Source organism: Virgibacillus senegalensis (assembly GCF_000821245.2).
In the GTDB taxonomy this organism is placed as follows: Bacteria; Bacillota; Bacilli; order Bacillales; family Amphibacillaceae; genus Sediminibacillus; species Sediminibacillus senegalensis.
The window spans coordinates 1,270,572-1,328,088 of sequence record NZ_LN611424.1; the positions used below are offsets into that span (position 1 = coordinate 1,270,572).

At 42.8% G+C, this 57,517-nt stretch carries 54 protein-coding genes, 4 pseudogenes and 2 riboswitches (1 of these 60 running past the window's edge); of the genes and pseudogenes, 30 read left to right on the top strand and 28 right to left on the bottom strand.

Going from position 1 to position 57,517, the window contains the following annotated elements; all coding sequences use genetic code 11:
* The 3 genes and pseudogenes from BN1067_RS10340 to BN1067_RS10350 form a co-directional block, all read right to left on the bottom strand.
* Positions 1-296 (bottom strand): annotated as a pseudogene (locus BN1067_RS10340) (transposase); the annotation flags it as partial.
* A gap of 303 nt (positions 297-599) precedes the next feature.
* Entirely contained in the window at positions 600-1,427 is an 828-nt protein-coding gene (locus BN1067_RS10345) for an MBL fold metallo-hydrolase (RefSeq protein WP_053218782.1), read from the bottom strand.
* 186 nt (positions 1,428-1,613) lie between these two features.
* Entirely contained in the window at positions 1,614-2,600 is a 987-nt protein-coding gene (locus BN1067_RS10350; RefSeq protein WP_053218783.1) for an NAD(P)/FAD-dependent oxidoreductase, read from the bottom strand.
* Between the two features lie 337 nt (positions 2,601-2,937).
* On the opposite strand from BN1067_RS10350, the gene BN1067_RS10355 reads away from it, so the two are divergent.
* The 3 genes from BN1067_RS10355 to BN1067_RS10365 all read left to right on the top strand — a co-directional run bounded on the left by BN1067_RS10355 (position 2,938) and on the right by BN1067_RS10365 (position 5,476).
* The gene (locus tag BN1067_RS10355) at positions 2,938-4,158 is read left to right on the top strand and encodes an NAD(P)/FAD-dependent oxidoreductase (RefSeq protein ID WP_053218837.1); all 1,221 of its coding nucleotides are present in this window, start codon (positions 2,938-2,940) and stop codon (positions 4,156-4,158) included.
* A gap of 235 nt (positions 4,159-4,393) precedes the next feature.
* Positions 4,394-4,705, top strand: a complete 312-nt coding sequence (locus BN1067_RS10360; RefSeq protein WP_053218784.1) for a YuiB family protein — start codon at positions 4,394-4,396, stop codon at positions 4,703-4,705.
* Between the two features lie 75 nt (positions 4,706-4,780).
* Positions 4,781-5,476, top strand: coding sequence for a 3D domain-containing protein (locus BN1067_RS10365; RefSeq protein WP_053218785.1), 696 nt, complete (start codon positions 4,781-4,783; stop codon positions 5,474-5,476).
* Positions 5,477-5,619: 143 nt separating this feature from the next.
* Here the strand turns inward: BN1067_RS10365 and BN1067_RS10370 are convergent, their stop codons facing one another.
* From BN1067_RS10370 to deoD, 3 genes are all read right to left on the bottom strand, one after another.
* Positions 5,620-6,093, bottom strand: a complete 474-nt coding sequence (locus tag BN1067_RS10370; protein WP_053218786.1) for a divergent PAP2 family protein — start codon at positions 6,091-6,093, stop codon at positions 5,620-5,622.
* 414 nt (positions 6,094-6,507) lie between these two features.
* Positions 6,508-7,110 carry a biotin transporter BioY gene (locus BN1067_RS10375; RefSeq protein WP_053218787.1) on the bottom strand — a complete coding sequence of 201 codons (603 nt, stop codon included), beginning with the start codon at positions 7,108-7,110 and terminating at the stop codon, positions 6,508-6,510.
* Between the two features lie 123 nt (positions 7,111-7,233).
* Positions 7,234-7,941, bottom strand: a complete 708-nt coding sequence (gene deoD / locus BN1067_RS10380; protein ID WP_053218788.1) for a purine-nucleoside phosphorylase — start codon at positions 7,939-7,941, stop codon at positions 7,234-7,236.
* A gap of 241 nt (positions 7,942-8,182) precedes the next feature.
* On the opposite strand from deoD, the gene BN1067_RS10385 reads away from it, so the two are divergent.
* From BN1067_RS10385 to BN1067_RS10395, 3 genes are all read left to right on the top strand, one after another.
* Entirely contained in the window at positions 8,183-8,446 is a 264-nt protein-coding gene (locus tag BN1067_RS10385) for a phosphocarrier protein HPr (RefSeq protein ID WP_053218838.1), read from the top strand.
* Between the two features lie 81 nt (positions 8,447-8,527).
* Complete coding sequence (locus BN1067_RS10390; RefSeq protein WP_053218789.1) at positions 8,528-9,016, top strand: cation:proton antiporter regulatory subunit; 489 nt, start codon at positions 8,528-8,530, stop codon at positions 9,014-9,016.
* A 27-nt stretch (positions 9,017-9,043) separates the two neighbouring features.
* The gene (locus tag BN1067_RS10395; RefSeq protein ID WP_267893610.1) at positions 9,044-10,201 is read left to right on the top strand and encodes a cation:proton antiporter; all 1,158 of its coding nucleotides are present in this window, start codon (positions 9,044-9,046) and stop codon (positions 10,199-10,201) included.
* Between the two features lie 43 nt (positions 10,202-10,244).
* Here BN1067_RS10395 and BN1067_RS10400 read toward each other — a convergent pair whose 3' ends face one another.
* The gene (locus BN1067_RS10400; protein ID WP_053218790.1) at positions 10,245-10,625 is read right to left on the bottom strand and encodes a kinase-associated lipoprotein B; all 381 of its coding nucleotides are present in this window, start codon (positions 10,623-10,625) and stop codon (positions 10,245-10,247) included.
* Between the two features lie 498 nt (positions 10,626-11,123).
* Between BN1067_RS10400 and BN1067_RS10410 the strand changes: the two genes are divergently transcribed.
* The gene (locus BN1067_RS10410; protein WP_324777882.1) at positions 11,124-11,714 is read left to right on the top strand and encodes a superoxide dismutase family protein; all 591 of its coding nucleotides are present in this window, start codon (positions 11,124-11,126) and stop codon (positions 11,712-11,714) included.
* A gap of 90 nt (positions 11,715-11,804) precedes the next feature.
* Here the strand turns inward: BN1067_RS10410 and BN1067_RS10415 are convergent, their stop codons facing one another.
* Positions 11,805-12,977: a MalY/PatB family protein gene (locus BN1067_RS10415; RefSeq protein WP_053218791.1), complete on the bottom strand. Its 1,173-nt coding sequence runs from the start codon at positions 12,975-12,977 to the stop codon at positions 11,805-11,807.
* A gap of 81 nt (positions 12,978-13,058) precedes the next feature.
* Entirely contained in the window at positions 13,059-13,901 is an 843-nt protein-coding gene (locus BN1067_RS10420; RefSeq protein ID WP_053218792.1) for an alpha/beta fold hydrolase, read from the bottom strand.
* A gap of 336 nt (positions 13,902-14,237) precedes the next feature.
* Here BN1067_RS10420 and yugI point away from each other — a divergent pair, with 336 nt between their 5' ends.
* The gene (gene yugI, locus BN1067_RS10425) at positions 14,238-14,627 is read left to right on the top strand and encodes a S1 domain-containing post-transcriptional regulator GSP13 (protein WP_053218793.1); all 390 of its coding nucleotides are present in this window, start codon (positions 14,238-14,240) and stop codon (positions 14,625-14,627) included.
* Positions 14,628-14,795: 168 nt separating this feature from the next.
* Here the strand turns inward: yugI and BN1067_RS10430 are convergent, their stop codons facing one another.
* The 3 genes from BN1067_RS10430 to BN1067_RS10440 all read right to left on the bottom strand — a co-directional run bounded on the left by BN1067_RS10430 (position 14,796) and on the right by BN1067_RS10440 (position 16,470).
* A complete protein-coding gene (locus BN1067_RS10430) occupies positions 14,796-15,368 on the bottom strand; it encodes a hypothetical protein (protein WP_053218794.1) in 573 nt (190 codons plus the stop codon).
* A gap of 167 nt (positions 15,369-15,535) precedes the next feature.
* Positions 15,536-15,820 carry a hypothetical protein gene (locus tag BN1067_RS10435; RefSeq protein ID WP_053218795.1) on the bottom strand — a complete coding sequence of 95 codons (285 nt, stop codon included), beginning with the start codon at positions 15,818-15,820 and terminating at the stop codon, positions 15,536-15,538.
* Positions 15,821-16,230: 410 nt separating this feature from the next.
* Positions 16,231-16,470: a DUF378 domain-containing protein gene (locus tag BN1067_RS10440; protein ID WP_053218796.1), complete on the bottom strand. Its 240-nt coding sequence runs from the start codon at positions 16,468-16,470 to the stop codon at positions 16,231-16,233.
* A 255-nt stretch (positions 16,471-16,725) separates the two neighbouring features.
* Here BN1067_RS10440 and BN1067_RS10445 point away from each other — a divergent pair, with 255 nt between their 5' ends.
* Together BN1067_RS10445 and BN1067_RS10450 are read left to right on the top strand one after the other, a co-directional pair.
* The gene (locus tag BN1067_RS10445) at positions 16,726-18,078 is read left to right on the top strand and encodes a glucose-6-phosphate isomerase (protein ID WP_053218797.1); all 1,353 of its coding nucleotides are present in this window, start codon (positions 16,726-16,728) and stop codon (positions 18,076-18,078) included.
* A 240-nt stretch (positions 18,079-18,318) separates the two neighbouring features.
* A complete protein-coding gene (locus BN1067_RS10450; RefSeq protein ID WP_053218841.1) occupies positions 18,319-18,726 on the top strand; it encodes a YugN-like family protein in 408 nt (135 codons plus the stop codon).
* Here BN1067_RS10450 and BN1067_RS10455 read toward each other — a convergent pair.
* Both BN1067_RS10455 and BN1067_RS10460 read right to left on the bottom strand, forming a co-directional pair.
* On the bottom strand, positions 18,709-19,707 hold the full coding sequence (locus tag BN1067_RS10455) for a potassium channel family protein (protein WP_053218798.1): 999 nt from the start codon (positions 19,705-19,707) through the stop codon (positions 18,709-18,711). The two genes, BN1067_RS10450 and BN1067_RS10455, sit on opposite strands and share 18 nt — an antisense overlap.
* 315 nt (positions 19,708-20,022) lie before the next feature.
* On the bottom strand, positions 20,023-20,580 hold the full coding sequence (locus BN1067_RS10460) for a thioredoxin family protein (protein WP_053218799.1): 558 nt from the start codon (positions 20,578-20,580) through the stop codon (positions 20,023-20,025).
* A gap of 101 nt (positions 20,581-20,681) precedes the next feature.
* Between BN1067_RS10460 and BN1067_RS10465 the strand changes: the two genes are divergently transcribed.
* Complete coding sequence (locus tag BN1067_RS10465) at positions 20,682-21,740, top strand: M20/M25/M40 family metallo-hydrolase (RefSeq protein ID WP_053218800.1); 1,059 nt, start codon at positions 20,682-20,684, stop codon at positions 21,738-21,740.
* A 64-nt stretch (positions 21,741-21,804) separates the two neighbouring features.
* A riboswitch (FMN riboswitch) is annotated at positions 21,805-21,948 on the top strand.
* Between the two features lie 171 nt (positions 21,949-22,119).
* Entirely contained in the window at positions 22,120-22,707 is a 588-nt protein-coding gene (locus BN1067_RS10470; protein WP_267893607.1) for an ECF transporter S component, read from the top strand.
* 83 nt (positions 22,708-22,790) lie between these two features.
* Here BN1067_RS10470 and BN1067_RS10475 read toward each other — a convergent pair whose 3' ends face one another.
* From BN1067_RS10475 to BN1067_RS10485, 3 genes are all read right to left on the bottom strand, one after another.
* Entirely contained in the window at positions 22,791-23,171 is a 381-nt protein-coding gene (locus BN1067_RS10475) for a TraR/DksA C4-type zinc finger protein (RefSeq protein ID WP_053218802.1), read from the bottom strand.
* A gap of 17 nt (positions 23,172-23,188) precedes the next feature.
* Positions 23,189-23,581 carry a hotdog fold thioesterase gene (locus tag BN1067_RS10480; protein ID WP_053218803.1) on the bottom strand — a complete coding sequence of 131 codons (393 nt, stop codon included), beginning with the start codon at positions 23,579-23,581 and terminating at the stop codon, positions 23,189-23,191.
* 149 nt (positions 23,582-23,730) lie between these two features.
* Positions 23,731-24,678 carry a 1,4-dihydroxy-2-naphthoate polyprenyltransferase gene (locus BN1067_RS10485; RefSeq protein ID WP_053218804.1) on the bottom strand — a complete coding sequence of 316 codons (948 nt, stop codon included), beginning with the start codon at positions 24,676-24,678 and terminating at the stop codon, positions 23,731-23,733.
* 349 nt (positions 24,679-25,027) lie between these two features.
* Here BN1067_RS10485 and BN1067_RS10490 point away from each other — a divergent pair, with 349 nt between their 5' ends.
* The 7 genes from BN1067_RS10490 (at position 25,028) to BN1067_RS10520 (ending at position 33,976) form a co-directional block, all read left to right on the top strand.
* Positions 25,028-26,419 carry an isochorismate synthase gene (locus tag BN1067_RS10490; protein WP_053218805.1) on the top strand — a complete coding sequence of 464 codons (1,392 nt, stop codon included), beginning with the start codon at positions 25,028-25,030 and terminating at the stop codon, positions 26,417-26,419.
* Positions 26,416-28,161, top strand: coding sequence for a 2-succinyl-5-enolpyruvyl-6-hydroxy-3-cyclohexene-1-carboxylic-acid synthase (menD, locus tag BN1067_RS10495; protein ID WP_053218806.1), 1,746 nt, complete (start codon positions 26,416-26,418; stop codon positions 28,159-28,161). Before BN1067_RS10490 ends, menD begins: the two co-directional genes overlap by 4 nt.
* A 5-nt stretch (positions 28,162-28,166) precedes the next feature.
* Positions 28,167-28,979 carry a 2-succinyl-6-hydroxy-2,4-cyclohexadiene-1-carboxylate synthase gene (gene menH, locus BN1067_RS10500; RefSeq protein ID WP_053218807.1) on the top strand — a complete coding sequence of 271 codons (813 nt, stop codon included), beginning with the start codon at positions 28,167-28,169 and terminating at the stop codon, positions 28,977-28,979.
* 107 nt (positions 28,980-29,086) lie between these two features.
* A complete protein-coding gene (gene menB, locus BN1067_RS10505) occupies positions 29,087-29,905 on the top strand; it encodes a 1,4-dihydroxy-2-naphthoyl-CoA synthase (protein WP_053218808.1) in 819 nt (272 codons plus the stop codon).
* Between the two features lie 160 nt (positions 29,906-30,065).
* Positions 30,066-31,409 carry a hydroxysqualene dehydroxylase gene (locus BN1067_RS10510; RefSeq protein WP_053218809.1) on the top strand — a complete coding sequence of 448 codons (1,344 nt, stop codon included), beginning with the start codon at positions 30,066-30,068 and terminating at the stop codon, positions 31,407-31,409.
* A 242-nt stretch (positions 31,410-31,651) separates the two neighbouring features.
* Positions 31,652-32,302, top strand: coding sequence for an SDR family oxidoreductase (locus BN1067_RS10515; RefSeq protein WP_053218810.1), 651 nt, complete (start codon positions 31,652-31,654; stop codon positions 32,300-32,302).
* Positions 32,303-32,539: 237 nt separating this feature from the next.
* Positions 32,540-33,976: a glycoside hydrolase family 1 protein gene (locus BN1067_RS10520; protein WP_053218811.1), complete on the top strand. Its 1,437-nt coding sequence runs from the start codon at positions 32,540-32,542 to the stop codon at positions 33,974-33,976.
* Positions 33,977-34,134: 158 nt separating this feature from the next.
* Here the strand turns inward: BN1067_RS10520 and BN1067_RS10525 are convergent.
* Together BN1067_RS10525 and BN1067_RS10530 are read right to left on the bottom strand one after the other, a co-directional pair.
* Positions 34,135-35,109, bottom strand: a pseudogene (locus BN1067_RS10525) (DUF4317 family protein); the annotation flags it as partial.
* Positions 35,110-35,335: 226 nt separating this feature from the next.
* Positions 35,336-36,499, bottom strand: coding sequence for a DUF4317 domain-containing protein (locus BN1067_RS10530; RefSeq protein ID WP_053218812.1), 1,164 nt, complete (start codon positions 36,497-36,499; stop codon positions 35,336-35,338).
* Between the two features lie 283 nt (positions 36,500-36,782).
* Here BN1067_RS10530 and BN1067_RS10535 point away from each other — a divergent pair, with 283 nt between their 5' ends.
* Positions 36,783-38,270: an o-succinylbenzoate--CoA ligase gene (locus tag BN1067_RS10535; protein WP_053218813.1), complete on the top strand. Its 1,488-nt coding sequence runs from the start codon at positions 36,783-36,785 to the stop codon at positions 38,268-38,270.
* 511 nt (positions 38,271-38,781) lie between these two features.
* Here the strand turns inward: BN1067_RS10535 and BN1067_RS10540 are convergent.
* Complete coding sequence (locus BN1067_RS10540) at positions 38,782-40,038, bottom strand: DNA polymerase IV (protein ID WP_053218814.1); 1,257 nt, start codon at positions 40,036-40,038, stop codon at positions 38,782-38,784.
* A 271-nt stretch (positions 40,039-40,309) separates the two neighbouring features.
* Between BN1067_RS10540 and BN1067_RS10545 the strand changes: the two are divergent.
* From BN1067_RS10545 to BN1067_RS10555, 3 genes and pseudogenes are all read left to right on the top strand, one after another.
* A pseudogene (locus tag BN1067_RS10545) lies at positions 40,310-41,122 on the top strand (potassium transporter TrkG); the annotation flags it as partial.
* A 341-nt stretch (positions 41,123-41,463) separates the two neighbouring features.
* Complete coding sequence (locus BN1067_RS10550) at positions 41,464-42,828, top strand: TrkH family potassium uptake protein (protein ID WP_053218816.1); 1,365 nt, start codon at positions 41,464-41,466, stop codon at positions 42,826-42,828.
* Between the two features lie 393 nt (positions 42,829-43,221).
* On the top strand, positions 43,222-44,067 hold the full coding sequence (locus BN1067_RS10555) for an ABC transporter ATP-binding protein (protein WP_053218817.1): 846 nt from the start codon (positions 43,222-43,224) through the stop codon (positions 44,065-44,067).
* A gap of 48 nt (positions 44,068-44,115) precedes the next feature.
* Here the strand turns inward: BN1067_RS10555 and BN1067_RS10560 are convergent, their stop codons facing one another.
* Positions 44,116-44,343 (bottom strand): DUF6154 family protein, encoded by a 228-nt coding sequence (locus BN1067_RS10560; RefSeq protein ID WP_053218818.1) that lies wholly within the window; start codon positions 44,341-44,343, stop codon positions 44,116-44,118.
* A 110-nt stretch (positions 44,344-44,453) separates the two neighbouring features.
* Here BN1067_RS10560 and BN1067_RS10565 point away from each other — a divergent pair, with 110 nt between their 5' ends.
* The gene (locus tag BN1067_RS10565) at positions 44,454-44,765 is read left to right on the top strand and encodes a hypothetical protein (protein WP_053218819.1); all 312 of its coding nucleotides are present in this window, start codon (positions 44,454-44,456) and stop codon (positions 44,763-44,765) included.
* Between the two features lie 200 nt (positions 44,766-44,965).
* Here BN1067_RS10565 and BN1067_RS10570 read toward each other — a convergent pair whose 3' ends face one another.
* Positions 44,966-45,754 carry a DUF6612 family protein gene (locus tag BN1067_RS10570; protein WP_053218820.1) on the bottom strand — a complete coding sequence of 263 codons (789 nt, stop codon included), beginning with the start codon at positions 45,752-45,754 and terminating at the stop codon, positions 44,966-44,968.
* 184 nt (positions 45,755-45,938) lie between these two features.
* On the opposite strand from BN1067_RS10570, the gene BN1067_RS10575 reads away from it, so the two are divergent.
* Positions 45,939-46,496, top strand: a complete 558-nt coding sequence (locus BN1067_RS10575; protein WP_053218821.1) for a hypothetical protein — start codon at positions 45,939-45,941, stop codon at positions 46,494-46,496.
* 32 nt (positions 46,497-46,528) lie between these two features.
* The gene (gene ytkD / locus BN1067_RS10580; protein WP_053218822.1) at positions 46,529-47,005 is read left to right on the top strand and encodes an RNA deprotection pyrophosphohydrolase; all 477 of its coding nucleotides are present in this window, start codon (positions 46,529-46,531) and stop codon (positions 47,003-47,005) included.
* A gap of 154 nt (positions 47,006-47,159) precedes the next feature.
* On the opposite strand, the gene BN1067_RS10585 is transcribed toward ytkD, so the two are convergent.
* From BN1067_RS10585 to pckA, 6 genes and pseudogenes are all read right to left on the bottom strand, one after another.
* Entirely contained in the window at positions 47,160-47,960 is an 801-nt protein-coding gene (locus tag BN1067_RS10585; protein WP_053218842.1) for an ABC transporter permease, read from the bottom strand.
* Positions 47,953-48,390 (bottom strand): annotated as a pseudogene (locus BN1067_RS10590) (ATP-binding cassette domain-containing protein); the annotation flags it as partial. The pseudogene BN1067_RS10590 and the gene BN1067_RS10585, both read right to left, overlap by 8 nt.
* Before the next feature lie 110 nt (positions 48,391-48,500).
* A complete protein-coding gene (locus BN1067_RS10595) occupies positions 48,501-49,301 on the bottom strand; it encodes an ABC transporter permease (protein ID WP_053218842.1) in 801 nt (266 codons plus the stop codon).
* A complete protein-coding gene (locus tag BN1067_RS10600; RefSeq protein ID WP_053218823.1) occupies positions 49,294-50,073 on the bottom strand; it encodes an ABC transporter ATP-binding protein in 780 nt (259 codons plus the stop codon). The genes BN1067_RS10595 and BN1067_RS10600 overlap by 8 nt, the downstream gene beginning before the upstream one ends.
* A 12-nt stretch (positions 50,074-50,085) precedes the next feature.
* Positions 50,086-51,078 (bottom strand): ABC transporter substrate-binding protein, encoded by a 993-nt coding sequence (locus BN1067_RS10605; protein ID WP_053218824.1) that lies wholly within the window; start codon positions 51,076-51,078, stop codon positions 50,086-50,088.
* A gap of 258 nt (positions 51,079-51,336) precedes the next feature.
* Positions 51,337-52,971 carry a phosphoenolpyruvate carboxykinase (ATP) gene (gene pckA / locus BN1067_RS10610; protein WP_110943426.1) on the bottom strand — a complete coding sequence of 545 codons (1,635 nt, stop codon included), beginning with the start codon at positions 52,969-52,971 and terminating at the stop codon, positions 51,337-51,339.
* A 124-nt stretch (positions 52,972-53,095) separates the two neighbouring features.
* Between pckA and BN1067_RS10615 the strand changes: the two genes are divergently transcribed.
* The 4 genes from BN1067_RS10615 to asnB form a co-directional block, all read left to right on the top strand.
* Positions 53,096-53,482 (top strand): thiol-disulfide oxidoreductase DCC family protein, encoded by a 387-nt coding sequence (locus BN1067_RS10615; RefSeq protein WP_053218826.1) that lies wholly within the window; start codon positions 53,096-53,098, stop codon positions 53,480-53,482.
* Between the two features lie 82 nt (positions 53,483-53,564).
* Positions 53,565-53,670, top strand: a riboswitch (SAM riboswitch).
* Between the two features lie 211 nt (positions 53,671-53,881).
* Positions 53,882-55,081, top strand: a complete 1,200-nt coding sequence (gene metK / locus BN1067_RS10620) for a methionine adenosyltransferase (protein WP_053218827.1) — start codon at positions 53,882-53,884, stop codon at positions 55,079-55,081.
* Positions 55,082-55,406: 325 nt separating this feature from the next.
* Positions 55,407-55,673, top strand: a complete 267-nt coding sequence (locus BN1067_RS10625) for a hypothetical protein (protein ID WP_053218828.1) — start codon at positions 55,407-55,409, stop codon at positions 55,671-55,673.
* A 175-nt stretch (positions 55,674-55,848) separates the two neighbouring features.
* Positions 55,849-57,517: the 5' portion of an asparagine synthase (glutamine-hydrolyzing) gene (gene asnB, locus BN1067_RS10630; protein WP_053218829.1), read on the top strand. 236 nt of this gene lie beyond the right edge of the window; 1,669 of the gene's 1,905 nt are visible here — the first part of the coding sequence; it begins with the start codon at positions 55,849-55,851; its stop codon lies beyond the right edge, outside the window.

The following is a 57,517-nucleotide window of genomic DNA, read 5'->3' on the forward strand; positions in this document are numbered from 1 at the left end:
GAACGGCTACGCAATACTTCTTGAGGGGATGTTTGATTGTATCGAGCCTTTGTGTGTGTCGCATCAAGGATGAGAGACTTCGATTGGATCACGCCTTTCTCAAGCGCGAACTCTACGGTTTTTCCAATCAGGAAATCTAAAAGGTTTGGGTCTTTCAGACGTTTACGACGGAAGTAAGCTAATAAGCTGGGATCAATGTCGTCATCTTCTGGTGCCATTGCAAGGAAATACTTGAAGGACATGTCGACCTGAGCTCGTTCCACGAGATCCCCATCAGACATATAGATGGTTTTCAGTGTACAAGAAAAAAGAGTGACTTTCTTTTAGAATTCAAAGAAAGTCACTTCTTTTTCGTTTACCCTCTGTTGATTCCACGATGAGCGTTCGGTGGTGACGCCTGCGGGAACAGCGCGAGCCGAAGATCCACTTGGTTAAGTGATCTTCTTGACCAAGTTAGCTGAGGCCGTGCCCGCGGCAAGCATCCACCGATAAGCGATTCGTGAGAATCAACAACAAACTTTAAAATCTCTTCTGGATTAGAAAGGACTTTTTCAGTGGCCACCGCAAAGTCGAGGGTTTTGTTTCTCGTTTGGGTCATATTAAAGATAACGCCCGTGTTCCGGAAGGGCAATCGTATCAAAATTGTCGACAAGCTTTTGCAGCTCCTGGGCGAGGAAATCTCCTGACATTGGAATCCCGTGACCGGTGGCTGCCAGTATTGGTCCCAGTTCATTAAGCTTGATGACAGATTCTTTGGCAGCTTTCCAGTCCGTTGTTAAATATTTTGGCGGTCCGCTGATTTCTTGCTTCTGGGTCATCACATTGTATAACGACTCTTGTTTTACCGTGACAAAGGCATCACCGGCAATCAAAGTACGATCTTCTTCACGAAACAGGGAAACGTGTCCTTTCGTATGTCCTGGGGTATGAACCCATTCCCATCCTGGCATGCCAGGAACCGTATGATCGTCAGGAAGCGGCTTGACATACTCTGAAATGTTAATGCCATGGTTCGGGAACATTGGTGACATTTTGGCCACCAATCCACCGTCTACGGAGGAATCGGGTTCTGGATACGATTCCTTGCCGGTTAAGTACGGAAGCTCATCAAGGTGGGCATACACAGGAACCGGCCATTTCTCCAGCAGTTCGACAATTGCTCCGACATGATCAAAATGGCCATGTGTAAGGATAATGGATTCCGGTTTCGCATCTTTGCCATAGCGGTTTTCTGCTGCTTCGATAATTTTGTCCGCAGAACGCGGCATACCGGCATCGATAACTGTCCAAGGGTCTCCTGGACGACCGAAGAAGTACATATTAACGACTTGGATCGGAAAACAATACAGGTCGATCAAAACGTCTTCCCCTATTCCGCTGGCAACCGAAGTAGCCGGAATTAGTCTATTTTCAAATTCATTTTCCATGTTCAGTCACCTCCATATGCTCTTTCCATTCGTATTATCCCCGCTAACAGCAATCCTATCAGCTGCCAGTGGAAGAATTACGTATAATGATGTATACCTATGGAAGTATCTCTCTAAACAAAAATATGACCATAAAAAAATTGCAGAAAAACGTTAAGCTTCTCTGCAAGTCAAAAACTGCTGTTATTAAAACATGCTGGTGGAATGTTTTGGTTGTACACGTGCATTCGGATCAATATAATTTTTCGCGTTATTGATGGCAGTCGGACCTTCACCAAATCCAGAAGCGATCAAATTGACCTTTCCTGGATATGTACAAATGTCTCCGGCTGCATAGATACCCGGGATGTTTGTTTCCATTTTCGAATTAACGACAATGCTGTTTTTCTCGATTTCCAAGTCCCACTTTTTAATCGGTCCCAGGGAGGATATGAAGCCGTAGTTGACGAGAACGGAATCTACATCAATGATTTCTTCTCTGTCTCCTTTTACTTCCTTCAGCCTTACCTGTTCAATTTTGTCTTCGCCGATCATTTCTTCCGGAACAAATGGTGTCATAATATTCACACTGGAATTCATCAGCTTTTCTACACTATGCTCATGGGCCCGGAAATTTTCCCGACGATGGACCAAGGTGACTTCCTTGGCAATCGGTTCCAGCATCAATGCCCAGTCAACAGCAGAATCACCACCGCCGCACAATAAGACGCGTTCCCCCGCATACTTTTTCATGTCCTCTACGTAGTAATTAAGATTTATCCCTTCGAACGCTTCGATGCCTTCAATTGTCAAACGACGTGGTTGGAACGCACCGTTACCGGCTGTTATGATGATTGTCTTCGTATAATGTACCTCATTTGTATTGGTGGTCATTTTGAATGAGCCATCTTCCAGCCTCTCAATTGCCTCGACAGATTGACCAAGTACGATGGCAGGATCGAACATGTCAGCCTGTTCTTTCAATTTGTCGACCAGGTCCTGGGCACGAACCTTAGGAAATCCGGCAACATCGTATATATATTTTTCCGGATATAGGGCGGACAGTTGTCCGCCAATATGCGGTAAACTTTCTAATATTTTCACACTTGCCTGGCGCATGCCGCCATAAAAGGCAGTGAACAATCCGACTGGCCCGGCGCCGATGATTGTCACATCATATACCTCATTGGACATGATTGATTCCTCCTATCACCTTGAATACACAACCACTATTCTAACATAAAATGAAGTTTGGCTCGTAATGAATGGTACTTTCTTCATAATTTCAATTTTCCAAAAAAGAAAATTAGGCTTGAAAATTGTCAAAAAAAGGGCTAAGATTATCATTGTGCAAAATATATTACGATATTGTGACAAATTACATACAACCCCGGCCGTCCGGGATTGCGGAGCTTACGTCCTTTTTTCCGTTTGTTTTTTATGGAGTAGTACGTGAAAAACATCACGTAATAATTATCGTAAACTTTCGGAAAATAAAAGTAAGGAAAATAAGTAAATGGAAGTGATTAAAATGAATAAGCCAAACATCGTCATTCTCGGAGCCGGTTACGGCGGTATTATGACTACAGTGAAATTGCAGAAAAAACTAGGTGTCAATGATGCACGTATCACTCTGGTCAATAAGCATGATTATCATTATCAAACAACATGGCTGCACGAAAACGCTGCCGGCACGCTTCACCAGGACCGTACTCGTTTGCCAATCAAGGATGTCGTCGATTTCAGTAAAATCAATTTTGTCCAAGATACGGTAGTTAGTATCAAACCGGATGAAAAACAAGTCATCTTAGAAAATGGTCAGTTGGAGTACGATTATTTGGTAGTAGCGCTTGGGTTCGAGGCAGCAACGTTCGGAATCCCCGGCCTGTTGGAAAATGCTTTCACGATCAATAACATTAATTCAGCCCGTCTGATCAGGGAGCATATTGAATACAATTTCGCTAAATATAACAATGAAGCGGAGAAAAAGCAGGAGCGTTTGAACATTGTTGTCGGAGGAGGCGGCTTTACAGGAATTGAATTTGTCGGCGAGCTTGCCAACCGTATTCCGGAACTTTGCAAAGAATACGATATCGACCGCAGCCAAGTTCGGATTATCAACGTAGAGGCTGCACCAACCGTACTTCCTGGCTTTGATCCTGCTTTGGTCGAATATGCCATGAACTCTTTGGAAGCAAGAGGCGTTGAATTCAAAGTTGGTGCAATGCTGAAAGAATGTACCCCAAATAGTATCATTATCGAAAAGGATGAAAAAAGAGAAGAAATTCCGACCAATACAACCGTTTGGGCTGCTGGTGTGAGAGCGAACTCCCTTGTCGAAGAATCTGGTTTAGAAGTAAACCGGGGCAAAGTGGAGGTTCAGCCAGACTTGCGTGCACCATCACATCCTGATGTATTTGTGGTAGGCGACTGTGCATTGATCATGAATGAAGATACCGGGCGTCCTTACCCGCCAACTGCCCAAATCGCCATCCAAGAAGCTGAGGTTGCTGCTCATAACCTGGCAATCCTTGCCGGCGGAGGTACTCAGCTTGAGTCCTTCTCGTATAATGACCGTGGAACGGTTGCTTCTCTTGGTCACGACGATGCCATCGGAGTAGTATTCGGTGATAAAAAGTTATTCGGCTGGTCGGCTTCAGTCATGAAAAAAGTCATTGATAACCGTTATTTGTTGAAACTCGGAGGCATTGGCCTGCTATTGAAAAAAGGAAAATTCAACATTTTTGGTTAATATCATTTCTCAAAAGCAAAGGCGGCACGGCTGCCTTTGCTTTTTTTGTGGTGGAAGTAAGTAATATGGGAATGCTTGCCACTTCCAAATCATTAAGAAGAAAGCTTTCTCAAACGCTTCCTTCTGAAGCGGTTTTGATTCAAGTCGAGGAGGCGGTTGCGCAATTGTGTCTTTCACTATAAAATTAGTTTTGGATTCATTAACGAGCGGGTGTCCGCATAAGGGGGGAAAGCGGATGATACAGCTAGTCGTATCTATTCTATTGTTTTTTGTATTATTTTTCGGGATTGCGTTTATTTTAAATATGCTTCTCCGCCAATCGTGGCTGATGGCATTTATATATCCAATCATTGTTTTGTTGATTGTAGATGACATTCCCTTTAAACAGTACTTTACAAATACCGGTAGTGCATTCCAAGCGTTGGGAGAGAGGCTAGTCGGACTAACAATTGTTGATATTGTCATTTTGACCAGCGGGTTTATCGGTACGATTGTGTCCGGTATTGTGATCAAAATGCTCCGCAAAAACGGCTACCAAATGTTCTGATTTGCGGATGATCTGCGTTAAATGGTATAATTTTTCTCTTTTATGGAAAGGATGACATCCAGAGAGGTGTTATCCATGAGAAAATTAAAATTTTTAAGAAGAAGCATGATGATTCTTTTGTTTCTGGGAGCTTTTTATGCGACGTTTGGGGCACTGACCAATGTATCGGCAATGGATTTAAAAAATGGTATCATTGAAAAAGTAAACGGAGCCCCTGCAGAAGCAAAGGCATATGGCTTCCAGTCTGAAAAAGAAATCAGTTTGTCTAAGAAATCATTAAACCATCAAAACGCAGAAATGACCTATATCTCCAGTCAGCAAGTAACGGGACCGGAAACCTTAGAGGAAGCCATTGATTTTGAGCAATATCCCAGTGCGACTGTAATGGCCACTGGTTATACTGCGGGTGTGGAGTCCACTGGTAAATCTCCTGAACATCCCCAGTATGGCATTACCTATTCCGGAGTCAAGGTAACGAGAGATTTATATTCCACGATTGCAGCTGATTTGACTGTTTACCCGATTGGAACCATTCTATGGATTCCGGGCTATGGATACGGGGTGGTAGCGGACAAAGGTGCTGCCATTCAGGGAAACAAAATTGATTTGTATTATCCGACCGTCGAAGACGTCTTTACCAAGTGGGGCAAAAAAGAAGTGGATGTCTTCGTTGTGGAAAAAGGCGATGGGACCTTGACGGAAAAAGAATTGAAGGAACTGAATGAAACAGAAGCATTACAAGTATTTCGCGAGCAAATCAAGAAAAGCTAAAAAAAGCTGCTCCAGCCAGTTGCGGAGTTATCACTGACAAATTAGTGATGCCGTGACCGGCGGAGCAGCTTTTTTATAAGTAAAGATAGTAGTTGGTAAATGTAGAATACAACAAGAAACCGGAATTATGAATCTTTTTAAGCCTAGATGAATTGGTATAACACTAACGCGATGATGATCCCGCATAAAGCACCGAAAAACACTTCAATCGGCTGATGTCCAAGCAGCTCTTTCAATTCTTCCCGTTTTTGGTATTCTCCTTTTTTTCCCCAACCTTTTGCTTCTTCCACGAACGAACTAAAGTCTTTTACAAGGGTATTCAGCAAAATGGCCTGTTCACCTGTTTGTCTTCGCACACCAGAAGCGTCAAACATGATGATAATACTGAACACACAGGCTACAGCAAAGATTCCGGAATCAAACCCTTCCTGAAGTCCAATCCCGGTTGAAACGGCTGCCACCGCAGCGGAGTGACTACTTGGCATCCCGCCCGTACTAAAGGCCAAGCCAGGTTTGAACTCCCTTTCCGCTATCATCTGAATCGGAACTTTTACCGCTTGGGCGATTACAATGCCTGCCAAAGCAGCCAATAAGGGAAAATTAATAAATAAATCCATACAACCTATACATCCTTTCCTGGCCAATATCTTGTCTTATAGTATTTCCCAAATATCCCGTCAAAATAACGTTTGTTTTGTTAGGGATATAAGTTAAAATTGGGTGTCCTCGAATGTAAATTTGATTATATCATACCTATAAGGGAAACCGCAGTAGTGGAATTGCCTCCTTTAGCACAGGTGGCCGAGGGGAAAGAAAAAATCGAGAATAAGTAGAAGTCCACATTGTTCAGGATTCAGGAGAGTAGTGAATTCCTGATGCGCGTTAATACAATAACATTAAACGGCAGTTCAGTTAGAGTGGAAAAACAACCGGAATTCCCTTCGGAAGGAAGCCCGGTTGTAAATAGCTTTGCTTAATTTCCTGTTTTTTGTTCAGTCGTATAGCCTGCCGACGTTCGGAATTCCTAAACGTTACCTGGGACTCGTTGAAAATGCAGTGGAACGATGCTGTATGCTTTTGGTTATTTTCAATATCAACAAAGCAGCAATGATTGTCAGGCCTATATCTTTGACGAGAAAAGGAGCCATGCCCAGCCATGCTGCCTGATAAGAGATATGCAGGCCTAGCCATGTATTCATAGCAATGTACATATAACTGACTCCGATCAAATAATTAGCTGCTACCCCTGCAAACGAAGCTATGGTTAATGTAAGTACGTTCGGCCGTTTTAACTTCTCGGCAATCCATCCGGTGAAAAAAGCAACGGCTAAAAAAGAGAGCAGAAAGCCGCCGGTGTAATCGAACAAAATGAACGGACCAGATTTCATGTTAGCAAATACCGGAACACCGGCAAATCCGATCATGAGGTATGTAAGCATGGTAAATACACCTAATCTTCTACCAAGAAGCAGTCCGGCGAGGATGGCGAAAAAGGTTTGTAAGGACAGAGGGACGGACACTCCACCAATTGGAATAGCCAAAAAAGGGAACCATACTGCTATATTGGCACCGATTGCCATCAATCCAACAAAAACGGCACCCATGGATAAATCTGCTGCAGTAAATTTTTTCATTTCTTACGCCTCCTTTTAATTAAAGAATAGAGAGGTCTGGACTTATTGTCAATCTGAAAATTATAAAGGTTAACATAAAGGTGAAAGAAAGGCCGGCACCTGATAGAAGCCGGCAAAATTATATTATTTGATTGCTGTTTCTAAAGCAACCTCGATCATCTCATTGAATGTGGTCTGTCTCTCTTCCGCGCTAGTCTCTTCACCAGTAAGGATGTGATCGGAAACCGTCAATACAGATAGGGCTTGTCGACCGTATTTGGCGGCAAGGGTGTACAGGGCTGTTGTTTCCATTTCCACGCCCAATACTTTATATTCAGCTAACTGCTTAAACAGCTCCAATCCATTGTCCCGATAAAAGCTATCGCTAGTAAAGACGCTGCCGACTCGAAGATGAAGCCCTTTTTCGCTTCCAGTTTCGTAAGCATTTTTTAACAATTCAAAGTCTGCAGCGGGTGCGAAATCAATACCGCCGAACACCATCCTGTTTATTTGAGAGTCGGTCGCAGAAGTAGAAGCAAGGATGACATCGCGAACCTTGACATCCTCCTGGATAGCACCACATGTACCGACGCGGATCAGTTTTTTGACATCGTAGCTTTGGATCAGTTCATTGACATAAATCGAGATAGAAGGGACACCCATACCTGTTCCTTGTACAGACAATTTCTCTCCTTTATAAGTACCGGTAAATCCGTACATCCCTCTGACTTCGTTATAGCAATGGACATCTTCCAAAAAGTTTTCTGCGATATATTTAGCACGCAAAGGATCTCCCGGAAGTAAAATTTTATCCGCAATTTCGCCTGGTTTGGCTCCAATATGTACGCTCATGGCAATACCTCCTGTTTAGTAACTCATACAAATTTAAAGTATCATAATCAAAAATTAAACACAAATAACGGTTTGCCGGTTATAGGAGTTTTCCTGTCGAAGAAAACAGGAGGTTTTTGTTTCTAAATCGAATCTTTTCGTATATAATAAATTGGAGTTCAACTTTTCACATATGGGTTTAGACCAGATAACTTATGGAAAAGTGATATATATAATGGGAAGATTGAAAGGATGGATAATCATGCAAGAAAGAAAATTCACTATTACAGACGACACAGGAGTTCATGCACGGCCAGCTACACTTCTTGTGAATAAAGCAGGTCAGTATGAGTCAGAAATCGAAATGCATTACAATGGCAAAACCGTGAACCTGAAATCCATTATGGGCGTTATGTCCCTTGGTGTACCAAAAGGTGCCGAAATTACAGTAACAGCTGACGGAAGCGACGAAGAACAGGCGCTTGATGGTGTTGCTGAAGTAATCACAGAACATCTTGGTGAATAATATAGGTACAAGAAAAGCTAGAGAATTTCTCTAGCTTTTTTTTACAGACAAATATGTAAAGATGCAAGTGAGGTGTACGGAATGAATGTATCGGTTTCACAGCTGCCGGGAATCGGACAAAAAATAACATTGAAGACAGGCGACGACAGTATGCTTGTTGTAGTTGTCCATCATACAGGAAAACGGGAGCTGTACTTTTTTAATGATGCGGACAGCGATGAGGCTGATTTTGCGATGGATCTTACACCTGATGAGACAAGAGAGCTTGGGGCTCAATTGTTAGGTGCAACCTACCAGCCTGTCGATGCAGATAAACTGAAGATATTTCAAAATCAAATAGTCATCGACTATGTCAAGCTGAAGGACAACTCTCCATTAGCACACCAAACGATTGAAGAATCAGGGGTGAGAAACAGGACGGGGGCAACCATCATTGGCATTGTCCAAGGGGGAGAGACCATTGCCATCCCAGAGACAACAACCAAGCTGGAACCGGGAAACCTGCTGATGTGTGTGGGGAAAAAAGATCAAATCGCGGCTTTGACCGCCTTGTGTAAAGGGGAGGGATGATCGTCCTTGCATATTGATTTACCAGTTTTGTTAGGTGCCGGTCTCATTCTCCTCAGTGTCTTTTATCTGGGGTTTTTAAGCTTGAAAATCAAATTCCCCAGTGTCATTCTTTACATTTTATTCGGCATCGTGCTGGCCGACTATTTAGCAGAGAATGAAATCCTTCATATTGCAAGCGAAGTAGGAATTGTGCTGCTGTTTTTCTTATTGGGAATGGAATTCAGTGTTTCCAGGCTTGGCGGGATTGCCAAACGGGCCTGGCCATCAGGGCTTTTGGATGTCGTGTTAAGTTTAGGTATTTCGATGATGATTGCGGTGGGTTTTGGTATGGATTTATTTTCTGCCTTTATTGTCGGAGGAGTCGCCTACGCTACCAGTTCTTCCATCACGGCTAAACTATTGGATGATCATAGCCGGATGGCCAATACGGAAACGGAGTTCATTTTGGCAATCCTTATTTTTGAAGACGTCGTAGCGCCAATTGTGGTAGCAATTTTGATAGGTTTAGGAAGCGGTGCCAGTTTTGCTGTCAGTGATTTAATGACTTTAATGGCGAAAATCGCCGGAATGGCCTTTCTGGCTATTTTACTTGGGAAGATTGTTTTCAAGAAGTTTGATTATTTATGGGAAAAGATCGAAGACGAGGATTTTAAAATGGCGTTGTTAGTCGGAATTGCGCTGGCTTTTGGCGGTTTGGCATTGTTGCTTGGATTGTCAGAAGTATTGGGGGCGTTTTTAGCCGGAATGATGCTTGCTGAGATAAGGAACCTACATCGGGTAGAGCAAACGGTTGTTCCAATTAGAGATCTTATGCTCCCTACCTTTTTTATTTATTTTGGTACCACGATCGAGTTGGGTAACGGTATTCCAATGCCCTTTTTGCTGATGATTCTGCTCGTCTGGTCTATCGTTTCCAAGGTATTGGTCGGTGTTGTCGGCGGAAGGTGGTACGGATTATCCAAAAAGGTGTCACTGCGCGCGGGATTGTCCCTTTGTGCACGAGGGGAATTTTCCGTGGTAATTGCCGCGACTGCTGTTGGCACGGTAAAGGTGATGGCTGGTATGTATATTGTTGCCGCTGCTTTCATAGGAATGGTTTTATTCGAGCAGGCTCCAAAGTTAGCCAACAAAGTTTACGGTAAAACGAAACCGAAGAAGAAGAACCTCAAGGTACCTGGTACTTAAAAAGAAAGCTGTCTCCGGATAGAGACAGACTTTACACTGCTGCTTAGAAATAGGATTGCTCCAGTTCTTGCAAACTTTTCAATGCTTGTTGGTTAAAAGCTGTATCCTGTTGTCGAAGTTTATTTTTCAATTGATCAAGTGATTCCTTCAAGGATGATTCATAGTCAGGAATCGAATTTTCGGTATAAGGATGTACCGCCGGCTTTGAAACATTCATCTTTTCCTGCCAGCTCAGAGCTTTTCGTTGATGGAAAAACACATCCTCTGTTTTTCCGTAATTGTGCAAGTCTCCTTGTAACGGATGTTTTACTACTGCCAGCACTTTTATCAAGTAATTAGCCCCACGATCTTCGATAACCTCTCCTATATATGTTCCGGATTTATAATGGGCTTTCACGATCTCGCCTATTGAAGCATTTTCCATTCATGCCACTTCCCTCCTATAGGTTAATTCCATTTTGCCAGATGAGGGAAAGATGTACAAGAACGAAACCACTTTGCTATAATGAATATAGAAAGGCGTGGTTCACAATGATGGAATTTTTATATTTTCCTGAAGATAAGTCGGAATATATACCTGCTCTGATATCCTTGGTGATATTCTCTATCGGTGCCGTTATAACCATGTATCTTATATACAAACATTCTAAAAAAGAAGAGAAGCGAACGGCTGAGAAATATTCGATGGATACGTCTTCGTCCGTTCCAAATAAAAAGAACCATTCAAGGCATTAAACCGGTCCCCCGTAATTTTGTTGCGGGGTTTTTCATTTGTCATAAAGCATTATTTTCGCGCCGACTGCCCCCTTATGAAATGCAGCGGATAAGAAGGAGAGAAAAGCCGCTGTGTAAAAAAGGATAATTCAGGTGTTTACCGGCAATACTACTCCCATGTGACGTCTTTTTGATGGGAGATGATTTCTTGGCAAAGCTGTTGAAACAAACGGCTCTTTTTGTACCATTGTTACTGCTGATGGGCTGCCAGGAGGATATTCGATCACCATTGAAGGTTGATATGTTGAACAGCGATGGTGATTCACTGGGAACAGCAGAACTTTCAGAACAAGCAGACGGCGTACAAGTGAAACTGTCACTAGAAGGGTTGGAGCCTGGGTATCATGGTATTCACGTACATGAGTTTCCCAAATGTGATGGGCCAGACTTTACCTCCGCAGGCAGCCACTTAAATCCAGAAGGAAAGGATCACGGGTTGATGCATCCGGAAGGGGCTCATCTGGGAGATCTTCCGAATGTGGAAGTGGCTGAGGATGGAGTAGCAGAGGCAGAACTAACATTAAGCGGAGCCACTTTGACTGACGGGAAAAACTCCCTGTTAAAGGAGGACGGCACTTCTTTGGTGCTTCATGAAAGTCAAGATGATGGTGTCAGTCAGCCAGCTGGCGAATCTGGCGCAAGAATAGCCTGTGGTAAAATACAAATAGAACAACAGTCTGAAGCAGGCCAGTCACCGACAGATCCAACGGAAGATAACCAGGAGAAAGAACAAGAATAGGCTGTCGTCTAGAGCTGCTCGTATTCCTCGGAAGCAGTGGCGACAGCCTTATTTATGCTTGATTTGTTCAAATTCAAATGTAGTGCCAGGTTAATTTTTTCGTACATCTAAAGCTGTTAGAATGCGGTTCAGACCCTCTTCTACGGTTACGCGTGGACAGGCGATGTTGATGCGCATAAATCCTTCTCCTTCTTTTCCGAAAGAGGAGCCATCATTCAATCCTACTTTTGCTTCTTCCTGCATGAACGTTTTCAGTTCATCTTGCGACATATTTAATGACCGGCAGTCAAGCCAGATTAAATAAGTACCTTCAGCGGGGATGACTGTTATCTCATCCCGGTCCTGGAAAGCTTTTTCGACAAGCTTTCTGTTTCCGTCCAATAAATGAAGCAGCTGTTCAAGCCATTCCTCCCCTTCATTATAGGCCGCTTCCAATGCGGTAATCCCCATTGTATTAATCATCTTTATCCCTTGCATATGGAAAAACTCGTCGATTTTTTTCCGTTTTTGATTATCCGGAGTGATCAGATAGGATACCTGAAGTCCTGCCAAGTTGAATGATTTGGTAGGTGACATGCAAGTGATTGTAATCTGGTTTATTTCATCCGATAGAGAAGCGATAGGTATGTGGCGATGATTAGGATAAACCAGGTCTGCGTGAATTTCATCGGAAAAAATCAAGACATCATGCTTTAAGCAAAGTTCCCCGATTTTTCGCAGTTCCTCTTCGGTCCATACTCTGCCGACCGGGTTGTGCGGATTGCATAGAATAAATGCTTTGACACCTTGTTTCAAAGCTGATTCGAATGCTGCAAAATCGATTTCATATCGATTATCCTGTAGTTTTAATGGGCTTTTAACCAGCTCTCTATCATGCAGTTGAACAAGATCATAAAATGGCGGATAAACGGGCGTTTGAATCATGATTTTGTCATTTTTTTCTGTCAGCACCTGTACAGCCATATGCAAGCTGGTGATCACTCCCGGGCTATATAGAAGCCAGGATGGCTTTATATCCCACCCATGCCGTTTTTTCAGCCAGCCGGTGACCGATTGGCTAATTGCTTTATCTGTGACGGTATATCCGAAAATGCCATGTTCCGCTCTGTCTACCAATGCTTTTTTGATTGCTTCCGGTACAGCGATATCCATGTCGGCAACCCACATCGGAAGTACTTCTTCAGATCCGTAAATAGATTTTAATAAATCCCACTTAACCGACCTGGTGCCGGTACGCTCTGGTACTTGATCAAAATTGACCATGCCATTGTCCTCCTTTTGTTACTTCCACAATACTCCTTCTCATTATATAAACAGGAAAAATAGATTGAAAACAATTTGAATTCATCCCTGCCATTTAGCCGCCTTTGTCAGGATGTAATCACAGATAAGTTGGGGAGCTTCTTCCGGCAGAAAGTGACCTGCACTGCTAATGGTGCACAGTTCGGCATTAGGCAAATCACGAAGCAGGCGATAGCTGTTGGAAACGGGTAAAATCAAATCCTGTTTTCCCCAAATGATCAGGCATGGCTGCTTAATAGTCTGTAAGCGGGCAGATGGTAAATCACCTTCCCTGTCCCGAATCAATTTGGTGAGACAGCAGTAGATCGCTTCATCCAAAAAAGGCTTGGTATATACAGCGATCATTCTTTTCGTAATCAGCTGTTCATCATGTATGCATTTTTTAAGAAAGCCCTCGACGCCAATTCTGTGCAATGCTGCTTTTAATAGTTTCGGTGAGGCGGGCAATGCGCTGAAGGCATCAAGCATCCGTGATGCCTTTTTCAAATAACAGGAAGGAGCCATCAAAATCAAGTTTTCAATCCTTTCGGAATATGTAAGTGCACAGCGAAGTGCAATCTGGCCGCCCATTGAGTGAGCAACCACCCAGATTTTTTTAATATGCAAAGTGTCCAGTATATGAATAATCAAGTCAGCCATGTTCTGATAAGAATAAGTAAAAGCAGGCGCTTTCCCACTATTTCCAAATGGAGGGAAATCGATTGTAAGGATATGAAAATACGGACGGAGCATGGCAATCATCTTTCGAAAGCAAAACTGACTTGATAAGAAGCCGTGCAGAAAAACCAGACAGGGACTATCTGGTTTTTCTGTTGATCGGTGCAAGCGGTAATAGATGTTCACATTCTGGTACGAAATGATTTTTTTCTGCTCGGCTGTTTCCATTTTTATCCCCTCTAGTTAGTAATAGGATGGGGATATTATTCCACAAGTCAGCTGATTTATTTGGGGCAGGTAAGTCTTATAGGCAAAAAAAAAGACAAAGCTACGTTGCTTTGTCTTCAACAGGGGGAATACGAGAAAGTCTTACAGTTATAGATATAACCATAATCAATCCCTTTTAAACATAAAAATCAAAAAAAGTTTTTTAAAATAGGATTTTTTTCGATCAATGGTCTGAAAAAGGCATCGAATATGCTATTTTTTGCGGTAATGTACATTATGTGCTAGAATTATATATTGTGTATTAATCATTGAAAATAAAATCGGGAGTTGTTCAGCATGTCAGAGAAGTTTGAAACAGGACAAATAATTGAAGGAAAAGTAACAGGCATCCAGCCGTACGGTGCATTCGTAGCACTTGATGATGAGGTGCAGGGACTTGTTCATATTTCAGAAGTAACACATGGTTATGTAAAGGATATTAATGATCATCTTTCTGTTGGAGATCAAGTAAAAGTGAAAATTCTTCAAATAGATGAAGAAAAAAACAAATATTCTTTGTCTATCCGCGCTACGGAAGAAGCACCTAAAAAACCGGAAGCGAATAGACAAAAATCGAACACTGCTGTCCAGCAGGATAATCAACAAGCCGGCTTCAACACGTTGAAAGATAAACTGGAAGAGTGGATCGAGCAGTCGAAAGAACGAGAAAACACTTATAAAAACTAGTTCGATTTTGAAACTGCCTTCTGAACATAACGGGTTCAGCTTTGGGAGAGAAAAATGCTAACAATGAATTAGCAAAAACTCGAATCTTACAGCAAACAAAAACGCTTAGATCTTTTCTGAGCGTTTTTTATTATTTAATTTTTTCTCCATTAACGCTCCCCCGTTAGCTTAATAAAAACATTCTCTTAATTTAGAAACTAATTCTTTATATTTAACAAAGAAATCTTTTATAGGAAGAATTGCAAAGTATGAATAGGCTTCATTATTAGCTAATAAACAGTCATCATATACTAAAATTATATTCAAGTGCTTTTGAGGTTCGACTCCACTGTTCTTTAGAAAATTTGCCAATTCTAAATATAAATTTCGACCAATTTCATTGATAGACCTTTCTACCGAAAATCTCCCTGCAAAGCTATCCCACCACACTTGAAAGGATATATATACTTCATTAAAACCTGTCAAACTTTCTGCATTATTCATAAACAGTCTTTGATAGAATACATCTTTTTCTTCATAAAATATCCTTGAATCGCTACCATTATCTTTAAATATTTTTTCTGAGACTTCATTCCAAAGTTCCTTATACTTTAATTCAAATTGTTCTTTAAACATCATTCTGTTTGATAAATATGGAAACCTTAATTCTTCTTCATTTTGATTTAGAAAAATATTTTGAATGTAAATCAAAAAGTTCAAAGTAAAGGAGGTATCAGTCTTCATCACTAATGAATTATCCAAATTTCCCTCTCCTTTTGTCACTATTTCAATAATGATAGAGAGCAATACTTCATTCCAAGACATAGCTTAATCACTATTTCTAACAAAATAGTACAATACCTTCCTGCATGAGTATAACGGAAGGTTATTTGGTGTGTTCTTTTATTAAATGAAGTGACAATAAGTAATTATTTCTTCCTTTTTCGTTCTAAAAGTATAGGTGCTATATTTAGTAAGATAGAAACAAAGGTCAAAAACCATAATGCCCTTTCCATACCAGGTACTACATCCAATAAAGCTGCCCAATCTTCCGCTTTAACCCACGTGGATACAAGACTGTATTCTGCACAAAGTGTTAATGCTGTAAATGATAATCCCATCGCCATAGCAAGCTTATAATCCTTTCCTGCTTTAAACATATAAAGATTTGTTATAGTTGCTGCTATAGCCATAATGCCTAATATTACCCACATAACTACCTCCATTATTTATGTCCTGTTATCATTCGAAAGTGCTGCATCTCAATTTTTTACATGGTTTTTTATTAGACGTTAGTACATCCTGATTCTTATTGAACAAATTGAATAAGCTCGTTCTGTTTCTCTCTATGTATTTTAACATGAGATCCCACAAAACCTTTCCAAAACCGGAACAACTCCATAATAGTATTACAATGACATTTAAAATAACATCGCGATTAATATTCGTTTTACTATCAATAAAAATAGGAGTACAAAATGCTATGCAATTTGCCTTCCATTGTGTATTATTTATTTTTTTCTTACTCTCCTGTTACTGAACCATTTATTTTGAACAGGCAGTTTTTTACAGGTGAAAAATGATTAAGCCGTTCTGTCCTATACTGTACAGAACGGCAATATCCTTATCTTTCTGTTTCTGGTTCCCTTTTATCAGCAAATTCCTCATCTGGTTTAAAAAGCATCGATAAACAAATCAGCCCGCTAATGCCGACTAATGTGTAAATAATTCTGGCAAAAGCACCGCTTTGTTCTCCTCCGCCGAAAAGGGCAGCCACTAAGTCAAATTGGAATAAACCTACAAGACCCCAGTTTACCGCGCCAATGATCACAAGCAGTAAAGAAATACGCTGTAATGTATTCATACAGCATCCCTCCTTCTTAATTAACTTCCACTATTAGCAATCCCCAGGTATCGGATATATATGCAAAAAAATTCAAGCGGGACAAAAAAAGATACGCGGGACAAAAACTCGGGGACTGTCCCCGGTGTTTTTCTTGGTTCGCTTGCATACTTATGGAGCCTGGCGGGTAAAGGGGTTAATGGGGATTGCTTGATTTACGATTTAGGTTTCGGTACATTTAATTTAGAGTGATTTATAAATTTTGGAGGTTAAATGATGACACATATCCGTTTTGAATATGATCGTGCATTATCATTTTTCGGTAAGCACGAACTGGATTACTTACAAGAACCTGTAAAGCTTGCCCATCAGGCTTTACATAACCAAACAGGAGCAGGCAGCGACTTTTTAGGGTGGCTGGATCTACCTGAAAACTATGACAAAGAAGAATTCAGCCGGATTAAAAAAGCTGCTGAAAAAATCAAATCTGACTCTGATGTTTTGCTTGTGATCGGTATCGGAGGTTCCTACTTAGGGGCAAGAGCTGCGATTGAAATGCTTAATCATTCATTCTACAACGAATTAAGCAAAGAACAACGCGGCACACCTCAAATATTATTTGTCGGCAATAGCATCAGCGCTCCTTATATGAATGACTTGTATGATATGCTTGAAGGCAAGGATGTTTCCATCAACGTCATATCAAAGAGTGGAACCACAACAGAGCCTGCGATTGCTTTCCGTTTATTCCGTAAATATCTTGAGGATAAATATGGAGTGGAAGAAGCAAGAAAACGTATATATGCAACAACTGATAAGCAAAAGGGTGCTTTGAAAACATTGGCTAACGAGGAAGGATACGAAAGCTTTGTTATCCCTGACGATGTCGGTGGACGTTATTCTGTCCTTACAGCGGTAGGATTACTTCCGATCGCAGCCAGTGGTATTGATATCGATGAGATCATGAAAGGTGCCCATCAAGCACAGCAGGAACTATCCTCTGAAAAATTGGACGAAAATCCAGCATACCAGTATGCGGCTGTTCGCAATATTTTCTACAACAAAGGAAAAAACATTGAAATGCTGATCAACTATGAGCCGGCACTTCAATATTTTGCTGAATGGTGGAAGCAGCTGTTCGGGGAGAGCGAAGGCAAGGACTTCAAGGGATTATATCCTTCTTCGGCAAACTTTTCTACTGATCTTCACTCTTTAGGGCAGTATGTGCAAGAGGGCAGAAGAGACTTGTTTGAAACGGTGCTTCACGTAGAAGAACCGAAATCAAATATTACCATCGAAGAGGATAACCAAGACCTTGACGGGCTTAATTATCTTGCCGGTAAAACAATCGATGAAGTAAATCAAAAGGCATATCAGGGCACGATGCTTGCTCATACAGACGGACAAGTACCGAACCTGATCGTACACCTGCCTAAGCTTGACGCCTACACTTTCGGTTATGTGGTGTATTTCTTTGAAAAAGCCTGTGCCGTCAGTGGCTACCTGCTTGGTGTCAATCCGTTTGATCAGCCAGGAGTAGAAGCATATAAGAAAAATATGTTCGCTCTGTTAGGCAAGCCAGGATTCGAAGAACAAAAACAAGAATTGGAAAATCGTTTAAAAAAATAAAGGACAACATGATAAGGGACTGCCGATAAGTTTTTGACTTACCGGCAGTCATTTTATTTTTCAAAAGGAGCTGTAAACCAGGTAACAGGATATGCTTCGCCGCAAATGTTTGACATTTCACTTTTAAGAAAAAAGATAATAGCTTTGGGTACAGAAAGGAAATCCAGCACGGTTGTTATACGTAAATTCCTCATGAAATTGCTTGATCAGGGCAAGCTGATAGCAAAGGAGGTAGTTCATATGATTCCGATACCATCTGACTTGGAAAACCGTGATTTTTCCCTTCATGACCTCGAGGAGACTTTAAAGCCGATTGGCTTCACCATCGGCGGCAACTGGGACTACGATCAAGGATCGTTTGATTACAAAATGGGGGTGGAAGACGGCTACCAGTTTTTGCGTATTCCTTTCAAGGCGGTAAAAGGCATGCTTGATTCCCCAGGAGTGGTTGTGAAATTGGGAAAACCGTTCGTGTTATCCCATGTCTACCAGTCCGGTGTGGATGCGGACGGCCGTAATGGAGCACTCAGAGGAGCAGTAGACCAGTTTCAAACACCGAAAGATCCTGATGGAGAAGTAGACGATAAATTCGTTGAAGAGGGAAAAAAACTGCTGCAAACAGTGGAACATTCACTTATGCAGCGCTGAAAGAACGATGAGTGTATCGTCCTGTTGAAGCTTGGTGTGGAAGGGAGGTTTGACAATCACCTTGTCCTTCCGCTTGATTCCAATCATCAACTTCTCCGAACTAGCATAATAATTCACGCATTCTAAAAAGGTCTTGTTGTATAACGCATCAGGCAAAGGAATTTGCTGAAATTGCTGATCGGCCAACACTTCAAGAAGCAAACCAAATGGTCTGATTGGACTTTGCCGGAACAGCTCTTGAAAAATTAAGGTACTCATAAAGTCGTTTGAACGAATAATCGAATCTGCGCCAGCGCGGCTGGCGTTTTTAATTTGATCTTTCGTCAATATTTCCGTAATCAAGGTGATATCGGGGTTGTTCCCTTTTATGGCGACCGTTGTAAGTATCGTTGTCTGGTCTGCTTGCTGTTCCTTCTTGGAAGGATCAGCGGTAATTACAGCGTATTTTGCCTGTTTCAAATTTGCTTTTTCTAAGGTTTCATCCTCAAAGGCTGACCCGCGGACGAAATGCAAGTGGTGTTTTTGATAGGGCAGGTGATTCAAAGTGTGGTCGATTAAAACAACCTGTCTGTTTATGTTTTGTTCGGCAATCATTTCCATGAGCTGTTTGGTCCGTTCATTCCAGCCGACAAGGATGATATGGTCATTTCCTTTGTACGTAACGAGTCCCTTGGAGAGATCTTGTTCATGTTTGATGGTTCCAGCGGATATGGTCGCCATGTAAAATGTCACCAGACCGCCGCCGGCGAGAATTAACAAAATGGCAACAATTCTCCCGGGGTTGCTAAGCGGCACATAATCCCCATATCCTACTGTTGAACCGGTCACGAATGCCCACCATACTCCGTCAAAAACAGTCGGGAAATGGACAGGTTCCAAAATATGGATAACCGTTCCGAATAACAGCATAAGGAGAAGGACAGATGATAGTAAACGGAAAAACAATGGCATGCGAAAATAAACTTGCAGAAGTGTTTGCATATGCGTAAGCTCACCTTTTGTTTTTACTTAATCAAAATTCGTGTGGCTAAATAAGATCCAGTCAGCATCCATCCCAATTCTTCACTACGTGGCAGGAAAAAAACATAGTGGCAAAAGCCGACATGTCGGAATTGGTTTTCGCGTTGGTACCAGTAGAGCCCATAGATCTTGGAAGGGGGGATATATATGCAGACGAATTAGACGTGAAAATCGCCTCTGTCATTGCCAAATTAACGGACGTTTCCTTTTCTTACTATCCAGTATCTCCAAAATGGCCATTCCATACTAAAAAACCCGGCCTCAGCCGGGCAATAATTAGATTAACTGCTTCAGAGAAGTGGCAATGCTTTGATATGTTTGCTTCCAGAAATCGGTGTTATCGCGAAAGGATTTAGTGACAAATGTAAACAGTTCCTTTCGCTTTTCTTTGTAATCTGTTGCGTCTTTGTCAGGCAGATTTGCCATCGATTCCTCGATAAACTGCTGTATCTCAGGTGCGCGGGGTCCCCATTTAGCCACCTCATTCCCGTTTTCATCCATAAAAATGAAAATCGGTATGGAACGTGACTTTCCATTCGTCAAATAGTTGTCCATCAATTCCAGGTTTTCGTCCCGTGCAAGCAACCGTATGTCGATATCAGCCTTTTGAGCGAGATGAAATAGAATAGGAACATTCATCATGGCATCCCCGCACCAATCTTCCGTCAAAACGATTGCCCGAAGATTTTTATTGCGAAGTTTCTCGAAAAACTCGTTATCTTCAGGTAGAATAAAATGATCATATACGTGCAACAAATTTTCTTTATGTTGCTGCATCGATTCAATATATTGATCTGGCCCGATCCCTTTTTGGTACCATTTTTCTAGATTCATTTCACCACTCCTAATTTTCGAATATAATTCTGCTCCACAACATTTATTGTTTTCCCAGTTTTTTGGTATCATTAACCTATGTGATAAAGGAGGAACTACATATGGAACAAAATAGACAACAATTTTTAATGGATTTGCTACGGACTCCGTCACCGTCAAGTATGGAGATGACTATTCAAAAAAAGTGGATCGACTACGTCAAGCCTTTTGCTGATAAAGTAATCACCGACAATGCAGGGAATGCAATCGGCGTAATCAATCCGGATGCTGAGTTCAAAATTCTCTTGGCCGGTCACTGTGATGAAATTGCCCTGGTGATTAACCGGATCGATGACCAGGGGTATCTTCATTTTGATAAGATGGGCGGTATCAATCCCAAAGCGGCTATCGGGATGAAAGTGACGGTATTAGGGTATGCGCAGGAAATCACCGGCGTCATCGGAGTAAATGCACAGCATCATGGCGGCATCAAGGGAGATTTTGAGTTGGAAGACTTATTCATTGATTGCGGCGCCCGCTCTAAAGAAGAAATGGAAAAGTATGTACAAATCGGTGATCTTGCAGTCTACAAGCGGGAACCGGAAGTATTGCTCGATCGCTATATATCCGGCCGTGGTCTGGATAACCGCACAGGCGCATTTATCGTAGCTGAAGTATTGCGGCGGCTTTCTGAAATGGAAGTGAACGTCGGTGTGTACGCAGCGAGTACTGTCAACGAGGAAACCAATATGGGTGGTGCTTATTTTGCCGCTGCGGGGATTAAACCGGATATGGCGATTGCCTGTGATGTTACTTTCGCAACAGACTATCCGGGGGTCAATAAAAATAAATATGGAGATGTGCAATTGGAAAAAGGTCCGGTACTTGCAAAAGGGGCGCCGATCAATATTAAAATCAATCAGCTGTTAGAGAAAGCAGCTCGTTCTTTGAATATGAAAGTCCAATATGAATTGACACAGCGGACAACAGGAACGGATGCCGATAAAATGCGCTTGACCGGAAGGGGCGTGCCTGTAAGCCTTGTTTCCCTTCCGTTGAGGTATATGCACTCGCCTGTGGAAACGGTGAGTATAAAGGATATGGATGAAGAGATTGACTTACTGGTCAAGATGATTGCCGGGCTTACTGGGGAAGAAAGCCTTAATCCGCTGGAAGATTAAGAAAGGCATTTTTGTTTGCAAATCATTGGAAAAAGCGTATAATAAATGTACATTAAAATATCGATTCTATCTTCGGGGCAGGGTGAAATTCCCGACCGACGGTGAGGAGCAAAAGCTCTAAGTCCGTGACCTGTCCGGCATATGCCGGATGGCTGACCTGGTGCAATTCCAGGACCGACAGTTATAGTCTGGATGGGAGAAGATACGGAACAGAAAAGGTGTGTATGATACTGCCTTTTATTCCTGTTGAACGTAAACCAAACCCTGAAGCTATTTGAAGCTTTAGGGTTTTTTGATGGTTTCCCTGTTCATTGGGAGCTCTGTTCTACCTTCATCGCCAGATAGGATTCGATGTATAAAGATGAAGGAGGAGAAGATATTGGCTGTGACGACTAAGCAATCTTCTAATTTATTTAAATTGATTATTTTGGCATTGCTCGGGACCATTTCGATGGTGTTAATGTTTTTAAATTTTCCGCTCCCCATGCTCCCGCAATATTTAAAAGTGGATTTTAGTGAAGTGCCGGCATTAATAGCCGCATTGATTTTTTCACCGGGTGCGGGAATTATTGTGGAGGCTATCAAAAATCTACTATATTTGATTTATACAGGTGCGGGAGACCCAATTGGCATTGCTTCCAATTTCCTCGCCGGTGTTCTGTTTGTAGTTCCGGTGTCCTTGCTTTACCATAAGTTCAAAGGTGTCAAGAGCCTGGTGTCCGGAATAGTAACAGGTACAATTGTCATGGCTGTAGGAATGGGGATTCTGAATTACTTTTTGCTTCTGCCGGCCTACAGTTGGTTTATGGGTTGGGAGTCGATGAGTGATCAAGTGAAACTGGTGACAGTAACAGGAGGCATCCTTCCTTTCAATGTCATCAAAGGCATTGTGATTGGCGTTCTGTTCGTGCCGTTGTTTATTAAATTGAAGCCATGGCTTGAGAGAAAAAGGATTTCCGTGTCTTAAAATCTTTTTGTACAATGGGAATGGCTGGTAATAGGTTTACAATGAAGAAAGAGCATCTGCTTCGACAGGTGCTCTTTCTTCATTTATCTGTTTTGATTGTTTCCGTCGACTTCTTCGACGAGATAACGTGCGGTCGGCTCAACCTCAAGACGCTCTTCCGGTATTGGTTTTCCTGACGATTCGCTGTAACCGTAAGTACCTTTATCGATTTTATCAAGCGCGTGTTCGACTTCACTCAATCTTTCTCGGGTTTGGGCATTCAGAGTGGCCGCCTTTTCGCGTTCGAACATTTCGGTTCCTAAATCAGCCGGGTGGTTGTCGTAGTTGGTAAACTCTCCGATAGAGTCATCGGGATATTCCTTATCCAGATTATAGCTGTCCGTATTTATTCCCAGTTCTTCTTGTGCCTCTTCTTTCATTTTTAACAATAGTTGTTTAAAGTGTTTTAATTTTTCTTGTTCCATGTAACGTTTCTCCTTTCTTACTCAGGAGTTTTTATTGGTACCACTCCTACCGTACACCGGGAAACAGAAATCAGCCGGTCTTGTTCATCCACGATTTTAACGTCCCACACCATGGTCGTCTTGCCTCGATGAAGGGGGGTAGCCCTGCCCGTAACGATTCCAGAACGCTTGCTTTTTATGTGGTTCGCATTAATCTCGATGCCGAAAATTTGCTGTTTGCCGGCATCGATATTTAAAAAAGCTCCTATACTGGCTGCTGATTCTGCCAGTGCTACACTTGCCCCTCCATGTAAAAAGCCCATTGGCTGATGTGTGTTCTTGTTCACTGGCATGGTGATCTCCACCAACTCTTTCTCCTGAGTGATTACTTCCATTCCAAGTGTATCCATTAAGGTGTTTTCAAGATTCATAGTAAACTTCCTTTGTATTTTATTTCCCCAGGATGTGGGGATGAAACGTACATTTTCTTCCTGCTGTTCGAAATGCCAATATTCCTGAATGCATGGCAGGCGAAATAAAAAAACGACAAGTCGTCAGCTTGTCGTTTCTCCGGTGTGTTTTACAAATGAAAGGGAAAGAAATATTCGATTAGCAATGACAACCCGAGCAATAATCCGAAAAAGGTGTTTGTCTGCGCGGTCGCTTTCATTGCCGGCATCATTTCCAAATTAACGGTTTTCCCTTTGAAGCCATTGACTGCTTTCGCTGCTTTTTTTAAGCCCAGCAGGGTGATGAAGGACCAAATTGGTAGAATGCCTGTGAATACATAGACAGCCATTAATAAATAGCTGGCTGCAAATAACGCTGCAAGCAGAGCTACTGCATTCTTTCTGCCGATTAAAATGGCGATGGTCTTTCTGCCGTTTTCCTTATCGCCTTCCAAGTCCCTAATGTTGTTCGACAGCATGATGGTGCCGATCAGGATCGCGACAGGGATGGAAATCCATATAACTTCGCCAGTTACTTCCATTGTTTGAATAAAATAACTAATTCCGATAATGACTGTACCCATGAAGAAACCGGCAATCAATTCCCCGAATGGAGTATATGCAATGGGATAAGGACCTCCTGTATATAAGTAGCCGCACAGCATGGAGACGATTCCGATTATGGCAATCCACCAGCTGGATTCCAGACAAATATAGACACCGAGTAATATGGCTACGGCGAAGAAACCCAACGCCAAACGAAGTACCGTTTTGGGTGCGACTCCATCGCGGACAATGGTGCCACCGATTCCGACAGACTTTTCGTTGTCCAATCCTCTGACATAATCATAATATTCATTGAACATGTTCGTTGCTGCCTGGATCAGCATGGATGCTAGCAGCATTGCGGCAAACAACCATAAATTAATGGGAGCATGTAGCAATGCCGCCATCGTACCAACAAATACCGGTACAAACGAAGCGGTTAAAGTATGCGGGCGCAACAGTCGCCACCATACTTGGAACCCTGCTTTTTCGTTGAGTGCACTGCTGATTGCGTTTTTATCAAGGGACTGCATATGGTTCTCTCCTTACTTATGCCTTCAAATCGTGGTATATCATATTAAGTTTAGGGAAACGACAGGACGGTGTCAATTATCTATTATAATAATTTCCTAGGAATTAGTGGCAATTGTTGAGAAACGGGTAAAAAGAGAATAAAATAGATAGTGGTTCGTAAGTATGCAATATAGACGTGAATACTTGCTTTTATGGGATAGAAGTTATATTTTTTATTAATGTGTCTATATATTGGAAAATGGATGCTGGATCGTGTCGATGGACGGGAGCTTGCATCTGTTCTTATTAGTTTTTTAGTTGGAAGAAATACTCATACTTTCTCCCTATAGGTATTGGAGGGTATCATACATGATTCAAACAGAGATGAAGGAATTGGGACTTGCTGTCGAGGAGGCTGTGACTGCTGCCAGATCGAAACAGGCGCCCCAATTACTAAGCTATACAGAACCGGTGCCGCAAAGTGATCCGCTCTCTTTTTTTGCCAATGCATCGAACTTTGATGGAGGCCGGCTTTTTTGGGAAAATGCTGCAGGCACTCTTATCCTGGCAGGAGCAGGTGAAGCCTATATTTTAAAGGCTGACGGAAACAATCGATTCGAAGTGATCGAGCGTCAATGGAAGGAAATGCTCGAACAAGCAATGATTCATAATCCTCAGCGTAAACCTGGAACGGGTCCGATTGCCTTTGGAGGATTTTCTTTTGATCCGGCCAAAGCAGCTACGTCTCTTTGGGAGTCATTTCCCAGCAGTAAACTTCGAATCCCGGCATATCTGCTCACGGTGGTAGACGGAAAGCAATACTTAACGAGCAATGTCGTTATAATGCAGAACGATCGCTCAGCGGAAATTGAACAACGTCTGGAAGAAGACAAGCGCTTGCTGTTGTCTCCTGCAGTATTGCCAGAGAGTCCTCATATCAACGTAAAAAAAGAAGTGGAACCTGAAGCATGGAAAGAACTCGTAAGCAAGGCGACTGAAACAATCAAACAAGGGGAAGCAGAAAAAATCGTTCTAGCCCGGGAGCTGCGGGTACAGTTTTTAGATAAAGCGAATGTCGCGCCAGTCTTAAAAGCACTTACAACCCAACAGACAAACAGTTATATTTTCGCCTTTGAAAGCGGGGAGGACTGCTTTTTAGGCGCAACGCCGGAACGATTGGTGAAACTAGAAGACAAAAAACTGCTGTCAACGTGTCTCGCCGGGACTGCACCAAGAGGAACAACTGATGCAGAAGATGAGCGGATCGGCCAGCAGCTTCTGGCCGATGAAAAAAACCGCAGCGAGCATCAGTTTGTGGTGGAAATGATTAAAAAGGCAGTTTCAGCATGTTGTGAACAAGTACGGGTTCCCGGTGAACCTGTATTGTATCCGCTGAAAAACTTACAGCATCTCTATACACCGGTAGAAGCAGTGCTGCATGATGGTTATACGATTCTTGATATCGTAAAGCGGCTTCACCCGACACCGGCATTGGGTGGACTGCCTAATGAAGAGTCCGTTGCATTCATCCGTAACTATGAACGCTTGGATCGTGGCTGGTACGGCGCGCCGATCGGTTGGATGGATGCTTATCAAAACGGGGAGTTCGCTGTTGCCATCCGTTCGGCACTGATTCAGGGTGATCATGCTTCCTTGTTTGCCGGATGCGGGGTTGTCAGAGACTCGGATCCGGAAGAAGAATATCAGGAAACGAATATAAAATTTACACCAATGCTGTCTGTTTTAGGAGGACAATCATGAGTTATACGGAAGCTTTGACTAGATATACCGCTAATTTTGTAGACGAACTTTATCAAAACGGATTGAAAGATGTGGTGATTTCACCAGGTTCACGCTCTACTCCGCTTGCTGTCACTTTTGCAGAGCATCCTCATATTCAACATTGGGTAAACATGGATGAGCGGTCTGCCGCTTTCTTTGCACTCGGCATGGCCAAGCAGCAAAACAAACCAGTTGCAATCGTATGTACCTCAGGAACAGCAGCGGCCAATTATTTTCCAGCGATTGTTGAAGCCTACTATAGCCGTGTACCTCTGGTCGTGCTCACGGCAGATCGCCCGCATGAACTTCGCGATGTCGGAGCACCGCAAGCAATCGAACAAATCGGAATGTATGGAAAATACGTAAAATGGTTTCAGGAAATGGCGCTTCCAGAGCAAACGCCTGCCATGCTGCAATATGGACGAAGTAAAGCAGCAAGAGCATATCATACGGCGTTTGAAGGGAATCCAGGACCAGTTCACTTGAATTTTCCTTACCGAGAGCCATTAATGCCTGATTTTTCCCTGGATAATATTTGGGGTACCAATAAAAGCATGTCTTTTCATGAGACCTTCACCGGTGAAAAGAGATTGGATTCACACCAGCTGGATAAGCTGCTTGAACAATTGGCTGCCCACCAAAAAGGCTTGCTCGTCTGTGGTCCTCAGTTTGATACGCAATTGGCGGAAGCGATTTGCGGGTTGGCAGAAAAGTGGCAAATTCCACTTTTAGCCGATCCGTTGTCACAGTTGAGGGCTGGACAGCACGCCAAAACCAACATGATGGAAAGCTATGATACTATTTTAAAAAGCAAGCAGGTTAGGGATCGGCTCCACCCGGACTTTATCATACGGTTTGGGGCGATGCCTGTTTCCAAGCCGTATTTGCTGTTTGTCAAAGAGCATCCGGAAATGGAACATTTTGTTGTTGAATCATCTCATGGTTATCGGGAGCCCGCAGGTACAGCGGCACAATTTGTTTATGCTGATCCAATCCGCCTGTGTCAGGATTTAATGGATCATGAAGAGGCGCCTGCTTATGATCAGCAATGGCTCGAAACTTGGAAAGCAATGAACAAGACAGCCAAAGCTCAGCTTTTAGAGGAAAATCCCGACTCAGCTTTAACCGAAGGCCATACAGTGAAACAGCTTGCGGAGGCTATGCCGGAGCAAAGTACGATTTTTGTAGGCAATAGTATGCCCATTCGTGATATGGATACCTTTTTTATGGCCACGCCGAAATCGATCCGGGTACTGGGAAATAGAGGTGCCAATGGCATTGACGGTACCACTTCCTCTGCCTTAGGTGCGGCTGCCCATGGAGAAAAAGTGACACTGTTATCAGGCGACGTAACCTTTTTCCATGATCTCACCGGGTTGATGTCTGCCAAACAGTATCAGCTTAACTTAACTGTGGTGCTTATCAACAATAACGGCGGCGGGATTTTCTCTTTCTTGCCCCAGGCAGGGCAGACTGGCCATTTCGAAACGATTTTCGGTACACCGTTGGATATGGATTTTCAATATGTCAGTGCCTTGTATGAAGGGAAGTATGTAAAGCCCGAGACATGGGACGACTTACGGCAGGCGCTTGCTGCCAGTTATCAGCACAACGGGCTTTCTATTATTGAGGTTCAAACAAATCGGCAGGAAAACGTGGAATGGCATCGGAAAAAGTGGGATGACATTGAACGCCGTTTGTTAGATTATCTTGGCAGGTGATGACCATGTACTATACGGTTGGCTCGAAAAAATATTGGATGGAAGAAGTCGGAGAAGGTCCTCCTTTGTTACTGCTCCACGGTTTTACCGGCAGTAGTGGAGGATGGCAGCAATATGCCGATAAATGGAAGAATGAATTTCGTGTATTGATGTTGGACTTGCCTGGTCATGGTAAGACGAAGGTACCAGGCCCCATCCGAATGGAAGATTTCTGCGAGGACTTGGAACAACTGCTGGACATGCTTTCTCTTACAAAAGTGCACCTGCTTGGCTACTCTCTTGGTGGAAGGACGGCGCTTTCCTTTACGGTATTGAAACCAGAGCGCGTTCAGGCACTTGTCCTGGAAAGTGCATCGCCCGGACTCAGTTCACCTGATGAACAACTTGCACGGCAGACCAAAGATGAAGCACTTGCCGAAAGAATTATCGAAGAAGGGCTGACATCGTTCGTGGATTATTGGCAGGAACTTCCTTTGTTTGAATCACAAACCAAACTTCCTGACTCCGTCAAAGAACGGATACGGAAAGAACGGCTCAGTCAGACGGAGCGAGGTTTAGCTGACTCTTTAACCGGCATGGGAACTGGGGCACAGCCCTCCTGGTGGGGAGAGTTGGGATCTGTTAGTCACCCTGTTTTATTGATGGCAGGCGAAATAGATCGGAAGTTTGTCAACATTGCAGAGGAGATGCATGAAAGCTTGCAGAACAGTAATTTGGAAATCGTTCCGCTATCCGGTCATGCAATTCATGTGGAGCAACCGCAAAAATTTGATACAATAGTACAGGAATTCTTATTAAAAAGTGTTCTAGGAGGATAAAAGTCGGAGAATCCAGCGATTTTGCCAGTTTTGGCGATCTTGCGAAATCCGGTAGTCTTCCACAAAGTAAGAAAACTAACACATATTTTTGAATGGAGGTTATACTTATGGCAATTGAATGGGTTACAGAAAGGGAATATGAAGATATTCTTTATGAATCTTATAATGGGATTGCAAAAATTACGATCAATCGACCAGAAGTACGGAATGCATTCCGTCCGGAAACAACCAATGAATTGATCGACGCATTTACGCGTGCGCGTGATAACTCCAACATCGGGGTCATCGTTTTAGCAGGAGCAGGAGATGAAGCTTTCTGTGCAGGAGGAGATCAAAAAGTACGCGGGCATGGTGGATACGTCGGCGAGGACCAAATCCCACGATTGAATGTGCTTGATTTACAACGTTTGATCCGCGTCATCCCTAAACCGGTAGTAGCGATGGTATCAGGATATGCCATTGGTGGCGGACATGTCTTGCATGTTGTATGTGATTTGACGATTGCTGCCGATAACGCCGTGTTTGGCCAGACAGGACCGAAGGTAGGAAGCTTCGATGCTGGATATGGTGCCGGTCTGTTGGCGAGAATTGTCGGACATAAAAAGGCAAGGGAAATTTGGTATCTATGCCGCCAGTACAGTGCCAAAGAAGCCGAAGAAATGGGCTTGGTCAATACCGTTGTGCCATTGGAAAAACTTGAAGAAGAAACTGTACAATGGTGTCAGGAAATGTTGGAGAAATCGCCAACCGCATTACGTTTCTTGAAAGCTTCTTTCAACGCGGATACAGATGGACTAGCTGGCTTGCAGCAAATGGGTGGAGACGCAACCTTGCTGTATTACACAACAGATGAAGCGAAGGAAGGAAGAGACGCCTTCAAAGAAAAGCGCAATCCAGACTTCAAACAATTCCCGCGTTTCCCTTAATATGAATTTGTCGTTAAACCTGAAGCATCTTTTGCTTCAGGTTTTTTCGTTTTGCTGAAACCTGTGGCTTTTTGCGACCGTTTTGTCATGATTGCAATATCCACTATGATGCGGATAATCTTTCAGCAATCCGCTTATTCTATCAGTGAGGTGAAAAATAATGGAATGGGATGTAGTGATTGCAGGTGCCGGATTGGCTGGGTTATCCTGCGGATTGGAATTGTCCTTGCAAGGCAAAAAAGTGTTGATTCTCGAAGCAGATCCAGTTGTCGGTGGACGTTGTTCCAACTGGAATGACGGCGGTATGGCAGTGGAGTCCGGCTTCCATCGTTTCATTGGTTACTACAAAGCACTTCCTTCACTACTCAGAAAAGCCGGTGTAAATCCTGATGAAATGCTTACATGGGAAGAAAAGATTGATGTATTAATCAAAGGCAAAAATAAAAAGTTGGTTCTCGGAATTGCTCCCATCCATGGATTTATTAAAATGATAAGAGGAATTACTGGGAATCAGGATGTTTTGACGATGAGGGATAAACTATCCCTTGTCCCATTTTTTCTTCATGGCTACAAAGATTATTTATTACGGCCGGGTAAATTGGATCATTACAGTATTAAAGCATACGCCGATAGGCATGGTGTTACCGATGCTGCTTTTGATTACTTATTGATTCCTTTAAGTTCGGGAATATATTTTTTACCTCCGGATCGGTATTCGGCATATGTTTTCTTTGGTTTGTTTGCACCTGCTATCCCAAAATTTTATAAAATGCGGATCGGTGCATTTCTGGGTGGAATGACTGATGTGATGTGTCAACCAATTGCCGACAAAATAATCGAATTGGGCGGATCCATCCAAACAGGTGAAAAGGTGACCGGAATACTCATGGACGATCTGGGGAAAATCTCTGGAGTACAAGGCACCAATCGCAAAAAATATCGCGCCAGGCAAGTGGTGGTAGCTACATCGCTCGTTGGAGCAAAGCAGATTCTCTCGTCGTACAAAGATCATCCTTCGTTATCCAACCTTTTTAAACTGCCTATGATGCCTGCGGCAACTTTTCAAATCGAACTCGACAAGCCAGCATTGGAAAAAGACATCACTACGTTTGGTCCCAAAACCATCCTTGCCAGTTTTGCTGAACAGTCCAGAACGACTTTCAGAGAAAGTGAAGGGCGGTTATCAATCATTCTGACTCCCCCTGAGAGGTTTTTGGAAATGGAAGCAGAAGAGACATTGAAACGTGTAATAGCCGATTTTCAAACACTTGGTATCCATCTGAATGGCAAGGTGAAAGACTATCGCCAAATCAACCATCCAGAGGATTTTTACAGCTTGGCACCGGGAAACGATGCTTTACGCCCTGACCAACAAACCTCGATAGAAGGATTGATCCTTGCGGGTGATTACACAAAACAGCCATTTTTCTCCACCATGGAAGGGGCGGTTGTCTCTGGCCAAAAAGCTGCAGCTTTGACTCTAAAAGCGTTGGAGAAAGGCTAGAGGATGCTCATGGTGGGCATATTCTGACTCTTCCAAGTGGGGCGAAGAAAAAATCGGCCACTTTCTTTCAGCTGAATCAGTGACTTCCAATCCTGTCGTGGGTTGTTAGGCAGACACGTTGGATGTGGTGCGGTATTCTGGACATTCTGTGTGATAAGCGATTACGATAAAAAGGGGAGATCCTAAACCAATAAGGGTGAGGGAAAAGAATTTATTCCATTTACTTAGAAGGGGATGAAAAAATGAAAGTTTTAGTTGTTGGCGCGAATGGCCAAATTGGAAAACATCTTGTCAAGATTTTGCAAAATAAAGATAGTCTGAAAGCAAAAGCCATGATCCGCAAGCAAGAACAGGCATCGTTTTTTGAGGATCTGGGAGCGGAAACAGCTGTAGTTGATTTGGAACAAAATACGGAGTCGATTGCCAAGGCAGCAGAAGGGGTGGATGCAATCGTGTTTACCGCAGGCTCCGGTCCTCATACGGGAAAAGATAAAACGATCATGATTGATTTGGATGGTGCTGTTAAAACAATCGAAGCTGCTAAAACTGCTGGTGTGAAGCGATTCATTATGATTAGTTCCTTTGATACAACACGTGAAGCAATTCAGGCTGCTCCTTCCTCTTTTGCACCATATGTTGCAGCTAAGCATTACGCGGATGAATGGCTGAAAAATACGAATTTAGACTATACCATCATCCATCCAGGCGCTCTTACCAATGAGCAAGGAACAGGAGAAGTCAAAGCTGCTACAGAAGTGGAAAGGGGAGAAATTCCACGAGAGGATGTAGCAGGCGTCATCGCTGCCACCCTGGAGAATGATTCTACGATCGGAAAAGAATTTCAGGTAGTGGGTGGATCTACGACAATCAAGGAAGCAGTCAGCTCATTGTAAAGAAAATGGGATTGCTGTCCAGAAAAAAGGCAATTTATCGAAAAAAGGTAAATTGCCTTTTTTCATAATCAACGGTGGTAAGCCGCTTGAATAACGAAGACAAGATCGTTCTTTTTGACTTACGGTTATAAGGATGAAGATATACACGAAGCAGTACATAGCTGTAGCTATAAAGATAATTTTAAATCGATCTATCGCATGTAGAATGCAAGTTTTTTTTAGGAGGTACGCAACAACATGAAAACATATCAATTTCCTGAAGGTTTTTTATGGGGAGGAGCTACTGCGGCGAATCAAATAGAAGGCGGATTTAAGGAAGGGAATAAAGGGTTGAACATTGCCGATGTCCTTCCAGGTGGGAAAGAACGGTACAACATTCTGACGAATCCGGGTTTTGATTTTGCCATCCATCCTGACCAGCATTTCTATCCCAACCATGAGGCAATTGACTTCTACCATCGCTATAAAGAAGATATTGCCTTATTTGCAGAAATGGGATTTAAGGCTTTCCGTATGTCGATTGCCTGGACGCGGATTTTCCCGAAAGGCGATGAAACCGAACCAAACGAAGAAGGATTGGCTTTTTATGACAAAGTGTTCGATGAGCTTCATAAACATGGGATTGAACCGGTAGTAACCATTTCCCATTATGAAATGCCGCTGCATTTAGTGAACGAATATGGTGGCTGGAGAAACCGGAAAGTGGTTAGTTTCTTTGAACGCTATGTCAATGCCATTTTCAACCGGTATAAACATAAAGTGAAATACTGGATGACCTTTAATGAAATCAACAGTGGGTTGGTTATGCCGATACAGGGTCTTGGCTTCTCTATCCAAAACGAGCAAGATAAATACCAGCCAACCTTCCAGGCGTATCACCATCAGTTTGTAGCGAGTGCAATTGCGGTCAAGGCTTGCCATGAAATCATACCTGGAGCCGAAATAGGCTGTATGATTCTGTTTGCACCGGTCTATTCTTTTGACAGCAATCCGGAAAATGTCATGTATGCTCTTCAAGAGGAACAACTATTCAATTACTTCTGTGCAGATGTACAAGTCCGAGGTGAATACCCTGCTTTTATGAAGCGCTACTTTAAAGAGCATCAAATTGACCTGCAGATAGAAGATGGTGATTTGGAACTGTTGAAAGAAGGCACAGTTGATTATATAGGCTTCAGTTATTATATGTCCCGGACAGAAAAGAAAGAAAAATCAGATGAGGAAGCTTCACAGGGAAACATCATCGGGGGTATCAAAAATCCGTTCTTAAAGGCAAGCGACTGGGGCTGGGAGATTGACCCTATCGGCTTGCGTATTGCGTTGAATAAATTGTATGACCGCTACCAGTTACCGCTGTTTGTCGTGGAAAATGGGTTTGGAGCCTATGATAAGCTGGAAGATGACGGATCGATTCATGATGATTACCGGATCGACTATTTGCGGGAGCACATCCAAGCCATCGGAGAAGCAATCGAAGACGGCATCGATATTATGGGATATACAAGTTGGGGATGCATTGATATGGTCAGCATGTCGACAGGAGAGTTTTCAAAACGGTATGGCTATATTTATGTAGATAAACAGGACGATGGCAGTGGCACTTTAGAGCGGAAAAAGAAGCAATCTTTTTTCTGGTATAAAGATGTTATTGCGTCCAATGGAAAAACATTATAAACAGAGAGAATGAGGTTTACGGTTAGCTGATGCTTCCCGCGGAAAAGGAAATACTTTTTTATCATTGTCTTCCGCAACATCCATCAAACAATAAGAAACCGAACGAGTTCAATCATCGTTCGGTTTCTTACTTTGACCATGCTCTTGTACAAACGTTATTAAAAAGCCTCCGGTATCATTTTAAATCCTTCTATGACTGTGTCTTCTTCCACTTCAATCATAATACAGCGTTTGCCGTTGAAATTCACCTGTCTCACGTATCGCAAATCTTCGGGGCTAATGGAAATCTTTGCTACCTTTGTGTCGATTTTAATCGACTTAGAATGATACTTTGGCAAGATATTGCTTGCTTTTAGTTCGTATTTTTCATCATCGACAACATGCTGAAAAGCTGCTTCCACTTTATCAGTATCCACATCTTCTACACCGCTCATTTTTAATACGCGTTCAACGTCCCGATAATCCAGCTTTGGTGTGTCTTCTTCTTCGCTGTCTTCCATTACACGGTTGATTTCCTCATAAACATTCGCAAGTGTCTGCGTATTTAACTGGTCTCCCGTAACATCTTTCACGATTTCTTCAAAGACGGTTTTATCCTCTTTGGCAGTTATTGTTTCTTGAGCATTTAAAACTTCTTCAACGAAACCGGGATCAGGCTCGTTTACTTTCCCGGCAGAATAAAGAATGTGGTTAACATCAGCAGCATTATCTGTAATACAAGGAAATAAAAAACCTGCCATCGGGGTATTCAGATTAATGATCGGATCCACGACCACATTGTATTTAAATTCCTTCTCGACATAGTCAAATAGCAGTTCTTTCTTCGGATCCTGGGTTTTATTGATACTACAAAGAATAAATGGATTCGAGTAAACAGTGTCCCGATCACTTTCTTCCGACTCCTCACTCTGGCGTTTCATCGGCTTCAAATATTCTGCCTTGATAAAAGTGATGACGATATCCATTTCATATTGTCTGTAGCTTAGCATCTTCTCGACGAGGGATAGCATATGTTGATTCCAATCTTCCACCTCATTGCTTAACAAACCCTGATGTAATATAAGCTGGCTGCTGTTCTCTACCTCGCGTTCGAATTTTAATTCAAACAGTTTTTCATCAAGCTGCCCANTTAGAGCGGAAAAAGAAGCAATCTTTTTTCTGGTATAAAGATGTTATTGCGTCCAATGGAAAAACATTATAAACAGAGAGAATGAGGTTTACGGTTAGCTGATGCTTCCCGCGGAAAAGGAAATACTTTTTTATCATTGTCTTCCGCAACATCCATCAAACAATAAGAAACCGAACGAGTTCAATCATCGTTCGGTTTCTTACTTTGACCATGCTCTTGTACAAACGTTATTAAAAAGCCTCCGGTATCATTTTAAATCCTTCTATGACTGTGTCTTCTTCCACTTCAATCATAATACAGCGTTTGCCGTTGAAATTCACCTGTCTCACGTATCGCAAATCTTCGGGGCTAATGGAAATCTTTGCTACCTTTGTGTCGATTTTAATCGACTTAGAATGATACTTTGGCAAGATATTGCTTGCTTTTAGTTCGTATTTTTCATCATCGACAACATGCTGAAAAGCTGCTTCCACTTTATCAGTATCCACATCTTCTACACCGCTCATTTTTAATACGCGTTCAACGTCCCGATAATCCAGCTTTGGTGTGTCTTCTTCTTCGCTGTCTTCCATTACACGGTTGATTTCCTCATAAACATTCGCAAGTGTCTGCGTATTTAACTGGTCTCCCGTAACATCTTTCACGATTTCTTCAAAGACGGTTTTATCCTCTTTGGCAGTTATTGTTTCTTGAGCATTTAAAACTTCTTCAACGAAACCGGGATCAGGCTCGTTTACTTTCCCGGCAGAATAAAGAATGTGGTTAACATCAGCAGCATTATCTGTAATACAAGGAAATAAAAAACCTGCCATCGGGGTATTCAGATTAATGATCGGATCCACGACCACATTGTATTTAAATTCCTTCTCGACATAGTCAAATAGCAGTTCTTTCTTCGGATCCTGGGTTTTATTGATACTACAAAGAATAAATGGATTCGAGTAAACAGTGTCCCGATCACTTTCTTCCGACTCCTCACTCTGGCGTTTCATCGGCTTCAAATATTCTGCCTTGATAAAAGTGATGACGATATCCATTTCATATTGTCTGTAGCTTAGCATCTTCTCGACGAGGGATAGCATATGTTGATTCCAATCTTCCACCTCATTGCTTAACAAACCCTGATGTAATATAAGCTGGCTGCTGTTCTCTACCTCGCGTTCGAATTTTAATTCAAACAGTTTTTCATCAAGCTGCCCAGTCAATAATTTTTTAAAGTTTGTCATAAATAATTCCTGCTGATCCTGTTCCAGCATTTCAAATGGCTGGCTTTGATAGTGATAGATTTCACTCGATTCCTTCATAATATAAACATTGAAAATATCGGAAATTTTAAGCAGATCGTTGTCTATTTTAAATTGCTTGCGAATAGCAGCTACATCTTTTTTATTCATCTAAAAATCCACCTCTACGTATTTGATCTGTGATTGTGACTACGGCATGAGAAAGTGGAGAGTAAATCTAATGATTTACTCTCCACTGATTAAGTGCTCTTTTATTTTAACATAGGAAGAAAAAAATAACGTAGTCTAATTTGTTATTTGTCACCCCGATACGACTCGGCTACAAAGCGGATTTTATCAGGCTTCCAAGCTTTTCATTTTATCGATTGTTCGATAAAATGATGGCGTGCTAGTTCTATTTACGAGGCTTTACTTAGAAAGGATTCGAACGATCATGACAGAAGTTATTCCTCATTGGCTTGATAAACAAGCAGATCTTTCACCAAATAAAATAGCAATTGAAACACCTGAGGGGGAAGAGTGGACATTTCAACAACTGCGGAACAAAAGCAGAAGCTTTGCAAAAAAAATGGCTGCTTCTAGTGTTGAAGAAGGCAATCACGTTGCTGTGCTCGCTTCCAACTCTACCGAGATGGCAATCGCCATCCATGCATTGTCCTATCTCGGTGCTGTCGGAGTTTTACTGAATGTCCGCCTGTCTGCTGCAGAGCTGGCTTATCAATTAGACGATGCAGAGGCTGCCTTTCTGCTGTATGACGATGATCATGCTGAATTGGCGCTCTCTGCTTCGAACCATGCCGGCAGTGTGGCCGTCCACAGTTTCCGAATGATCGGTAATCAAAAAGAAATGGATGTCCCATTGCAGAAAGAATTAGTGTTGGACAGGCTGTTTACCATTATATATACCTCTGGTACGACCGGATTCCCCAAAGGAGTGGAGCACACCTATGGCAATCATTGGTGGAGTGCCGTGTCGTCCGCTCTCAACCTTGGTTTGTCTGATAACGACAAATGGCTGGCTTCCCTGCCATTGTTTCATGTAGGCGGACTTTCACTTTTAGTGAAAAGCGTCGTGTATGGCATGCCGGTGTACTTGATGAAAAAATTTGATATTGAACTTGCCCATCAGGCGATTACAGCAGGAAATGTGACCATCGTGTCGGTTGTAGCTGTCATGCTAGAACGACTGATCAATAAGTTGGATGGCGGCCGTTATCCTGATTCTTTCCGTTGTATGCTTTTAGGAGGAGGGCCTGCGCCAGAACCGCTGTTAGAGAAGGCTAAAATTCACGAGATACCTGTTTTTCAAACTTATGGCATGACGGAAACGTCTTCGCAAATCGTGACGCTCAGTCCGGCTTACGCTTTATCCAAGCTCGGTTCAGCTGGAAAACCACTAGTGTCTGCCCAATTGAAAATCATGCTGGATGGAAAACCTGTCTCCAACGGCACAGTCGGTGAAATATATGTCAAAGGCCCCATGGTTACCAAAGGGTATTACCAAAATGAAAAAGCAAACGATAAAGCTTTTCATTATGGCTGGCTGGCCACTGGAGATCTGGGAAAACTGGATGAAGATGGTTTTCTCTACGTGATGGACAGACGGAAGGATTTAATCATATCCGGCGGTGAAAACATTTACCCTGCTGAAATCGAGAGCGTTTTGTCTGGATTGGAAGGGATAAAAGAGGCTGGTGTCGTGGGTAGAAAGGATGACCAATGGGGGCAGGTACCGGTTGCCTTCATTGTGCCCTCGGACGCTACATTAACCAGGGAGCACGTTTTGGCGTACTGCAGGGAGCGCTTAGCCAAATTCAAGGTTCCTAAGCAGGTTTATTTTCTTACTGAACTGCCGCGGAATGCTTCCAATAAGCTGGTCAGGCATAAGCTTGCCGACATGGTGACAGAACTGGAATCGTAATAGGAATGAGAGGCTGAAGGTTGGGAACGCAATGCATCTGGATATGCCGAATAGAGAAAATGAATGTGTGGAAATACTGCGGTTACCTGAAGCTCTCTGATAGGTAGCATGTTAAAAAAAGCGGTCCGTGTGGGATTTAACATCCATCCGGACCGCTTTTCGATTTCATTTCAGAAATTTTGTGTCCTCTGTTCCTCATCAGTTTAACTTTGGATGACCTCTTTCCCCTTGGGGGAGTGGTCATCCATTGCTACGGAAATACCCTGCGTTTTCCGCGGGCGGGTGGTGAGCTTCCTCGAGCTAAAGCTCTGCGGGATCTCACCGAGGCCTTTCCTCCCGCAGGACAAGGAAGGCTGCGGCAGCGATACATCGCACGAAGGAAATTGGTTTGTATTTTCGAGGAGTCTTCGGTATTTCCTCCGCAATGAACAGCTTCTTGTTTCTGCTACGCCTAGCACAGGCAGCATATCCAGACTCCAGCGGGTCAGCCCCGCAAGAAGCCTTTTCTTTCTCATGCTTTGTGACCGCCGATTTTATGTGTGCGGTCCAGCGTGACACCAAGCTCGGTAAAGCTGGTGGCCCGCAGCAGGGAGGCGGATCCATGTTTTTGCCGAATTTGATCCATTACATAACCAAGGTCTTTTTGTTTGGTTTTGTCCACAAATAAATTCAATTGGGTTTCCGCATCGACTGCCAAGTTATCAAGAGTGACGAACACCCGGCGTATTTTGCTGACACCATCGTAAAATTCACGGAATAGCTGCATGCACACCTTGTATACCTCCATGGTAATGTTTGTTGGAAGCGCAACTGACCGGGACCGGCTGAATCCGCCGCCGCTCTCTTGAGAGTAGCCGATGCCTAGGTGAACCGTTCTGCCGGCCTGGCCTGCAGTCCTTGCTCTACGACATACCTCTTCGCATAAGTCGAGAATACAGGCAAACACTTCGTCGCCACGGTAGTCGCGCAACAACGTGATACCATGGCCGAATCCCTTTTGGTCTTGTTTTTGAAAGTTGCCGGTGACAGGGCTTAAATCAATTCCCCAGGCATGCCAATACAGTTGTTCACCCATGATTCCGAACCGCTTTTTGAGGCGCTCCAGCGGAAAGTCTGCCAGCTGGCCGAGTGTCACAATCCCCATTCGATTTAAGTTGCGCATCATCCGTTTTCCGATTCCCCAAATTTTTTCAACTGGCACCGGCCACAGTTTTTCTTCTACATCCTCATACCGACACTCGGCAATCCCTGTTTCTTTGGCGTATAAATCCATGACAACCTTCGCTAAAAATTTGTTATCTCCAATCCCGATCGAACAGGTCAAGCCCATTGTTTCCAACAATTCAGCCTTGATCATCCGAGCGACCTGCCAGCGGTCACCATACAACTTTTCCAGACCGTTCACCGTCACCCATAGTTCATCGACAGAGTACTGATGAATCGCTTCTTTCGGGACGTATTGATTGATGAGCTTGGTGATTTCCATTGAGACTTGTAAGTAGTCTCCCATTTTCGCTTCTACAATATGGATATCCGGATCATCCGGAAGCTCGAAAAACCGGCTGACATTTTTCACTCCATGCTTTTTCTTTAATGGAGGAGACGCTGCCAGAATGATACTGCCTGAACGGTTTTTGTCACCTACGACTGCAAGCATATCTTGCATGGGATCTAAGTTGTGTTTCAAGCATTCTACGCTGGCATAAAAAGAGCGCATATCGATGCAAAGTACATCATTTCTCGGCAATGTCAGGTTTGTCGGCAGCATAGCATTTCTCCTCCTTCTCAAGAACGTATGTTCGTTTTAAATATAATATAACCCACCAAAAGGGATTTAAACAGCGTTAATTTATTCCATACCTCTGGCAGGTTAGGTATAGAAGGTAGAAGAAGTACGAACAATGCAGGAAGAAGAGGACCGTTTTTGGGAAAATAGCCTTTCGATTCCGGAAAAAAGATATTAACGGGAAAAAACTATATAAACGGACTATATTTTTTGGTAAACTTACATTGCTGCAATTGAAACAAGGAGAATCAAGATGAACATTTTTTCACGACTATTTAAAGCAAGCCATCTTTCGACAATCCGTTTGATTGTTTTGTTCTATTTGTTGACAGTGCTTTTTTCGACTCTGTTGCTAGGCATGCCGTTCTTTCATCAAGGCGGGTTTAGTATATCTTTCATCGATTTGGTGTTTACGGCAGTGAGTGCGGTCAGTGTAACTGGTCTGACAGTTGTTTCGACTGCAGATACATTCAATGCTGCTGGAAAGCTTGCATTGACGATTGTGCTTCAGTTCGGCGGCATTGGAATCATGACCTTAGGAACCTTCATCTGGATCCTGTTGGGAAAGAAAATCGGCTTGCGGGGCAGGCAGTTGATTCAGATTGATCAAAACAGGACCACGTTATCCGGTCTGGTAAGACTAATGCTCAAGATATTGAAAATTATTTTGTCAATTGAATTAATCGGTACCATTATATTAAGTACGTATTTTTTATCTTATTTCGATACTTGGCAGGAAGCGCTGTTGCAAGGTTTCTTTGCTTCCGTCAGCGCTACGACCAACGCTGGATTCGATATAACCGGATCATCGCTGATCCCTTTTGCTGGTGATTACTTTGTCCAGTTCGTCAACATCGTCCTGCTTATTTTGGGAGCAATTGGATTCCCTGTATTGATTGAAGTACAAGAACTAATAAGAGGACATAAATCCGAGATAAATCAAAAATATACGTTTTCCCTGTTTTCCAAGCTAACGACGTTGACATTCTTTGCCTTGGTTCTGGCGGGTTGGCTGTTGATCTTTGTGCTGGAGCGCAACGCTTTTTTGGCGGACAAGATATGGCATGNGCATAAAAAGAGCGCATATCGATGCAAAGTACATCATTTCTCGGCAATGTCAGGTTTGTCGGCAGCATAGCATTTCTCCTCCTTCTCAAGAACGTATGTTCGTTTTAAATATAATATAACCCACCAAAAGGGATTTAAACAGCGTTAATTTATTCCATACCTCTGGCAGGTTAGGTATAGAAGGTAGAAGAAGTACGAACAATGCAGGAAGAAGAGGACCGTTTTTGGGAAAATAGCCTTTCGATTCCGGAAAAAAGATATTAACGGGAAAAAACTATATAAACGGACTATATTTTTTGGTAAACTTACATTGCTGCAATTGAAACAAGGAGAATCAAGATGAACATTTTTTCACGACTATTTAAAGCAAGCCATCTTTCGACAATCCGTTTGATTGTTTTGTTCTATTTGTTGACAGTGCTTTTTTCGACTCTGTTGCTAGGCATGCCGTTCTTTCATCAAGGCGGGTTTAGTATATCTTTCATCGATTTGGTGTTTACGGCAGTGAGTGCGGTCAGTGTAACTGGTCTGACAGTTGTTTCGACTGCAGATACATTCAATGCTGCTGGAAAGCTTGCATTGACGATTGTGCTTCAGTTCGGCGGCATTGGAATCATGACCTTAGGAACCTTCATCTGGATCCTGTTGGGAAAGAAAATCGGCTTGCGGGGCAGGCAGTTGATTCAGATTGATCAAAACAGGACCACGTTATCCGGTCTGGTAAGACTAATGCTCAAGATATTGAAAATTATTTTGTCAATTGAATTAATCGGTACCATTATATTAAGTACGTATTTTTTATCTTATTTCGATACTTGGCAGGAAGCGCTGTTGCAAGGTTTCTTTGCTTCCGTCAGCGCTACGACCAACGCTGGATTCGATATAACCGGATCATCGCTGATCCCTTTTGCTGGTGATTACTTTGTCCAGTTCGTCAACATCGTCCTGCTTATTTTGGGAGCAATTGGATTCCCTGTATTGATTGAAGTACAAGAACTAATAAGAGGACATAAATCCGAGATAAATCAAAAATATACGTTTTCCCTGTTTTCCAAGCTAACGACGTTGACATTCTTTGCCTTGGTTCTGGCGGGTTGGCTGTTGATCTTTGTGCTGGAGCGCAACGCTTTTTTGGCGGACAAGATATGGCATGAAAAGATTTTCTACAGTCTGTTTCAATCAGTTACCACCAGAAGTGGTGGTTTGGCCACGATGGATGTTAACGATTTTACCATGCCCACCCTGGTTGTAATTTGTATTCTCATGTTCATTGGTGCTTCGCCGAGCAGTGTTGGGGGAGGAATCAGGACCACAACGTTTGCGATCATGCTGCTGGCTATCTACAATTATGGGAAAGGAAACACCAGCATAAAAGTATTTGGAAGAGAACTTGATCAGGAAGATGTGAATCGTTCTTTTATTGTTATTTCCACGGCGGCAATGCTTTGCTTGAGTGCAATAACCATCCTCACTTATCTCGAGCCATTTCCGTTGATTTCAATCGCATTTGAAGTGTGTTCGGCATTCGGTACCACAGGCCTTTCGATGGGGATTACACCTGATTTATCGACGCCGGGAAAATGCATCATTATTTTTCTAATGTTTATAGGGAGAATCGGAATTTTCTCCTTCCTGTTCCTGTTAAGAGGAAGGGTGACAAAAGATATTTATCATTATCCGAAAGAACGGGTCATCATCGGTTAATTAATTCCTAATTGTTGGAGAGACAAATCGGAATGACAGGAGCAAGACCCATGGCGGTTTGGTCTTTTGTGACGATGCAGCTTAATCAGGTGTCCACATGTTTGATTGAATGTTAAAACGGCGCTACAGGAAATGCCTTCTGCGCCTGCTGTCACCCATGCTTTCTTACCGGAGTCTTCGGGTGTTTTTTCAAGCACAATGTCTTAATAGATAACATGTCCCATGCTTTGTTTAGAATTTCTGTCACAAAAAATAAATGAGAACAATTATCAAAATCATTGACGCAGAACATTAAAGCAAATAAACTGTTAATAGAGTAAAAATAATCTGGATAAGTGAATAATCGTTTGAAATAGTGTTGGAAGCCATCGCTCGTAAGGGAGAGGTTGCGAAATGGATACATTGACAGCGAAGGATTTGACCCTTGGCTACGGAGAGGAAATCATCATTGATGATTTAAATATAACAATCCCTAAAGGGGAAATCACTGTTTTTATCGGTGGAAACGGATGCGGGAAATCAACACTGCTGCGCTCGATGGCACGGCTTTTGAAGCCAAAGGAAGGCGGAGTGATTCTCCAAGGTGAAGAAATTGCCAAGATGCCGACAAAGGAAGTCGCCAGGAAACTGGCGATCTTACCGCAAAGTCCGGTAAGCCCAGAGGGATTGACGGTACTTGATTTGGTAAAGCAAGGAAGACATCCATACAAAAGCATGTTTAAAAAATGGTCCAAAGAGGATGACCAGGCAGTTGAGGAAGCATTGCAGGCGACAAACATGATGGACCTGCAGGATCGGCCTGTCGATTCTTTATCGGGTGGTCAGCGGCAAAGAGCGTGGATTGCCATGACTTTAGCCCAGAAGACGGAGACCATATTATTGGATGAACCAACTACTTATTTAGATATGACGCATCAAATCGAGATTCTCGATTTATTGTTTGAGTTGAATGAACGGGATGGCCGCACTGTCGTCATGGTATTGCATGACTTAAACCTGGCATGTCGTTACGCCCATCACATTGTTGCAATCAAGGATAAGCAGGTGTATGCGCAGGGTAGACCAGAAGAAATCATCAGCTGCAATATGGTGCATGACGTTTTCAACATGAAATGTGATGTGACGTATGATCCGATGTTCGGAACACCTATGTGCATTCCCCATGGAAGAGGCCGATGTTTAATCAAGAGTGCCGTGGAAGAAGCACGCCAGGCCCGAAAAGCGGAATCAATTGTATAAGTGTAAGAGGCCGATGGACTCACTGATTTTATCAGTGGGTTTTTTATGTCATGGCAGGTTTGTTTCCCCGGATGTGGATGTGATTTTCGTTTCCAGCTTATTATTTAGGTAACTGCCCAATATTTCATCAAGTTCGTCTTTGGGGCAGCCTTCAAATACCTCCAATAAATCATCGTGATCCATTTGTTCCAGAATGGAATGTATAAATACTTCTAAAAATTCTTTTTCCTCAAAATGCCGCAAATATAATTCAAAAAGGTTGTCTGCAAATTTCATGTTAACCTTTCCTTTCTAAGCTTGTTTGTAACTTACCTTATGCAGAAAGATGAAAATGTTGTTCATAAATTCCTGCAAATAGCGAAAATTAAAGGGTAGGAGGGTGAAAGATGGAAAAGAAAAGATACTTTGTCAATATAGGAACACTGGAGATTTCGCAAGTACAGTCAGGCAATAACAATGATTTCACGATCCTCGCTACGGATGAAGAGGTTTTCCAGCTAAGAGAAATGTTTGATGAAATGTATAACTCCGATATTACAGCCTTTTTTCGTACTCATTTGCCAATTGCTTATCATAAGGATTCCGTCAATGATCGGTATGACACTGGAATCGTATCGGCTTTTCAAATGCTTCATGATTTAGGTGATGACAAAACAAGGAGCCATATTGAAAGCATGCACATTCTTCCAGAACAATGATCGGAAGAATCAAATATCTCATCGATTAACATGATGGCGAGGAAGCTGACCTGAGTGCTTGAGGAAAAAAGCAATCGTGAAATCTGTGATAGGTAATACGAGAAGAAACATGCAGCCAGTACAAAGCTAAATGTTGTTTAGTGTATCGCATTTTTTACAAAATTAGACCTTGCCCGGCTTGCAGGCAAGGTCCTTTTACCTTACATAGGATTCTCCATTTCGATTGCAGTGTCGGTAACCTCTTGGGGGATTTGGATATTGTCTAATTCATTGAAGTTGCTGTAGGCTGCTTCCATCTGTTGAGATATATTGATGGTCGTGCCGTTTTCCTCTATATCAAGATCCATATCAACGGTCATATTTTCCGGATAATAAGACTTCTTATTCACCGTAATGGTGTAATCCAGTTGATGAAGGTTCAAACTGTTTAGCAACTCGTCCGTTATTTCTGCTTCAGGCAGGTTGTTCAGCTGCTCTTCCAGCAGTTTATTAAACCCTTCTCCACTGGCGCTCAGTGACAAAATATAACTATTTTCTGTTTCCTCCACTTGAAGATCGTTTACAAAGTCTTCCAGTTGTTTTAGTTGCTCGGTGGGATTTTGTTGGTGGGCTGAAACAGTATTCAGTTGGTCTACCAGTTCTTTAGGTCCTTTTATCCACTGCCCCTGCTGTGGGTCTTTAAAATAGATTCCTTTTTCGGTATAGTACATTTCCACTTCCTGATCCATTACGTCCATTGTTTGGAAAAAAGCGAGCGGTTCTAATTGGATTTTGGAGTGTAAAGTAGTGGAAATGGGCGGAATATTTACTTCGCCACCTTCCACTTGCTGGTTTACTTCAGCTTCCATTTCGAAATTTTTCAACTCTTCGGAAGCGGTAAGTGTCTGCTGGTAAATATCTTCGAGTTGCGTCTTTTCATCCGCACTACAGGCAGCCATTAAAAGCATGAGGAAAAACAAACTGAATACAGGTAATAAGATTTTTTTCAAAAATATCTCTCCTTTTTTTAAGGCTATTTCGTCCACATCTGGTGATGAGATCGATTCAGTAACCATACGTTAAAAAGAAGGAAAAAGTTTCAATTATTATTGGATTGTAGTAATGGTTTAAAAAAATGGGAATAAAGGTATAAAGAACTATCTAGCATGATGAACCTACAAAGGGGGAGGACCCATGAAAAAAACAACCGGAACGTTCTTGATGACGTGCGTACTTATGTTCATTATACCGATACTTATTTTATCCGCGCAAACCGATAAAGGAGAAATCGCAGAAGCAGGAAACACGGAGCATGTCGCACAAAAACAAGTGGAAAAGTCTTCCGGATCTGATCACGAGGCAAAGAAACGTACTCCTTCACATGAAGAACTGGTCTCTGTTACGGAAACATTTATCGACTTGCTTGTCCAGGAAACAGAAGAAAATTATCGTGTGACGGCTTACAGCTCAATCGATGAACTCACGGAAGCATTTAGCAGGGTAGCCACGCCTGACGCTGTGAAAAAATATATCGATTATTACTATACGGAAAAAGAGGACGGGTTATATCTTCTGCCGGCTGAAACACCGCCATGGTTTCAAAGTGAGGCTGAATATGAGATGATAGAAACAGGAGATGGAACAGTCAAGGTCATTCAGGACAACCAGACTGACTTACAGGGGAGCTACACATTAGAGCTTGAATTAACTTTTGACGACAACTGGAAAATCACCGAAACGAAACATTCTTGATATTCAAGTTCTAAAAGGCAGTTGAACGAATCATGTTAACATTCAAAGACTATTACAATAATGAAGTAACCCTTTCTTTCGAAGATCATCCTTTTTCCAAAAATCCAAAACATGTTTGGGTTATTTGCAGATATGAGAATCATTGGCTGTTGACCAAGCACAAAGAACGGGGGATTGAATTTCCCGGGGGCAAAGTGGAAGAAGGAGAAACAGCAGAAGAAGCGGCTGTCCGGGAAGTGGACGAGGAAACCGGAGGAGTCGTCGATGATTTGGTCTATATAGGTCAATATCATGTAGCAGGAAAAGGTGGAACGATTATAAAAAATATTTATTTTGCGACAATCGAAAAAGTTATTGAAAAAACCACTTATTATGAAACGGAAGGACCGGTTTGGCTTGAAAAATTACCGGAGCGTTTGAAAATCAATTCCGAGTATAGCTTTATGATGAAGGATCAAGTTCTTCCACACAGTTTAAAGCGTGTTTATATGTTAGCTCAATTCAGTTGACCCGTTCTGTTCCGCAACATGACTACAGGTTGTCGAAAAACTAATTCAAAGCTTTATGGCATGATGAAAGGCTGGCTCATTGAGACAGCCTTTTGTGTTTTTATGGGTGACTTTTTGTGACACCAGCCTTACCCGAATGGAAAAGGAGACCAGTCTATTGTTGCGTATGTTTGATCAGCCAATTTTCCAGCTTTTCAACGAGTTGATACATAATGGCGGCAAGGATGGCGATTACCAGTAAGCTGTAGAGGACTAGTGTGAAATCAAAAACCTGGAAGCCATAGACAATTAAATAACCAAGACCTTTGGCAGAAACAAGAAATTCCCCTACAATCACTCCGACCCAGGAAAGCCCGACATTCACCTTCAAAGTGGAAATCATAGCAGGAAAAGAAGCGGGAAGAATGGCTGTAGTAAAGCACTGCCTTCTGCTGGCGCCGAAGCTCTGCAAAACCTTTACATAGTTTTCATCTACCTCACGGAATGCAGAGTAGACGACCAATGTGGTGATAATGACACAAATGATCGCCCCCATCGCAATGATCGAAAAGTAGCCTGGTCCGAGGGCAACTATAATAATGGGCCCTAGGGCAACCTTTGGCATAGCGTTTAGTATGACTAAGTATGGATCTAATACTTTGGATAGTTTTTCGGACCACCAAAGAAGGGCAGCCAGAATGATTCCGAATAATGTACCGGCGACAAACCCGATGATGGTTTCAACAAGCGTCACACGCAGGTGAAACCAGAGAGATCCATCGAGAAGATTTTCTGTTAATAGCAGGCCGACTTTAGTTGGGGAGCTAAATATTAGTGGATCGACCCATTCCAATCTGCTCGCCAATTCCCAGAAGGCGAAGAAAAAAATAAAAATGATCAACTGCCACAACATAATACTTTTACGATAAGACTTTCTGTGTTTTCGATACTGTTCAAAAAGTTGATCATCAGACATGGTGTTTGCTTTCAAGGGTGTTCAACTCCTCCCAAATGCGATCAAACAGCAATTGATATTTTAAATGCTTCCTTGCCTGAAAAGGGGACAGGTTTCTGAGTTCGATCGGTACTTCGAAAACTTCAGCGATTTTACCGGGATTTGCCTTCATCAAGTAAATTTGGTCACTCATGGCGATCGCTTCGCCAATGTCGTGGGTAACCAGTACAGAGGTTTTGTGAAATTCCTTTAAAAGGTTGGACACTAAATCTTCCAATTTCAGTTTTGTTTGATAGTCCAATGCAGAAAATGGCTCATCAAGCAATAATAGCATTGGATCGGTGATAAGCGTACGGATTAGTGCCGCTCGTTGCCGCATTCCGCCTGACAGCTCAGCAGGATAGGCGTTGATGACGTTTTCCAAACCGATCTCCTTTAAAAACTCAATAGCNTCAAAGCTTTATGGCATGATGAAAGGCTGGCTCATTGAGACAGCCTTTTGTGTTTTTATGGGTGACTTTTTGTGACACCAGCCTTACCCGAATGGAAAAGGAGACCAGTCTATTGTTGCGTATGTTTGATCAGCCAATTTTCCAGCTTTTCAACGAGTTGATACATAATGGCGGCAAGGATGGCGATTACCAGTAAGCTGTAGAGGACTAGTGTGAAATCAAAAACCTGGAAGCCATAGACAATTAAATAACCAAGACCTTTGGCAGAAACAAGAAATTCCCCTACAATCACTCCGACCCAGGAAAGCCCGACATTCACCTTCAAAGTGGAAATCATAGCAGGAAAAGAAGCGGGAAGAATGGCTGTAGTAAAGCACTGCCTTCTGCTGGCGCCGAAGCTCTGCAAAACCTTTACATAGTTTTCATCTACCTCACGGAATGCAGAGTAGACGACCAATGTGGTGATAATGACACAAATGATCGCCCCCATCGCAATGATCGAAAAGTAGCCTGGTCCGAGGGCAACTATAATAATGGGCCCTAGGGCAACCTTTGGCATAGCGTTTAGTATGACTAAGTATGGATCTAATACTTTGGATAGTTTTTCGGACCACCAAAGAAGGGCAGCCAGAATGATTCCGAATAATGTACCGGCGACAAACCCGATGATGGTTTCAACAAGCGTCACACGCAGGTGAAACCAGAGAGATCCATCGAGAAGATTTTCTGTTAATAGCAGGCCGACTTTAGTTGGGGAGCTAAATATTAGTGGATCGACCCATTCCAATCTGCTCGCCAATTCCCAGAAGGCGAAGAAAAAAATAAAAATGATCAACTGCCACAACATAATACTTTTACGATAAGACTTTCTGTGTTTTCGATACTGTTCAAAAAGTTGATCATCAGACATGGTGTTTGCTTTCAAGGGTGTTCAACTCCTCCCAAATGCGATCAAACAGCAATTGATATTTTAAATGCTTCCTTGCCTGAAAAGGGGACAGGTTTCTGAGTTCGATCGGTACTTCGAAAACTTCAGCGATTTTACCGGGATTTGCCTTCATCAAGTAAATTTGGTCACTCATGGCGATCGCTTCGCCAATGTCGTGGGTAACCAGTACAGAGGTTTTGTGAAATTCCTTTAAAAGGTTGGACACTAAATCTTCCAATTTCAGTTTTGTTTGATAGTCCAATGCAGAAAATGGCTCATCAAGCAATAATAGCATTGGATCGGTGATAAGCGTACGGATTAGTGCCGCTCGTTGCCGCATTCCGCCTGACAGCTCAGCAGGATAGGCGTTGATGACGTTTTCCAAACCGATCTCCTTTAAAAACTCAATAGCCTTGGGTTTTATGGCCGACGTTTGTTTTTGTTGAATTTTCGGTCCGATAAGGACGTTTTCCAGAATCGTCTTCCAAGGAAACAAGTAATCCTGTTGAAGCATGTAGCCAATCTCTGCTTCGGTATCTTGGACCTGTTTACCTGCTAATCTCACTTCCCCCCGGGTTGGCCGGATAAGACCGGAAACAATGGAAAGCAAGGTCGTCTTTCCACAGCCGCTCGGGCCCAGAATGGAAATAAAAGAGCCTTCTTCCACTGTCATGTTTATATTATCCAGTGCCTTCGTATAGTTTTTTTCACTGAAATACTGATGGGACACCTGATTGAGAGACAAAAAAGACATGGTTAACTCCTCCTATTCAGCCATCACTTCTTCGGCAATCGTCGTGTTTACTAGCTCTTCATAGGGGATATCCTCCGGGAGTTCTCCGGCTTCATCCATAATTGCTTTCAGGTTATTCCATTCTTCCTCATCCAGCACGGGATTTTCTGCAAATGATTCCTGACTTCTGTAACGTTCAACAGAGGATGCTAGCAGCTCTAGATCCACATCCTCAAAGTATGGTGCTACGATCTCGGCTATTTTTTCTGAAGACTGTTCCTGGATGAACTTTTGAGCCTTGTAAATGGCTTTCGTGAATTTTTCAGCCGTTTCTTCATTTTCTTTCAGGAAGCTTTGTTTCGCCATAAATACTGTGTATGGAACATGGCCGGATTCCTCACCGAAGGAAGCTACAATATAACCGTTCCCTTCGGCTTCAAACTTGCTCGCCTGTGGTTCAAACAACTGTACATATTCGCCGGTGCCAGATGTGAACGCACCAGGAATATTTGCAAAATCAATATTTTGGATTAAGTTCAAATCTTCATGGGGATCGATTCCGTGTTGTTTCAACACATACTCGCCGACCATTTGCGGCATCCCACCCTTGCGCTGTCCCAGAAAGTCACTCCCGATTAAATCATCCCAGGTAAATTGGTCGTTAGGCTGTTTCGCTACCAGGAAGGTTCCATCGGTTTGTGTCAGCTGGGCAAAATTGATAATCGGGTCGTTGGCACCGCGGGCAGCAACGTAAATGGATGTTTCAGATCCGACGAGTGCAATATCTGCATCATCTGATAATAGTGCTGTCATGGTTTTATCTCCACCCCAAGTCGTCTGCAGCTCTACATCCAACCCTTCGTCTGCAAAATACCCTTGTTCCAAAGCGACATATTGAGGAGTATAAAAAATACTGCGGGTAACCTCGGCAATTTTTACTGAAGTGTTTCCTCCATTGGAACTGCATGCCGTCAGTGCAAGAGCACAAAGAATTGTGAATAAGCTTAACCATTGATTTTTTTTCATATCGGTCAACCTTTCATTGAATTGTATTCTGTTGGGGTATTGTATGCGCAAGCCCAAAAGTGTGTGTAACGCCCAGAGAAAGGAACCCAAAATACCAGGCATAATGCCCAAGGCGGGAAGAAATCCAGGCTAGGTGAAAGCAGAAAACAAATGGATAGGAATCCAGGGGAGGAGCAATAAAAAAACCTGTAGAAAAGTTTCCTTTTCTACAGGTGGAGGTTTAACATAAAAGTTGGTGATAAGGTAGCATTTTCTCTTTTAACTCCGGTACAAAGGCGAAGCATTTTTGATTTCATCACTGACTTGCGAAAATGATTGGAAGTTGTCATGGAATTTCGCTGCAAGCTTGGATGCCATTTCCTGATAAGAAGTATAAGAATCCCATGTTTCCCATGGTTTCAGCAGCTGAGAAGGAACACCCGGAACCGATTCTGGAATATGCAGCCCGAAAAAATCATCTGTTGCCGTATTCACTTCATCCAGCTTATTCTCCAGGACTGCATCGACCATTGCCCTTGTATAAACGAGCGGAATTCGTTCCCCAATGCCGAAAGGTCCTTTAATCCACCCGGTGTTGATAAGGTAGACGTCTGCATCGTATTTGTCTATTTTGTCACCGAGCATATCCGCATAGATCGCTGGGGCAAGTGGCAGAAAAGGTGAACCAAAGCAGGCGGAAAAGGTTGCTTCCGGAGCGGTGATGCCTCGTTCTGTTCCGGCAAGCTTACTTGTGTAACCGCTTAGAAAATGATACATCGCCTGTTCTTTTGTCAGTTTACTGATTGGCGGTAGAACGCCGAAAGCATCCGCGGTCAGGAAAACGATCGATTTGGGATGCGGTCCCTGGCTCGGGAAGATACTATTGTCAATATGGGAAAGCGGGTAAGCCGCCCTCGTGTTTTCCGTCAAGTCTGTATTGTTATAGTCAGGTATCCCTTCCTGGCAAACAACATTTTCCAATACAGCACCATGTTGGATAGCCTGAAAAATCTGTGGTTCTTTCTCTTCACTCAAGCCGATGCATTTGGCATAACATCCACCTTCTATGTTGAAAATACCATTCGGGGACCAGCCGTGTTCATCATCACCGATCAAGCCGCGTTCAGGATTTGCGGATAATGTGGTCTTACCGGTACCCGACAAACCGAAAAACAGGGCCGTATCTCCTTTTTTTCCGGTATTGGCCGAGCAATGCATCGGGAGCACACCTTGTTGGGGAAGCAGGTAATTCATAACGGAGAAGACAGCCTTTTTAATTTCTCCAGCATACTCGGTACCGCCAATTAATATGATTCTATCTTCAAATGAAATAATAATGAAAGCCTCTGAATTCGTTCTGTCCCGCTGTGGGTTTGCTTTAAAAGTCGGAGCGGAAATGACGGTGAATGGGTCTTGACTGCTGGCTAGCTCTTCATCTTCCCGAATGAATAGCTGACGGGCAAACAAATTATGCCAGGCGAATTCAGTAATGACCTGGATTGGAAGTCTGTAGTCCTTATCCGCTCCTGCCCATCCAGTAAAACGAAACAGCATATCCTGGGAGCGGAGATGTTGGATGACGCGTTCATATAAAGCTGTGAAGGCGTCTTTATCCATTGGTTTGTTAATGGTCCCCCAATCGATTTGTTCAGCAGCCTTTCCCTCATTAACAATGAACTTATCTTTTGGGGATCGGCCAGTGTATTTTCCTGTGCTGACGCTGACTGCACCATTGGCCGTAATCGTTCCTTCGCCCCGTTTCTGGATTATTTTTACGAGTTCTTCTGTCGAGAGATTAAGCTGACAGCTCTGCAGGATAGAATGACTGCTATTAGAAGCGCTTTCATTTGGGTGGTTCACTTGCTCACTTCCTTTGCGTAAAGTTGATAGGTTGATTATCGAATAGTATAACATAATGATTTATATATAACATACTGCTTTGCGTAATGGAAGGTGATATTTTACTATTTCGCCTATTGCTTTATTTTCGTTAGAATAAAGGGTATAGAATAGTAAAAGGATAAAAAGGCGGGATAATATGGAACGAAAATCGATTGTCCTTTATGATGGCGACTGCTACTTATGCCGGCAGACAAAGCAAGTGATTGGACTGCTGGACTGGTTCGGTGCTTTCCGGTGGCTCTCGCTGCAAGAATATGAACGTAGACAAACGGTTACCAGCAAGCAGAGGCAAGCAATAAGGGGAGAAATCCACATCGTTCAGCCAGACGGAAAAATAAACAAAGGATATCAGGCTGTCCGGTTCATGCTGATCCGCTGCCTCGTGACGGCACCACTAGGAGTGCTGATGTATCTGCCAAAATCAGAAGTACTGGGGGATCCACTGTACCGCTGGGTAGCTAAAAACCGTTATCGTATCTTTAAAAATAAATGTACCAATGGCGTATGCAAACTTCCTCAATAACGGAAGTTAATTCCTACCAAAAAGCTAGTAATTTATTGACATCGATGGCTTGTTTCGTTACGATAAATTGCGAACGGATACTCTCTTATCCAGAGACGGCGGAGGGACAGGCCCGAAGAAACCCGGCAACCATCATGGAAATGAAAAGGTGCCAACCTGATGCAAGGTTTTACCTTGGACGATAAGATGAGAAAGGCCATTTTCCTTTCCTTCTCCTGTATAAGGAAAGGTTTTTTGTTTGAATAGAGGTAAAAAACCATGTATTCGTGGTTAATCGTATAGAAGACAAAAAACACTTATGACGAAAATGGAAATTCACCAGCTGAACGAAACAGCAATATTATACCTAGGAAAGAGCGGTTCCGTATTATTTGATGAATTGAAGGAGGATTTAGCAGAATGGCTGCGAATCGTCGATTATTTACCTCAGAATCGGTTACGGAAGGACACCCGGATAAAATCTGTGACCAGATTTCTGATGCCATTTTAGATGAAATTTTAGCAAGCGATCCAGATGCCCGTGTTGCATGCGAGACAACTGTAACCACCGGGCTTGTGTTAGTTTCGGGGGAAATAACAACTACTACTTACGTGGATATTCCAAGCATTGTCCGCAAGACGGTAAAAAGTATTGGATACACGAGAGCAAAGTATGGCTTTGACGCCGAGACTTGTGCTGTCCTTACAGCGATCGATGAACAATCACCAGACATAGCGGGTGGTGTAGACCAGGCGCTGGAAGCACGAGAAGATACAAGCTATGATGAAGAAATTGAAGCAATTGGTGCAGGCGACCAGGGTTTGATGTTCGGATATGCAAACAATGAAACTCCAGAGCTGATGCCGCTGCCGATCTCGCTTGCCCATAAAATAAGTAAGCGTCTTTCAGATGTAAGAAAGGAAAGTATTCTTCCATACTTACGTCCGGATGGGAAAACACAGGTGACAGTGGAATACGATGAAAATGACAAACCGGTAAGGGTAGATACAATTGTCGTCTCCACACAACATCATCCGGAAATCGAACTGAAACAAATTCAGCAAGATATCAAAGAGTTTGTCATCAAGCCGATCGTTCCGGAAGAGTTTTTGGATGATAAGACGAAGTACTTTATCAATCCTACGGGAAGATTTGTAATTGGAGGTCCACAAGGAGATGCCGGCTTGACAGGTCGGAAAATCATTGTCGATACTTACGGGGGATACGCACGTCACGGAGGTGGAGCATTCAGCGGTAAGGATGCGACTAAAGTCGATCGCTCGGCTGCTTATGCTGCCAGGTATGTAGCGAAAAATATCGTGGCAGCTGAATTGGCTGAATCATGTGAAGTACAGCTTGCTTACGCAATCGGTGTGGCAGAACCTGTATCGATCTCGATTAACACATTTGGTACCGGTAAAGTTACAGAAGATGAGTTGGTAAAAGCCGTGAGGGAATTATTCGACCTTCGCCCTGCAGGTATCATAAAGATGCTTGACCTTAAACGTCCGATTTATCAAGACACAGCTGCTTACGGACACTTCGGAAGAACCGATATCGAGTTTCCTTGGGAAAAGACCGATAAAGTAGACAGTTTGAATAAAATTGTGAACCAGTAAAAATGGAAAAGCTCTGGAACGGTTTAACAAAGTGACCGGGACAAAAGCATACTGAACAAAGTAAGAACCGAACGATGAGTCAAACTCGTTCGGTTTTTCTTTATACAACATAGAATCAACGAACAATAAACGAAAGGAACATATAGAAAACGGACAGTAAGTGATTGAATAACCGTGACACTTATTGGGCATCCATCAATTCAAATTCCGCTATTATTCTGTTTCATCCGCCCGATTGGGCAGAGGGATGGTTTCATATAATGTGTTGTAACCGGCGCATGAACCGGTAAAAAAGGTTGATGGGCTTGGCAAAGGGGGTTATTCTTTGAGCCATTATGAAACATGCAACCGAAATATTGGAGAAGCCGTCAAGATTACCTGCCACGATGGGACCGTACACCGGGGAATCATTCACAGGGTACACCGTGATCGGGTAATTATCCGGCCGATTGAGCAAAGGGTCGGCGGCGGTCCAGGCGGGCCGGGTTTGTTTTTATACGGTCCAGGCTGGGGCTGGGGATACGGGGCTGCATTTGGCATTGCGTTTGCTTCCATTGCAGCACTTACCTTGCTTCCTTTCGTTTTTTGGTAGATTTTATTGTTCAAAACCCGGCAGGATTCCATATGAGGGATATTATGGAAGCCTGCCGGGTCTTTTGACAGGTTTTTGGGTGATTCGACTTTGTTGTTTCTATTTCAATTAGTATTGATATTTGGATTGTGCTATAATTAACAAGATGTCAACATATAGAAAGAGAGGCAAGATTATGTGTGGTTTTATCGGGATGATTCGCAACCAACCCCAAGTACCTGATCAAAAAAACAAAGATATCTTTCAATCACAAAATAATGTAATTACCCATAGAGGACCGGATGATGAAGGTTACTTTTATGATGAATATATTTCACTTGGCTTCAGAAGATTGAGTATCATTGATATAGAAAGCGGGCAGCAGCCGTTCAATTATGATGACGATCGCTATTGGATGATTTTCAATGGAGAGATTTACAATTATATCGAATTACGCGATCAACTAATTGAAAAAGGCTACTCCTTTGCAACAGAATCGGATACAGAAGTTATCATTGCTATGTTTAAGGAACATGGAACAGCTGCCTTTGAACAGTTGAGAGGTATGTTCTCAGTCCTGATTTGGGACAAACAGACACAAGTATTATATGGCGTAAGAGATCCTTTCGGGATTAAGCCGCTGTTTTACAGTGAAACGGACGAAGGTACATACTTCGCTTCCGAGAAAAAAAGCATTACCATGATGAGGGAAAGCGAAGAGGTTGATACTGCTGCCCTGCAACATTATTTAAGTTTTCAATTTGCTCCTGAACCGATGACGCTGACCGAAGGTGTCAAAAAGGTAGAGCCTGGGCATTTCTTTGTAAAAAAACCGGGAGAGCCGATTGCCTTTACACGTTACTGGCATGCCAAGTTTGCGCCGGTCTTAATGGAGAAGAACCAGTGGATTAAACGGATTCAAGATGTAATGTATGATTCCGTCAATGTTCATATGCGCAGTGATGTACCAGTTGGATCCTTTCTTTCCGGTGGGATTGATTCTTCTTTAATTGTAGCGATTGCCAGGGAATTCAATCCAAACATTAAAACCTTCTCTGTCGGTTTTGAAAGAGATGGTTATTCGGAAGTGGATGTAGCGAAAGAAACAGCCGAAAAGCTGGGTGTTGAAAATATTTCTTATACAATAACACCTGAGGAATATGTGCAAAAATTGCCGAAAATCATGTGGCATATGGACGACCCGTTAGCAGATCCGGCTTGCGTGCCGCTTTATTTTGTCGGAAGGGAAGCAAGTAAGCACGTAACTGTAGTGCTTTCCGGTGAAGGTTCAGATGAGCTGTTCGGCGGATACAACATTTACCGTGAACCGGAATCATTGAAGTTATTTGATTCGATTCCGTCACCAGCTAAAGGTTTGCTGGCCAGAGTGGCATCTGTACTACCGGAAGGAGTCAGAGGCAAAAGCTTTCTGGAACGTGGAACCACACCGCTGAAGGACCGGTATATTGGAAATGCGAAAATGTTTGAAGATGAAGAGAAGAAGCAACTGTTGAAGACGTACGATCCAAATCTTTACTACCAACAAGTCACCAAACCACTTTATGCCAATGTCGCGGGTGAAAACCCGGTAAATCAGATGCAATATATCGACATTCATACATGGCTGCGCGGTGATATCTTGCTGAAAGCTGATAAGACCACGATGGCCCACTCCCTAGAGTTGCGAGTGCCGTTCCTGGATAAAGAAGTTTTCCGGGTAGCAAGTGAAATTCCTGTCGATTTAAAGATCGCCAATGGGACGACCAAAAGTATTTTACGAGAAGCTTCCCGTGGCATCGTACCTGATCATGTACTGGACCGTAAAAAACTCGGATTCCCGGTTCCAATCCGTCACTGGCTGAAGG

Coding starts and splice junctions, on each gene's coding strand:
- BN1067_RS10345 (WP_053218782.1), bottom strand. CDS start 1,427: ATGGAAAATGAATTTGAAAATAGACTAATTCCGGCTACTTCGGTTGCC.
- BN1067_RS10350 (WP_053218783.1), bottom strand. CDS start 2,600: ATGTCCAATGAGGTATATGATGTGACAATCATCGGCGCCGGGCCAGTC.
- BN1067_RS10355 (WP_053218837.1), top strand. CDS start 2,938: ATGAATAAGCCAAACATCGTCATTCTCGGAGCCGGTTACGGCGGTATT.
- BN1067_RS10360 (WP_053218784.1), top strand. CDS start 4,394: ATGATACAGCTAGTCGTATCTATTCTATTGTTTTTTGTATTATTTTTC.
- BN1067_RS10365 (WP_053218785.1), top strand. CDS start 4,781: ATGAGAAAATTAAAATTTTTAAGAAGAAGCATGATGATTCTTTTGTTT.
- BN1067_RS10370 (WP_053218786.1), bottom strand. CDS start 6,093: ATGGATTTATTTATTAATTTTCCCTTATTGGCTGCTTTGGCAGGCATT.
- BN1067_RS10375 (WP_053218787.1), bottom strand. CDS start 7,110: ATGAAAAAATTTACTGCAGCAGATTTATCCATGGGTGCCGTTTTTGTT.
- deoD (WP_053218788.1), bottom strand. CDS start 7,941: ATGAGCGTACATATTGGAGCCAAACCAGGCGAAATTGCGGATAAAATT.
- BN1067_RS10385 (WP_053218838.1), top strand. CDS start 8,183: ATGCAAGAAAGAAAATTCACTATTACAGACGACACAGGAGTTCATGCA.
- BN1067_RS10390 (WP_053218789.1), top strand. CDS start 8,528: ATGAATGTATCGGTTTCACAGCTGCCGGGAATCGGACAAAAAATAACA.
- BN1067_RS10400 (WP_053218790.1), bottom strand. CDS start 10,625: ATGGAAAATGCTTCAATAGGCGAGATCGTGAAAGCCCATTATAAATCC.
- BN1067_RS10415 (WP_053218791.1), bottom strand. CDS start 12,977: ATGGTCAATTTTGATCAAGTACCAGAGCGTACCGGCACCAGGTCGGTT.
- BN1067_RS10420 (WP_053218792.1), bottom strand. CDS start 13,901: ATGGAAACAGCCGAGCAGAAAAAAATCATTTCGTACCAGAATGTGAAC.
- yugI (WP_053218793.1), top strand. CDS start 14,238: ATGTCAGAGAAGTTTGAAACAGGACAAATAATTGAAGGAAAAGTAACA.
- BN1067_RS10435 (WP_053218795.1), bottom strand. CDS start 15,820: ATGTGGGTAATATTAGGCATTATGGCTATAGCAGCAACTATAACAAAT.
- BN1067_RS10440 (WP_053218796.1), bottom strand. CDS start 16,470: ATGAATACATTACAGCGTATTTCTTTACTGCTTGTGATCATTGGCGCG.
- BN1067_RS10445 (WP_053218797.1), top strand. CDS start 16,726: ATGACACATATCCGTTTTGAATATGATCGTGCATTATCATTTTTCGGT.
- BN1067_RS10450 (WP_053218841.1), top strand. CDS start 18,319: ATGATTCCGATACCATCTGACTTGGAAAACCGTGATTTTTCCCTTCAT.
- BN1067_RS10455 (WP_053218798.1), bottom strand. CDS start 19,707: ATGCAAACACTTCTGCAAGTTTATTTTCGCATGCCATTGTTTTTCCGT.
- BN1067_RS10460 (WP_053218799.1), bottom strand. CDS start 20,580: ATGAATCTAGAAAAATGGTACCAAAAAGGGATCGGGCCAGATCAATAT.
- BN1067_RS10465 (WP_053218800.1), top strand. CDS start 20,682: ATGGAACAAAATAGACAACAATTTTTAATGGATTTGCTACGGACTCCG.
- BN1067_RS10475 (WP_053218802.1), bottom strand. CDS start 23,171: ATGGAACAAGAAAAATTAAAACACTTTAAACAACTATTGTTAAAAATG.
- BN1067_RS10480 (WP_053218803.1), bottom strand. CDS start 23,581: ATGAATCTTGAAAACACCTTAATGGATACACTTGGAATGGAAGTAATC.
- BN1067_RS10485 (WP_053218804.1), bottom strand. CDS start 24,678: ATGCAGTCCCTTGATAAAAACGCAATCAGCAGTGCACTCAACGAAAAA.
- BN1067_RS10490 (WP_053218805.1), top strand. CDS start 25,028: ATGATTCAAACAGAGATGAAGGAATTGGGACTTGCTGTCGAGGAGGCT.
- menD (WP_053218806.1), top strand. CDS start 26,416: ATGAGTTATACGGAAGCTTTGACTAGATATACCGCTAATTTTGTAGAC.
- menH (WP_053218807.1), top strand. CDS start 28,167: ATGTACTATACGGTTGGCTCGAAAAAATATTGGATGGAAGAAGTCGGA.
- menB (WP_053218808.1), top strand. CDS start 29,087: ATGGCAATTGAATGGGTTACAGAAAGGGAATATGAAGATATTCTTTAT.
- BN1067_RS10510 (WP_053218809.1), top strand. CDS start 30,066: ATGGAATGGGATGTAGTGATTGCAGGTGCCGGATTGGCTGGGTTATCC.
- BN1067_RS10515 (WP_053218810.1), top strand. CDS start 31,652: ATGAAAGTTTTAGTTGTTGGCGCGAATGGCCAAATTGGAAAACATCTT.
- BN1067_RS10520 (WP_053218811.1), top strand. CDS start 32,540: ATGAAAACATATCAATTTCCTGAAGGTTTTTTATGGGGAGGAGCTACT.
- BN1067_RS10530 (WP_053218812.1), bottom strand. CDS start 36,499: ATGAATAAAAAAGATGTAGCTGCTATTCGCAAGCAATTTAAAATAGAC.
- BN1067_RS10535 (WP_053218813.1), top strand. CDS start 36,783: ATGACAGAAGTTATTCCTCATTGGCTTGATAAACAAGCAGATCTTTCA.
- BN1067_RS10540 (WP_053218814.1), bottom strand. CDS start 40,038: ATGCTGCCGACAAACCTGACATTGCCGAGAAATGATGTACTTTGCATC.
- BN1067_RS10550 (WP_053218816.1), top strand. CDS start 41,464: ATGAACATTTTTTCACGACTATTTAAAGCAAGCCATCTTTCGACAATC.
- BN1067_RS10555 (WP_053218817.1), top strand. CDS start 43,222: ATGGATACATTGACAGCGAAGGATTTGACCCTTGGCTACGGAGAGGAA.
- BN1067_RS10560 (WP_053218818.1), bottom strand. CDS start 44,343: ATGAAATTTGCAGACAACCTTTTTGAATTATATTTGCGGCATTTTGAG.
- BN1067_RS10565 (WP_053218819.1), top strand. CDS start 44,454: ATGGAAAAGAAAAGATACTTTGTCAATATAGGAACACTGGAGATTTCG.
- BN1067_RS10575 (WP_053218821.1), top strand. CDS start 45,939: ATGAAAAAAACAACCGGAACGTTCTTGATGACGTGCGTACTTATGTTC.
- ytkD (WP_053218822.1), top strand. CDS start 46,529: ATGTTAACATTCAAAGACTATTACAATAATGAAGTAACCCTTTCTTTC.
- BN1067_RS10585 (WP_053218842.1), bottom strand. CDS start 47,960: ATGTCTGATGATCAACTTTTTGAACAGTATCGAAAACACAGAAAGTCT.
- BN1067_RS10595 (WP_053218842.1), bottom strand. CDS start 49,301: ATGTCTGATGATCAACTTTTTGAACAGTATCGAAAACACAGAAAGTCT.
- BN1067_RS10600 (WP_053218823.1), bottom strand. CDS start 50,073: ATGTCTTTTTTGTCTCTCAATCAGGTGTCCCATCAGTATTTCAGTGAA.
- BN1067_RS10605 (WP_053218824.1), bottom strand. CDS start 51,078: ATGAAAAAAAATCAATGGTTAAGCTTATTCACAATTCTTTGTGCTCTT.
- pckA (WP_110943426.1), bottom strand. CDS start 52,971: ATGTTATACTATTCGATAATCAACCTATCAACTTTACGCAAAGGAAGT.
- BN1067_RS10615 (WP_053218826.1), top strand. CDS start 53,096: ATGGAACGAAAATCGATTGTCCTTTATGATGGCGACTGCTACTTATGC.
- metK (WP_053218827.1), top strand. CDS start 53,882: ATGGCTGCGAATCGTCGATTATTTACCTCAGAATCGGTTACGGAAGGA.